The organism is Mesorhizobium sp. M1328, from assembly GCF_040318075.1.
GTDB lineage: Bacteria > Pseudomonadota > Alphaproteobacteria > Rhizobiales > Rhizobiaceae > Mesorhizobium.
The window spans coordinates 1-57,671 of sequence record NZ_JAMYLO010000023.1; the positions used below are offsets into that span (position 1 = coordinate 1).

The window sequence follows — 57,671 nt, forward strand, 5'->3', positions numbered from 1 at the left end:
CGACCTACCAGTCGATTGCTGGCCGAACGATCATGAGCCAGAAAATCCCGAGTACCGCAGCGAAGGCGGGGAAGCCGAAGGCGAACCACAGCCAGAAGAGCCGGTGATAGCGCGGCAGCAACGGCGCGCCTGCAGCGGCGGCTTGAGATGCCAGCTTGCGCTTCTTATGGCACCGCTGGCGACCAGCCCTTTCCCTGTGAAGAATGGCCACATCCCGATTGTCCTGACCTAAAAGCTCCTCTTCACGAAGGAACCAAGCCATCGTGGGTGGCCGCAAAACGTGAGCGTGGCCGAGGGCTTGCTCACCGCCAGCGGAAGAACAATTCCTTCCGCCCGTTCAGGTAAGTAGCGCCGCGGGAGCATCAAGCACTGCAGCGGAAGGGTGCCTCGTTTGGAGGACTATATGGGAAACTTTTATCTGCTGCGACAGGAATTTTTCTTTTCGTAGGTATTGGAACTGCCGCCGCCCAGGAGTCATCATTCAGCCTGAGCAAGACACGGTGATCCGGGAGTATGTAAAGAAGAAGCCGATAACATCCCTGAGCCTTCCCGGTGTTGAGTTCAACTTGGCACCGCTCTGCCAGACACAGTCGAGATTTACGAATTGCCGGACGTTCAGTACCGCTATGTAGTCGTCGATGGACGAACCGTCCCGGTTGATCCAAGGACCCGCAGGATTGTTAAGGTCTACGATTGATCTTTTTCTATCGAAGCCCGCCGTGCCGAAAGGTGCGGCGGTCTGGCGTGGGTCCGGGATCGACGCGGTCGTAAACAGAATGAGAACGTGGGATCGGGGTTTCATGCATTCCGACAACGAATTTCCGGCATGCCAGCAGCGATGAGGTCGACAGCTTCGTTATTCTGACGCCATCCAGCGCGCGCTCCGACGCGGCCTTGCGAAGTCGAGGCCGTCCTGAAGGGGTGTTTCCCCCGCTGAGTTCCAGCCGATCCCGGCAACTGCCGGTGATCACCGCCTCTGGCACGAAGTACAGCGGAACCAGGTAACTAAGTAACCTGCACGAGGTTGGTTCCGGCCACGGAACTTTGCTCCTCATATCGAGTTGGCGTTTCTCAACTGGTGCATAGCGATGCCGGCGAAGTCCGCCCTGCGGTCCAGATGGCGAGAGCGGTATGAGCTCACACCACGTCTCTAACAACCGCGTCTAATTTCGTGAGGGCTACGCTCGGAGGCCTTTGCGTAAAAAGTCCCTGTTCGATTGCGGCCGCCTTGAAGGCATCGATCGCAGCTTGTTGGTTGCAATGACCGGCCAAGCATTCCTTGATCATTCGGACGGCTTCGAGCCGCCGCGGCTTGGCCGCGTATGGCCATGGTTGTTCAAGAGCTTTCGCAGCATCGGATATTGATGCAACCACCATCGGCTTGCAATTCAGGTAAATTGTAATCGGAATGAACGCCGGCATTTTCTCCCTCGCCAGGATTGAACGCGGCTAAACGCGAAGAGAGGGCGGAGGTTGCATGAACGCGCATCTTCGCGATTTTAATCCCCGCTACACGATGCAATTGAGACTGAACAGGCTCTTCTCGGGGCAATCCTAAACTCAAATAACGCCCGTTGGCGGGTCGCCGGAATTCTGAGGCGAACAACTTCGCCGACAAGCTCCACGGGGCGGTTTGCGAACCATGGGCACGATGATCGCCGTGGGCAGGCCGGTAACTCCGAATCACGACTGCCGGGCTGTCCGAGGCTGGATCGCGAGGGCACAGCCGAACGCCGTTGAAGGAACGCGGAGCAGGCCATTTGGTTACAAATGTGGAGCTGCCAATTCGCCGGACAGTTCAGCTATTGAGACAATGCTTTGATGACCTGCCGAGGGGAAGCCATCTTCAGCGCGGAATGGGGATGAAGACCGACAGAATAGGGTCGACGGGCTGGCGGAGTAAGCGTCCGCGGCAGAAGCAGGATGGAGTAAGCGGGCGTTTCCCTCACTTGGGCTGGTCCAACGTGACCGGCCTTCAAAGACGGCGGCAGGTGCTGTAGCGAGTTCTTCAATCAGCTCCAATATCCGCCAACAAGACTGCTGCGTAGCCAGTGTTCGTCCATCACCATTTGCCGAACTTCCGCAGCCCGGGACCAGAGCGGATTTGCACCGTTGCGGTCGATTCGCCGGTGCTCGCCAAGCCTCGACAATTGTTCTATGCTCTCTTTGGCACGGCATGGTCGTGATTGCGACACGGAAGGCTGTTGTCCTGTGGGGGGTTCCATGTTCGGAGACTGGTGGAAAACGGGCTCGAGAAGTTGCTTCGCCCTAAACACCCTTGGCTTAATCGTCGCGCTATCGGTGCTGTTGTTACCTGGGCTGGAAAGCGCCAAAGCACAGACGAACTGGACACTCGACCCGACCGCCTCCGTGCTCACCTACCAGTCGGTCAAGAAGAACACGATCGTCGAAACCAACAAAATCAGGAACATAGCCGGCACTCTTTCTTCGACGGGTGAGGCCAAGATCACCTTTGACCTCAACTCCGTCGACACGGGTGTCGACCTTCGCAATGTCCGCATGCGGTTCCTTTTCTTTGAGACATTCAAGTATCCGTCCGCCGAACTGACCGCAAAAGTGGACCCTGCCGCATTTGCCGACCTGGCGACCAAGCGAAGGGTGAAGGCAGTGCTGCCATTCCGCCTCAACCTGCACGGGGTCGACAAGGATCTCGAGGCCAATGTCGTCGTGACCATGATCAGCGACAGCATGGTCTCCGTCGCTTCGGAGACGCCTGTTGCCGTGCATGTCGAGGACTTCGGACTGCTGCCGAATGTCGACAAACTGCAGCAGGCCGCCAATGTGACCAACATTGTTCCGACCGCCTCGGTATCGTTCGATTTCGTGTTCAACGCCGGCGGCAGCAAGCCCGCGGCCGTGCAGACAGTCGCGGCAAGTACTGCCGAGGTCGGACCCGTCGCCACTGATGCCGCGAAAGCGAACTTCAGCGACGAGGAGTGCCTCAACCGGTTCGCGGTGCTCTCCCGCACCGGGGCCATCTACTTTCGGTCGGCGAGCGCGCGGCTCGACAACCAAAGCCGTCCGCTGCTGGCGGAGGTGGTTGGCGTGGTCGGCAAGTGCCCCGGCCTGAAGGTAGAGGTTTCCGGCCATACCGATTCCGATGGTTCGCCTGCCGCCAACAAGCTGCTGTCGGAGCGCAGGGCCGAGGCCGTTGCCGATGCCATCGTTGCCGCGGGTATTGCACGAACGCAGATCACGGCGACCGGGTATGGCGAGGAGCGGCCTGTTGCGGCTAACGATACGCCGAAGAACAAGGCGCTCAACCGGCGGATCGAGTTTTCCGCCACCAAGCTCGTCAACTGAGGAAGGACCTCTTGTTCAGGCGGTGGGGCTTCGATCTGATTGCCTGTTTTGGCAGTGCCCTGCGCGCGATCGGGCTGGTGACACTCTCGCTGCTATTGACATTGACGGCGGCCAATGCGGAACGCCGTGTTGCTCTGGTCCTTGGCAACTCCCAGTACCAGCATGCGCCGGCGCTGACCAACCCGGTCCGCGACGCGCAGGCTGTTGCCGACCGCCTCGAGAAGTTGGACTTTGAAGTCGTCTCTGGTTTTGATCTGACCAAATTACAGACTCAGACGACGATTGCGCAGTTCGCAAAGCAGGTGCGCGGCGCCGACATTGCCCTTTTCTTTTACGCCGGCCACGGTTTGCAGGTTTCAGGCAGCAACTACCTGCTTCCGGTCGATGCCGCATTGGAAGACGAGACCTCGCTTGATTTCGAGGCGGTGCCTGTCGAGTTCGTTTTGCGGCAAATGTCGCGCGAGACCAGCATAAGACTGATTTTCCTCGATGCCTGTCGCGACAATCCCCTGGCCGAAATGCTGGCAAAGACCGCCGGCGTCAAGGGAGCGAGAAGTGGGCTTGCCGAAATCCCGATCGAGAATGGCGGCGCGGGTACGCTGGTCGCCTTTTCCACCAGTCCCAATCAGGTCGCCTATGACGGATCGAGCGAACATTCGCCGTTCACGTCCGCGTTGCTTGCCCATATTGGGGCTTCGAACGTCTCCATCACCGATGCGATGAACATGGTCACCGCCGATGTCTTCAAAGCAACCGCCGGCAAGCAGCGCCCGTGGATCAATGTCTCGCTGACCACCGAGGTCGTTTTGCACAGGGTCGATCTCAACGCGCCGCTGATTGTCGGCGAAGCGACGGCTCCGCAACAAGCCGAAGACGGCTCGGATGGGCGGAACGCCACCGCAAATTCGTCAGGCGACGATGAGGCACAACTTGCGCTAAATGTCCTGCGGCAGAAAATCCCGAAACTGGCTTCGGACGATCCGATCTTTTTCGACCGACCGGTCGATTTTGGAGATCCAAAGATCGACGGCAAGAGTATCGCCGAGCTGATCACGGGCAAGCCGCTCTTCACTCCCGTGGAAGGGCTCGACAAAGCGGTATGGCAGGGCAAGCACTGCAATGGCTGCCATGAGTGGGATAAGGTTCGGCTGTGCGAACAGGCGAAGAATTTCGCCGCCAACGATATCTCCGTGCTGCGCCTGCAACACCCGCTTGGGACGCGCTTCAAGGTGGCGCTGGCCAAGTGGGCGCAAGGCGGCTGCAAGTAAGATCTGGACCTTCGGTTCGAAAATTCTTGGTCAGGCGCTAATCCCCGTCTAGACACTCGTCGACTGCGGAAATCAGGAAATGGCCCGATCGAAAGCCACGGATGACGCTCCACAACAGCGTGTCGGCGCGCACCATCATGATCGAGATGAACAACATTCCTTTCCGCACGAAGTCTTCTAAGGAGGCTTGTATGTGGCGGATGTTGAACGGCGCGCTACGCTCGACGGTCTGCAACCGAAAGTGCCTGCGCCATACCCGCTCGCGGAACTGGAACGGTCTAATCGTGTCGCCATTGTTGGCCCGCCGAGGGCTGGTGCTCGAGCTATGCGCGGGAGAGCTACCGGCGGTGGTTCGAAGCTGAGGAGCCTGCGGGGCAGCGGCGGGGTTGCAAATCGACGGATCGGCTTGAGGTCACGAATGACCACCATCGCAATCTTAACGTAAACGCCCTTAACGATGCCGGTTACGGCGCCCCGCCGGCAAAAATTGCCATTCCGTTGTAAGACTTCCGAGCGAGCCAGATGAGAATAGCGGCGAACCCACAGGCTCCGCCAACGCAACGTACCCCGACAACGCGCGTTCTAGTGAATGGGAGGGCGCCATGGCCGATCTGACGGGGGTCGCCTGATGACAAATCGGAGCAACAGGGAATGGCAAAGTTTAAAGAAGCCCTTGAGCGCGGGAAGGAAGCTCGCCGTCAGCAGGAGGAGCCCGTCGGCGACGTGGAGGTGGGAAAACGAGATGCCCCCATGGCGGACTTCAGCGAGCAAGCAAAGGCTTGGCTAAACGACGTCGTGATTGCATCGCTGGAGGCGGCCAAGGCTGACGTGGCAGGCGAGGTGGCTGTCGACATAGACACCGCGCCACGCCGGCAGGTCAAAGCTTTAACCCCGTCGATTCGTTTCCAGATCTACAGGAAGCGAGAATTGGAGAAGGCGCCTAGAAGAACCTTTACGGGCAACGTTAAGGTGAGCGGGGCGGTGTCCGTATCTTCGCCGGGGATGGTGACCAAAGATGTGGGAAACATAGGGGATAGGTCCGACCTACGGGTCCGCACCTTAATAGCCGAACTGATCGAGGACGCCGCCAAGGGTACATAGCAAGGCTGTGCCCACAGGCGTAATGTGGAGGGGTACAAGCTGGTCACCGCGCGAGCCAGTTATCCGATCACCCTCTCAGAAAATTTCTGCCAGACATTTCCGACCTCCCATTCCACACGAGATCGTTTGTTGATCTCTCCTAAGTTCCCGGCAAGATGACCCTAGGGCACCGAGGGGTCGGCTATCATGGATACTGCGCCGGGAGGCATTACGCCTGAAGCTATTGCCGCAGCCGTTAAGACCGCGTCGGACGGCAACGTGGTGTCCCTTAGAACGGGCGTAGCGGCCCTCCGGGCCTTGTGCCCACATGCAGACGAGACGGACCTCGAACTGTGTGAAATTCTGATCGATCTGGCGCGACACATGATGGAAGGGCCGTCCTGCTCGACGCCAAAGAATAGCTAAGGAACAAATCGGATCACCGGGAGGTTCGGACCTATTCGCATGTAGGGCCGGCCATGGTTGAGTTCGACGAAAAGAAACAGAAGGTTATCGCCGACCTCATACGACGGTGGATAACGTCAGAAGCCATCCGCGACTACCTTCGCAAGGCGCTAAATCTTCCGGTAGAACAGGGGCTTCCGGATGAGCACAAGTCTTTGCTTGATGAAATTGATCGAGCCGACAAAGAGTGACCGCATGAAGGGTTTCCTCCGGTCCTCGTCAGGGCGGAAGTAACCGGTCTAACGTACCACGTCTGCAACGCACAGGCAGCAGCAACAACTCATGAAGTGGGCGTGGGCCGTCAGTGGGACCTCGTGGTGCGCTTTTGCGTCATTCATGGCTGATGCCAAGAAGGAGGAGGCTCTGCACTCATTCGATCAGGACAGAGGCTGACGTGACCAACTCCGCTCAGAATTTCTACCAAGAATTGTTTCGCTGCGTTGGAACGCTTTGGGAATGAGCGAGTTTCGCCTCGATATGTGTACTTTCGCACAAAGCGTGGGTCTAGCTGATGCCGCCACCACGAAGAGCTCGGACAGCCTTCCGACGATTGATCAGTTCAGAAGGCAATCGTCAGGTGTTGCGCAAGCGGCTAGGGTTGGAAGTCGATCAAGAAATGCCGGAGCACTTTGCCGCGTTGCTAGCCGCGCTTGACCAGCGGGAGCAGGAACTGGCTGACGAGCCTTCGGTACGCTTTCGTACATCGAATTGATTTCAAATGTGCCCGTCATGGCAACGCTGCCCAGACAACACCAAGATCGCGGCGAGTAGGGGCAGCAGCATTGCTAGACCTCATCTTCCAGGGCTGAGACTGCTCGCCCGCACAATCCACCCGACGCCCGCCCTCTAGACCGAGGAAAGCACCGAGACGAAGAGCGGATGACAATCTGATGAACCGTCATCTCTGAGCTCCACCCTCGGCCCTGTGCAGTTCCAGCCAATCCGCCTCCTTTGGACACTCGCGCCAAACAGTTGTTCCCTCTCGCCGTCAGCCCTGACAGGGAACATGCGAGACTAGTATGCGTCCGCTGATTGCCGCAGCGCCTCGATCTCGGCCATCTGTAGGCCCATTTCGACAAAGGCAGATAGAACGGCAAAACGGTCTGCGAGTGCAACACGCGCCAGCCCTGCCAGAACTCCGGCATTGACGGCATGGGCGGCAGGAAACGGCTGTAAGGCCGGTGGCACTGCTGTGCGGCCGACGAATCCACCAGTACCCAGGCCATTGTCACGCCATCCGGCAGCCAAGGCTATCCAGGCGCCCGGGGTTGTCGGCGGCAATGCCGCTGCCTGGCCCAGTGCGGCGCGATGGTGGGCGCTGCCCGGTTCGCTGACCCAGTTGCTAACGAGTGCGAGCAATTCTTGATCGGCTTCATCGAGCAGCTCGCTCAAATGCCCCAGACATTCATGAGCCCACCAGACCGCAGCCCGATCCGGCAGCAGGTAGGCACAAAAGGTGATTGCCTCTTCGGGAACGCGCCCGGCGAGGAGATCGCGGCAAAACTCGATCGAACGCTGTTCGGTTGGAAGGGTTCGCATGTCCCGGGCAGCGGTGGGACAAGCCATGAAAAGATCCCGTGCCGTTTTGAATCGGAGCCCGTTGGCCATGACGCCACGCTTTCATCGAGAGCCTATCGGCACTCAAGCCTGCAGCGCGGCGCGGGTCAAGTCTCAACTCGCGGCGGGGTGATGACCGGCGACACAGCCGCGGCTCGGTATTTCCCGCAGACAATTGCTTCGGAATTTGGTATGTTCACGGTTGGTAATATCGGATGCTCAACAGGAGTAACCGCTATGCGGTGGGCCAGTTCACCCTTGGTGTTGGCGGTCGTGGTTTTCTCGACCCATGTTTGCGCCGACCCCGTCCAGAAATCAGAAGACATCGTCAAGTTTTTTGCCGGCGCAGCCGATCTTGGCAAGTCGCGTGGAATTTGTGTCGGCACCGAGGAGCAGTGCAAGAGCAAGACCAAGGCGAAAGACGGACCCGCCGACAAATCCAGTCTCGACATGCTGATCAATTTCGGGCTCGATTCGGCCGAACTCGACGCAACCGCGCGCGCCGAGCTCGCGGAGTTTGCCAAGGCCCTGAAAGACAACCGGCTGAGCACTTTCCACTTCGTCGTCGAGGGCTACACCGACGCTTCCGGTCCGGCAAACTACAATGAGCGGCTCTCACAGCGACGGGCGCAATCTGTGACGTCCTTCCTGACATCAAGCGGCATTGAGGCTGCCCGCATCAACCCGATCGGCCTGGGCGAAGCGCATCCGCGCAGCCCCAACCCGTACGATGCTGTCAATCGCCGGGTGGAAATGCGCATAAAGACCGAGTAGCGAGAAGCTGGCGCATGCCGCCAGAAACTGTGCGGCAGTTTCGAGCCGCAACTGCTTTGCCGCGGGCAGGGCAGTCGTTTGAATGCCTGCTGTCAGTCCTTCAGCACGCCGCCCACCAGCACACCGGCGCCGAAAAGCACCGCCTCGGTTGGGAAATCGCCGACCCGGGGAACCAATCGGTCTGCGTCTCCGAATCGGCTGCGACTTGCCCGCGCCATGCCCTGGCTCAAAGCGCATTCTGAACGGAGCTCAGCATCGCCGTGATCACCTGTTTATACTTTGCGAACTCGGGAGATGTCTGCCGGACCTCAGTGGTGGTCGTCGTCTGCTGGCTCGCCGCGGTCGTGGCTGGGCTGAGCTTTCGACCCATCTTCCTTTCGGCCCAGTCCACGACATAGCTGGCGGTCTTGCCGGTGAGAAAGGGATTGGCCTGAATGACGGGTGACCCGAGCACGGCGCTCAGTTGCGCCGAACCCGACGCCGACAGCACCTGATGCGCCCCCTCCATGCCGAGGAAATGGCACAGATAGAGCCGGCCGGCTGTGATCTGGTGGCCGCGCGCCCGAAGATAGGCTTCGCCCTCTCGCGCCAGATTGCGAACCATCTCGCGCGAGATCGTGGCATCGTAACGCAGGGCAAGCAGGTCGGCGGTCGAGAGTGTGCGTGCAAGTTCGGGGCGGTATGTATTCATCATCCGGATCCAAGTCTTGGTGATGAACTGGCCGGCCCCGGTCGCTGAAGAATTTGGGTTCTTGGCACGGGCACTGCCGCCACTTTCGACATGGACGATCCGGTCGGTGAGCGTTTCCACGGCGGAAAAATCCGAAGCGACCGCGGTAACCGTACCCAGCGGGTCGATCGCCGCGCCATTCTGGTAGAGTTCGAAATGCAGGTGCGGTCCGGTCGACAGTCCGGTGGTGCCGATATAGCCGATGATGTCGCCTGCCTTCACCTTGGTGCCGACGCCACCCACGATTGCGAATTTCTGCATATGCGCATAGCGCGTCTCGCGCCCGCTTCCGTGCGAAATCTTGACCAGATTGCCATAGCCGCCCCCATCGCCCTGGAAGCTGATTTCGCCATCGAAGGCGGCTGCGATCGGCGTGCCGACCGGCGCCGCCCAGTCGACGCCCTTGTGGATGCGAACGGTGCCCAGAATTGGGTGCTTGCGGGGCCCGAAGGTCGAGGTCAAGACCCCGTTGACCGGTGTGACCATGCCGTTGGTGACCGTCAGCGAGCGGACCTGATCGTCGCCTGTCACACATGCAAACTGGCCATCGCCCTGCTGGAAGACGAAACAGTCGAGACTTTTTGTCGTGCCCTGAACGCCAACATACAGCACCCGCCCGGCGCCTTCGTCCTTGCCGCGCGGCGTCTGCGAATAGATCAGCACAAGACGCTGGTCCTCGCTTGCGAAGGCGTCCAGATCCTGACCTCTCGACAGATACATGATGGCTTCGCCGATCACGCCGGTCGGAACGCTGTTGCGTGCCGCTGTCGAGTAGATCGCGTCGAGCAGACGATACTGCCTTTTGTGGCCGCCTTCCGCCGGCGCGCCCGAGTAGTTGAACAGATCTTCGCGTACCCAAGGGTCGACCCCCGATACGAACACGCCGGCGGCGTTACGCGTCAGCGTACCGACAAAGACGTTCTTGGCGTAGATCGACACCTGCATGAGGGACATCGTTGTCGTCTCGCGGTTCGGCCGGTATCCACGCATGGCCACGACATAGCCCGGCTCCAGGCCGTTCCGGCCGAAGAGCGCCTTCAGCGCCACGCCCGCCTGCTTGGCGTCGTCGGCCGAGAAATGTGCATCGAGCGCAACGCTATCCAAACTGCGATCGTTGAGGATCTTCACGAACGTGTCTTCCGTCGCCTCGAACCGCTGATATTCGTTCGTGACAGTCGCGACGCTGGTGTTGTTTTCGATCTGGGTCTTCTGGAACGCGGGAAGAGCTGCATCGCCTGCATCGATTGTTTCAGCCCAGCCGGCCTCGGGGTCATCGGCCTCGGCCTGTTGATCGGCAGCAGGCGGGGGTTCGTCCGCGGCAGGAGATGGCTGAAGATTATTCTGCAGATCGCTGGGGGCTGCGGGGGCGGTCTTTCGTTGCGCCTGGAAGAATGCAAAATCCTCCTGCGTCGACGGTATGGTCGTCATGAATTTCTCGCTGGCGCTAAGCATAACGTCGGACAAAATCTCGATCTGTGGCGAAACCCCGGCCTGGTCGAGTTCGGCCGGACGCGGAACAACGCGGCCTTTCGTTGCGGCGCCGGAATCGGGTGCGAGCGTGATCCACATCGGGTCCCCCGCCAGGCCGATAATGGCAGGCACATAGACAGAGGCATCGGCCGGCACATCGTCGGCTCCTTCGACCGCATGCAGCTCCTCGTCTTCGTCGCCAAACGACCAATAGTCCGCGGTGAGGTAGAAGCCGGCGGCAATCGAACACAGGAAAACCGTGGCGAGGCCGGCAAGAAGTCTGCGCCAAAACCTGCCCCGGCGAAGGGCAGCGCGTGCTTGCTTCTTCTCCTTGAAGCTGGTGTCGATAGCGTGCGTCACGGACTGCTTCCGGTCAGGAAAAACGTCCAACGCACCTGTTCAAGCGTATCGACTTCAACAAATCGCGCGGCAATATGGCCGCGCTGCCAGCATTCGTCGATGCCGCGTATCGAGAAACGTCGCCGCTCAATGCACATTTCGGTCGATCCGGTCAGGATCGCGTGGCCGAAAACGTCAGTGGCGTAGAGGTAGATGTAGCGGTTCGTCAGTTCCTCGCGGATGACGTTCACGCACTGATTTGCGCCGATGGTCCACCAGCCATCGGTCTGGTCGGCATTGTCGACCTCCTGGCCGACGGCGAGGTTGACGACGTCGAGCGTCTGATTGCAGACCGTGAATTCGGCGCGCGCTTCGTTGCATGAGAGCACGGCCAGCAACGCGGCGGCCGAAACGACGGCAAGCCTCATGCGGCCCCTCGAGGCAAGCAAGGTTCGAAGCCGACCACGCTGCTTTAAGGGCAGGTCGGAAGACGAGCGGGGCAAACGCGAGCTACGGAGTTCCATCGGACGCCCATGCTATCCGCCGAGCCGGAAATACTTGGCGCTGGCCGAGAACTTGGATCCGTTGGCCTCGATTTCCTCGACAATTTTGGGCAACAGCTGCGAGGCCGGCATTGGTGTGGAGAACGCAGCCGCCTGGATATCCTGGGGGCCGGTGATCACCATGATGATCTGCGGCACGGCCTTGCCTGCAGCCCTGTCGGCGGCGCCGAGACCGATCGGAATGCTGAAGGTGGCCTTGTCCGATTGAACGACCATGCGGTCATCGAGGTTGAACATCATGCCTTTGTGGTCGATCAGCAGCACGCTGGAAATGAGCCCGCCACGCGTCACCAGCGTACCGCTGATCGGCGTACCATTTGGCACCGATGTTCGATCGAGAACAAGCTGCGGCTTTTCGCCAGCAGTCTGCCCCAGAAAGCGCAGGAAATTGGTGACTTCGCACTGGCTCGGCTCAATGAGGCGCACGTTAATGTCCGGCTCAACGTGGAACTTTGCCTGGAAATCAGCCAGCATCTGCTCGAATGGCTGGACCGCGGTTCCAAATCCTTCGATGGCAGCGGTCTTATCGGTTATCGACGTCACGGCGGCGTAGAAACAGTCGCCACCGCTGAAGTCGCGAACCCACGAGACACGCTGCGCTATGTCGTCGATCACCGGGGCAACTTCCGGCTTGGGCACGTTCAGGGCGACCGTGGCCTGCTCTGGTTGACTGGCCGGGGGCAGGTCGGCCTGCCGCCCTGCTGCGCTCGTCTCATCCGCCTGGCGTGCAGCCGCCTCGGGAATGGGCGCTGCTGGTATCGCCTTCCCCGGTCGGCTTGCCTGGTGTTTGGGCGGCGGCAGGTCGGCCTGCTGCTCCTTTGCCCTCGTCGCATCCGACTGGCCTGCAGCCGGTTCGGGAGCTGGCGCGGCCGGTTTCGCCTCCGCCTGCTGGCTTGCCTGCTGTGCAGGCTTTTGGCCCGCCGCGGTGTCTGGTTGGGCTACGGGCGGCGGCGCAGCCTTTTCGACCGGCGGGAGGGCTGGAGCAAGCTTGGCAGGCGGCGAGGGCGTATCGGGCTGAATTGACGGCGTTTCGTTTTCCGCGGGCGGTTGCGCCCCACTTGCCGACGGCTGCGTTTCCTGCATTTGCGGGAGCATCTTAGGCGACGCTGCCGGCGGCGGCGTTCGAGCCGCGGCGGCGTCCGCCTGATTTTCAGCTGGCGCTAATGTGGCCTCCGTTTGGGGCTTTGGGGCTGGAACTTCCTGTGGCGGCTCAGGGGAGTCCGCAACATTGTCCGTCGCCAGCGGCTTTGACGCCTCTGCCTCAGGAATTGATGCTTCGGGGACAGGCATTGTTGCTTGTGGTGTAGGTTGTGGTGGCTCTGGCGCGGAAAGCGAGGTCTTGCCGGCGCTCGGCGGTGGGGGCGTTGTAAAGCCGCTGAAATAGAGGCCGGCAGCTGAGGCGAGAGCCAATGTCGCGAAGGCAGAGATTGCGATGGCTCGGCCCTTTGTGGATTTTCCGGGAACAGCGCCCACGACCGCACGTGGCGGCGCGGCGACCGGTGAGGCCCGCGGTTCGGACAGCAGCGCTGGCCGGACATGCGGGACAAAGCGCTGCCCGCCCGAGCCCGCCAAAGGCGCGTCATGGCCCAAGACATTGGATGGCGGGGACGAGGCCTTCGGATCGGGCGCAAGGGTTTGCCCCGCCCGTGGCAAACCCGGCCTGTCGCGGTTTGGGATGAACGTCGGCGGCGTTGTCCCTTCGTCCTCGTCACGCGTCATCCTGGCGATTTCCGCCATGCTCGCCGGGCGGTCTCGCGGATCCGGCTGCAGCATGGCTTCAACAATGTCACGAAAATCGTCGTCGATGTCGGACAGGTCGGGCACGGTCCGGCGCTTTTCGATGATCTCGAATTGGGACCCGCTCATGTCGATCGGCTCGCCGCGCAGGGCGGCAACCAGCACCAGCCCCAGGCTGTAGATGTCGGACTGCTCGCTGACATCGCCGCTGTATAGCCCCAGCTGTTCGGGGGAAACGTAGTTGTACTTTCCCGCGAATTTTCCGCCGATCAGGGTCTCACCGCCGACGGTCGCTGATCGCGCGATACCGAAATCGATGATCTTGGCGCGGTCAACCCGCCCGCCCGGCAAGATGATGTTGTCAGGAGAGAGGTCGCGGTGAATTGCTCCCGCCTGATGCACGGCGCTCAGACCCGACGTGAGGCGATGGCAGAGCTTGCGCACCTCCTCAGTCGGCATTGGGCCACGTCGCATAATGTCGTATAGCGACTCGCCGTCGACGAATTCCATCGCAAGATAGGGACGACCGATCCCTGGATCGATCGTGAAGACGTGATATCTCACGACCGCATCATGCGAGAGGTGATTGAGGATCGACGCTTCCTTGCGGAACAAGGACAAGATCGTCGGGTCGCGGGCAAATTCGGGCAGGACGATCTTGATCGCGACATGGTCGCCAGTCTGGATGTTGTGGCCGCGGTAGACCTCACCCATGCCGCCGAATGCGATCCTCTCGTCAAGTTCGTAGATGCCGCTGAGCTGCGTGCCGACGGCTGTGTTGGCCAGCTGCGGCGATATTCGCGTCTTGTCGTCGGCGCTCATCAGCCTCAACCCTCCGCTCTGGACAGATCAGGGTAGGGGGGGTGCCCATTGCTTCTGCTTGCGAATTTTACCAATACAATCGTGACATTGTCTGTCCCGCCTCGCTCCAGCACCGTTTTCAGCAGAGCCTCACAGGCCGCCTGAGGTGTTGCAGTCACGACCGCGGCGCCGATTTCGGCATCGGTCAAATGCGCAGTCAGCCCATCGGTGCACAACACAAAGATGTCTCCCGGCATGATTTCCCCTTGCTGGAAATCGATGACGATTTCGTCGCTGACGCCTACCGCATGCGTGATGACATTGCGGCGCGGCCAGGTGAGCGCCTCGGCTGCGCTGATCATACCGCGGTCGAGAAGTTCCTGAACTTCGGTGTGGTCCTTCGATATCTGCGAGATCGAGGCGTTGCGGATCAGATAAACCCGGCTGTCGCCCGCCCACAGGCAGGCAAATCGCCCATCCATCGCCAACAGGGCGGCAACGGTGGAGCCGATGGTTATGCCGCGGGATTCGGAGATCTTGCGGATCTCGGCGTTGGCGCGGCTCAGCCTGTCCTCGAAGCGCGCACGAAGATCCGGGGCGGAACTGGCAATGCCGATCGTGGCCAGATGATCGACAATGCTGGCTGAAGCGACCTCTCCGGCTTCATGCCCACCCATTCCGTCGGCCACCACCCACAGGCCAGTCCGTGGCTCGACCAGATAGTTGTCTTCATTGTGCTCACGGACACAGCCATTGTGGCTCACGCCGAAGCTTTCAAAGGAAAGGGCGACATCGCTCAACTTGCCACCAAGCGCTTCTCGAAGCGTCCTCTGCAGCGCACTCTCAGGCGCTCGCTAGCGCCACTTTGCCATATGCTGCAATATTAAAGTACCGAAATTTAGCTTTGAGCGCGTGACGCTTTTCGGAAGAGGCTTGATGGCGAGGGCTATTGACGACGCCGGGCGGAACGTGGCTGTCATCATTGAACCCAATAGCGGATTGTAGTCTTTGCAGCAGGCACTGGCGGATTACGACCACGACGACTGATTGTGCGGGAGGCGGTTATTGGGATCGTAGGTAGCGAGCGTCGCCGGCGGCGTGATACTGGCGCCTTGCTTATATTCCTCGAGCGCTGTCTGGGGTGCTCGCGACAGATACAGCGCTTCGACCCCCGGCCGATTGAAGCGGCCACCGTCGGAAGCTGCGCCCGCACCGCTGGTCGGGAGGAAGGCCCATTTGGGTGTTAGATAGCGATGAAAGATTTCGTCGGGACCGACGCGAGAGATTTTCACCCGCGCGCGCCATTCTCAAGATCGCGAACAAACGCGAGAACCGCCTCGACTTGGCCGTTGGCGACAAGTTCGGCCGCCGTGCGATGCCCATAGTCGGCGATCGGCTCGTTGCGATACCAATAAATGGCCCTGTCAACTTCGCCGGTGAGTTCCGTCGCCGCCGAGATCACCTTCACCATTTCGCGCATCCTGCCCTGCAGGCGCTCGGAGGAAGGGTTGCGCAACGTATTTCGATGGACGCCTGTTAGCTGCGCCAGATTGGCAATCTTCACACCAAGGGCCTTCGACAGGCGTTGGGGCGAGATATAGGGGGTCCGAGGCTCCTGAAGGCTGTCAACGAAGCCCGAGACCATTGCGTTGTATGCATGCTGAACCGGCGGCATGGGAAACCTCAAAAATTCATTAGTGCCCAATATATGCACATAATAATGCATATCCAGCGCACGGGCAAATGCGCTTTATCCCAGAGTTCACTCTGATGCGACTTCACCGATGGAAGGACAATCCGTGATCGCAGCAACTTTTGGCGCCCTAGTTACACCAGGTGAGGCTCAAATCATCTCAAAACGCCTTCGGACAGCTGAATGCAGAAAGTGCGGGAAGGAAGAACGGGCTGGGTCCGGAACCGGTCTGGATCGTATAGCTGACGTCGCGTCCGCCGATTACGAAGCGCGCCTCAACAGAGCCGTCTTTGCTGGTGATCGTCGCCTTGTCCAGCAACCGCTTCAGCGACCACGGCCCGTCGAAGCTGATAACGGATTCGCGGCCCGGCATTTCCGGTATCAGTCTCAGACTGGCGGACGCCGAGGCCGCGCCGCTCGGCCAGGACACCGTGCTTGGCGTGTTACCCGCCTGGTTGCTCTGGACGATCTGGCCATCGACGTCGAGCACCGCAGCATCTGCATCGCCATTCAGCGAGAACGGGGTAAAGGTCAGGTTGACCGAGGGCATTGATCCGCCCGAGGGGAAAAAGGCGTTGCGGATTTCCGCAGCCACCTGAAAGTTTTTCAGCGTCGACTTCGACAGGTCGCGCCCAAAGCGCGCATCCTGTTTCCAGCTCCAGTCCTGGCCGCTCATGTCGATCAAGGAAGCAAGGTTCTGTGCGAAGAACCGATCCATCAGGCCGCCCGGAGAGAACAACTTGGCGAAGTCCGCCATCGCAATATCCTGGGTACCATCGCCGGCGAAGGGGTAGCGGCCGTTGACCGCCTCCTCGCAGGGCTGCGTGACGGCCTGTTCGAGCATCTCGTTCAAATTCGTCAACGAAATTTCAGCCGCGTTGCCCTCAAATTCGTCTGCAGTTGCGTTGACCATTCTGCCGAGTTGCTTGGGCAGACGCGAGGCATTGGCGCGAAGGGTGGCTATCTGCAGCTGCAGGTTGGCGTTTACACGTTCCGTCTGCGAAGGGACCTCGGTTGCCAGTTGCAGGCTCTGGTGGATATCGCGAAAATTCTGGGTCAGCGCATCGATCGGTCGGTGTCCAAAAGGACCGCTTACCAGAGCCTGGAAGGACCTGAACTGCGCTTCGATGTTTGCCCCGGGGCTCTGGCTTTGAAATTTCGCGGACCCGGTACCGGCACGGCTTTGCGATTTTGCGGAGCTAACTTGAATGCCGATGCGAGCCAGGCCCTTGGCCATATCTGCGGCGTCCTGGGACTGGCGCATGACGGTGCCGGCTTGCATCCCAGTGCCCGACTCTTCGCCAGAGACAGAGTCGCGCGCCAGGGCTGTTTCCTCGGCAATCGCGGTAAAAAGCTGTTCGATCGGCGAGCTTGGTGAGGCAACGGCGGAAAGCGCGACATAGTGCGGCTTGTCGTTCAGCATGGCCTTGAATTTCAAACCATTGAGAACGCTGTTCCATGCGGCTGCGAACTCCTTGCCGTAGCGGTCGAGAAGTTCGGGGCCGAGTTTGAGCAACTCCTGATCGATGCCGCCTTGCTCGCCGCCACCTCCCAGAACCCACTGGTCGTCGTCGAGTGTCTGCGCAATGCGCGAAAGCTGTCCGAGATAAAAGTTGTTGAATCCGGCATGGGTGTAGAGACCGGGAACACGGAGCTTCGACAAATCGCCGCCATCGACGCGCTCGAACACAAGTTGCGCTTCCGGCCCGCCTTTTTGCGAAACAGAAAAATCGTCCAGCGCAGCCGCGTACACCGCCGACTTGATCGATGCGGACGCACGATCGGCAAGGCTCATGCGCCCGAGCGAACGCTGGGCGGCTTCCACAAGCGGCTGGTTGAGTTCGAAAACCGGATCATAGGCATCGTCCAACGCAAGCATGGCGCGTAAGTGCTTTTCGAGCTGCGCGCGTCCTTCGCGGTTGCTCTCGCCCGGATACCGGTTCTGTTCCCAATCCTGCTTCATCCAGGAGATGATCAATGGGTCATCGACCTTGGGTGCCTTACCACCGAGCATCAGATAGATCTTGAGCGGTTCGTAAAGCGCGGCGGGATCAGCCATCGTCGCCTGGACTGTCCGCTCAGCCTGAATAAGCAGACGCGACCGCAACATTCGTTCCAGTGCTTGCCGGTAGGCCGTTGTCGATGCCGAAAGAAGCCTTTCCCGCTGGCTAAGGCCGACCGTTTCCGCGATCGGTGTCGGTAAGTCACTGGTTTCGAAACCGGCCGGCATGTTGCGCAATTGGTCGAGCGGCCCGATGACGTTTTCAAGGTCGACATCGGTGACCGTCGTGCTTTTGAGCAGGGCGTCCGCTGTCCCGCGATATTGGCCCATCGCCTGCGTCGTGGAGGCGATCAGCGAGCGGTTGGCCATGAAGCTCATCCCGAGCGTGCCAAGGACTATGGCTGTGGTCAACGCTATGATGCCAAAGCCGCCATATCTGAGGGCCGCTGCCCGCCTCTCGGTCGCTCGGTCATAGGAAACCCATCCGGATTCAGCGAAAATGACATCAGTCAGGAGGTCGTGCAAAAAGAAGCTCTTGCCGGTCCCGGACAGATGGGGGCGGGAATTGTTGCCGAAACTGCGGCCGATTGCGCCCAACACCTGATCGATCGGCGTTCCCTCTTGGGTCCCCGACGAGAAGTAGAACCCACGCAGGCTGACATTCACCTGGCTGCGGACCGGATCGAACAGGCTGGCCACGAAACCGGCAATTCGGCCCTTGAGCGCGAAAAACTGGGCCGGAAAGCCAAAGATCGATATGCGCGAGACCGGATCAGGCTCTTCCTGCAGGCGGTCAGCCATCTCGTCCGCCAATCGGTTCGCCAGTGCATCGAATTCGGCCGGAGCCTCACCGGCCATGTTCTTGTTGCGGTCCGTGGTCTGGAATGTCGCGCCCCAGACCTTGCGCCTGCGCGGCTCCTCGAAACTGCCGAAATACTCCATGAAGCCGGAAACAAGATCGGCCTTGGTGAAAAGCAGGTACACCGGAAACTGGATTTTCAGCGTCTCGCGGATCTCCCTCAGGCGACTGCGTATTTCAACGACATGGGCGTCGAGCTGCTGGTCATCGAGGCTGATGAGATCGGCAAGGCTGATGGCCAGGATGACCCCGTTGATCGGCTGTCTGATACGGTATTTCTTGAGTAATGATAAAAACGCAAGCCAGCTCTTGCTGTCGCTTCCAGCATTGGAATCCTGCGTGGTGTAACGTCCTGCCGTGTCGATCAGCACAGCCCCTTCAGTGAACCACCAGTCGCAAGAGCGGGTACCGCCAACACCGGCCACCGGCTGGGCGTCTCCTGAACCGGCAAGCGGAAAATTCAGACCCGAATTGACCAGTGCCGTCGTCTTGCCGGCGCCGGGCGGGCCAATGACGATGTACCAGGGAATGTCGTAAAGGAAATTGCGCTTGCCGCTCGACCGCTTGAGTGCTGCGATGGCCTCACTCATGCGCGCCTCGAGCACCGGTGAATCGTCATTGCCCCCGTCGTTGCGGGCAATGACGATCTCGAGCGCTTTTTGCGCCTTTCTCACCTGCCAGACGCGCACTGCGTAAACGAGGGCCGCGGTCGCCACGATCGTGCCGATGATTGTCGCGCGCAACCAGACAGATCCCAGCGGCCGGATATCGGCGAAGCGGATCAATGGTCCAGCAAACCAGATCGCCACCGCGAAACCGGCCAACGCGGCCGTGCTGAATATCCGCGGCAGCCAACGCATCATGGGCGTTTCCGACCGGCGGTGTTCACAGCGTTTCCTCCTTGGGGATCATCACGTCGACACGGCGGTTCTTGGCGCGGCCCTCGGACGTCGCATTGTCGGCAATTGGCTCATCTTCGCCCTTGCCGTCGGCGGTTACTCGCGAGGGATCGCCAAGTTTCGCGGCGATCATTGTTTCAACAGCCTTCGCGCGGGCGACCGAAAGGTCAAAGTTGGATTTGAACGTGCTTGATTTCCGTGGCTTCACATTGTCCGTGTGGCCAACGATCCGGATTGCCCCTGGCTCGTGCTCAAGGGCTGCGGCAATCTGTGCGGCCAGTGGCAGAAACTCGGGCTTCACTTCGGTCTTGCCAGGCTGAAACAACAAGAGATTGCTGATCTCCACAACGATGAAGTCGCCCTTCGTGCCGACGGTGAGCCCGCCGCGCTCGACTTGCGTGGCCAGTGCCGAGCGGATGCGGTCGATCTGCTCGGTTGCAGCAGGCGAGGCGACTGTCACCGGTTTGGAAAGTGGGGGTACCACTCTGGCGCGCTCGATCGTCACAGGCGTCGAGGGATTGAGCGCCAGCAATTGTCTGGCTGCAGCATCGCCTTCATCGGTCATGAACGCCCGCAACGTGAAGAACGCGGCCGTCAGCAGGGCTGAGGCCGCCGCAGCAACACCCCAGAGCGGCAGGCGGGTTGAAGACGGCATCATCGTCGCGGCTATGCCTTGCCAGCGGGGGGAGATATCCTCTCCGGCGCGGGCCCTGAAATAGCGAAGCGTCTCGTAGACGTCGCGCCGCACACGTTCGAGACTGGTATCGTCGCGCGCCAGCCCCCGATACTGGCCCTCAAATCCCAGGGACAGGCACACATGCATCAGCTCGACCAGGTCTAAGTGTGGCTCCGGATTGGCCAGCACCTTGTTCAGTGCTTCGTAGAAACCGGCGCCAGTGGCTTCGACGTGAAAGAACCGCGACAGCATACTGTGCTGTGCCCAGGTGTCCTTGCCGGCCCAGGGCAGGTTGCCCACAAGATCGTCGGCGGTTTCGCAAAGGGCAAACTTCGCGATCCGCGCATCCTCTTCGGGAACGCCTGACTTCTCCAGCGTCCAGTCGAACCTCTCGATCGCATCGGCGATATGTTCGGCCAATGGCGCCGCCTGTCTTTCGACCGGTACGAGCCTGAGATGCCCGAACAGGACGAGCAACGGTGCTGACGCAGCGAGGATCGGATTTGCCGTCGAATATTTTACCGTGTCTGCGGCGCCGAGCAGCACCTCCTGCTGAATGGTCGGCCTTGACCCGGCTGCCTCGGCTCCGGCCGCTGTACCGGACGATGCTCCCTGATAAAGAATGGTTCCGGATGTCCAGTCCGGCGGCATATGCCGACCTATGTCAGGATCGAAAACTGTCGATTCCTTGACATCCGAGGGCCCGACGGTCTTCGCGATCAGTTCGTTTGCGGCTGGTTTCGCATTCTGCCCGCGCCGTGGGCGGATGACGGTCTTGCCGACCGGGCCGAATGGATCATCCTTCGAGCTCATCGCCGATATGCCGCTGCCATGCAGTGTCCGCGCTCGCGTGCGAGAGGCGCCAGATCTTTCCTGGCCGGATAGGGCAGGCAATGGTCCTTCCGGCAAGGCGGTCCGGAGCTACAAGAAACTATGGCGCCGCAATTTGACATCTGCCGCAGACCCCCAGGTCAATCAGGCTTACCCGCTTGGCGAACTGTCGTATGTGATCGTAATCGCAGATGTTGTCGATTGGAACATGATGCGGTGCGCCGACGCGTTTTTCTTCGTCGGCTACAGCGCCGCAGTTTGTTTGTCCCGTCTATTTTTGCTTGTCAGCTTTGGAATACGCGTCGCTGAAATAGGCCAAGAATATATCCAGCATGCCGTTTTCGTGTGCTTCCTCCATGCTCCGCCACGTCCCGACAAACGCGTCCCATGCTTGGGCCTTCTTCGAGGTAAACGACGTCGGCGGAAGCTTTTTGCCGATTGCTTCCGGCGACAGGTCGTCAAGCAGGCGAGAGAGCGCAGCTTGCATGGCGGCATAGGTGGCAAATTCGTGCGCCTTGAGATCGCGGAATGCGTCTTCGACGCTGTGCCTGGCATCGAGATAGCCGGCCCTGCGCCGCGCGAACATTATTTCGAGTATGTCGTCGGTGCCCGGGACAAATTTGAGGGGATTGTTTTCAGCGGAGCTTATCATCGTTCGGTGTGGGCTCTTGGCCAATGTCTTTGCAGCCGCACGTGCCTTCAGCAGCATGGCCAGTTGCTCGACCACCGTGCGAAGCACTGCGCCGATTTCGGCAGCGACTTCATGCGGATCACGCAATTGAAACAATTCCGGCGAAATGCCTGCGGCGATTGCAATTTCCCGCAGCACCTCGTCTGTCGTCGAAGGGACGGCCGCAGGCAGAGACGATGTCGATGGCGGTGCTTGCCCGGGCCATCGCTCTGCCGAACTGAAGAGAGGCTCGCTTCCGGAATCAAGCAACCGATCGGCCGCGACCGGCATGCGTCGTTGCGTCGAACCTCGGTCGGCCTCCGGATGACTTGGCGTTGCGTGCTCGTCGTCAATCGATACAAAGATGACGTAGCGGCCGACCAGGAGCCTGTCGCCGTGGTCTAGCCGGCGCGGACCGGTGATGCGTTGGCTCGATCCATTGATGAAGGTGCCATTGCGCGAAATGTCGTGCAGCCAAAACGCGCCTGCCTCGTATCGGATCTGGCAATGCCGGCCGGAGATGAACTTGTCAGGGTCGGGCAAGATCCAGTCGCAATGTTCGCGCCCGATTTTGAAGCTGCGATTACGCGATCTGTAGCCGGGCGACACGCCAGCGGGCAGGGCATCGACATTGCTGATCTGCAGACTGATTAACATGCGAAATCGCCTGTGTGATCGCTGGCGGCCTTGCCGACACGATACTCCATGTTTTTAGCGTGGCTAATCCAAAATTCGCATCACAGTGGGCCACCTATTCATGGTCCGCTTTGGCCTGCACAACAAACATGTGGTACGCTTGAAATGGACTGGCAACCATCAGGGTTTGATGCGATTTCGAGTTCCTGACTAGGATCTTCAAATCCACCGGGCTGGCCGCCAGGCCGAGGAGGGGCACGACCGATGCCAAGTGAACAACGTGCCACGGTGGTGCAAACGCCAGTTGGCGCTGAGCTGTTGACCTTTACACATCTCGTCGGGCGGGATGAGATCAGTCGTTGTCTGGCCTATACGGTCGGGTTCGTAAGCCCCAGCCCCGATATCGATCCGCTGAAGATGCTGGGTGGCCCCGTCTCCGTCGAAGGTGAAGCCGACCCCCAGCGCTGGTTCAGCGGCATCGTGTCGGACTTTCGCCTCACCCGGATCGAGGACCGGCTGGCCTATTACGAAGCAGTCGTCCGGCCATGGCTCTGGTTTCTCGGCAATACGACCGACTGCCGCATTTTCCAGAACATGAGCGTCATCGAAATCGTCGAACAGGTTTTCTCGAAATACAGCACGGCAAAATTCGAGAAACGCCTGCAAGGGTCCTATCCGCCGCGCGAATATTGCGTGCAATATGACGAGACGGATCTCGATTTCGTGCAGCGGCTGCTCGAGCACGAGGGCATCTTGTATTTCTTCGAGCATGGCGAGGGCAAGCACACGCTTGTGCTTGCTGATGCGATGAGCAAGCTGAAGCCGGCGCCGGGCTATGAAAAAGTACCTTACCACTTTGAGGGGCAGGGCTCCCGGCGCGATGTCGAATATATCACGGAATGGATTCCGGGCAGTTCGGTGCGGCCGGGCGCCTATGTGCATACCGATTATGATTTCAAGAAGCCGGGCGCCGACCTGATGGCCAAATCCGCCCAGCCGTTCAATCATAAGCTGGCCGCGGGCGAGAATTACCGTCAGCCCGGCGCCCATCTCGAAGTCGGTCGCGGCGATAGCCTGGCGGCGATCCGGCGCGAGGAGATCCAGGCGGTGCACCAGCGCATCGCAGCGGTCGGAACCGTGCGGGGCCTGTATTCAGGATGCACGTTCAAGCTGGATGGCTTTCCGCGCGAGGACCAGAACCAGGAGTATCTGGTGGTCAGCGCCGAATACAGGCTATTCGACCCTGGCTACAGGGCCCATGCGGATGTCGACAGCGAGAACTTCAAGGTGATCCTTGGTGTGGCACCTACGGCTTTGCCCTATCGTCCGCCGCGGGTCACGACACGGCCGATCATGCGCGGGCCGCAGACGGCGACCGTGGTCGGACCTTCCGGCGAGGAAATATTCACCGACAAATATGCACGGGTGAAGGTCCAGTTTCATTGGGACCGGCTGGGCAAGAAGGACCAGAACAGTTCCTGCTTCGTGCGCGTTTCGCAGACCTGGGCCGGCAGCGGCTGGGGTTTTATCCAGATACCGCGCATCGGGCAGGAGGTAATCGTCGACTTCATCGAAGGAGATCCCGACCTTCCGATCATTACCGGCAGGGTCTACAACGCCGCGCAGATGCCGCCCTACGGACTGCCCGGCAACGCCACGCAATCCGGCTGGAAATCCCACTCATCGAAAGGTGGCGGTGGCTACAACGAGCTGATGTTCGAGGACAAGGCCGGCTCCGAGCTGGTCAATTTCCAGGCGCAGAAGGATCACCACCTCCTGATCAAGCACGACCGCAACAAGCTGGTGCAGCACGATCAGTCGGACCGCATCGATCACGACGCCAAGCACTCTGTCGGTCACAACCTTGACGAGGACGTGGGCAACAACAAGACCGTCAAGATCGGTGTCGACCAGACAACGAATATCGGTTCGAACGACACGGAGACGGTGGGGAAGAACCGTTCGCTCACGGTAGGCATCGACGAGACGATCAATATTGGCTCAAACTCCACCGAAACGATCGGCGCCAATCACACCCAGACAGTCGGGCTGGTCCAGACGATCACCGTCGGCGCGGCGCGTGTCGACAGCGTCGGCGCCGCGGAGCAACGCAGCGTCGGCGGCCTTCAGTCGAACGATATAGGCGCAACCAGATCGGTTAGCGTGGGCGTAAGCCAAAGTCACAAAGTCGGCACGAGCGATAGTTGGGACATTGGCGCTGACCAGAACGTCAAGATCGGAGGCGGACAAAACGCCAAGATTGCCAAAGATCAGAAAGCAGAGATTGGCGCTACGCGCTCGGTCAAGATCGGCAATGATGATGGCACCGAGATAGGCGGCAACAGGGCACTCAAAATTGCAAAGAACAGCTCTGTTGAAGTGGGTGAGGGCGGTGCCATCAACGTCGGGAAGAAGCTCATCATCGAGGCGGGTGATTCCATCATGATTAAGAGCGGATCGGCATCCATCGAGCTGAAGAAGGACGGTACAATATCAATCACCGGCAAGGACATCTTCGTGAAGGGGTCAGGGAAGATCAATGTGAAAGCATCAAGCGACATCATCATGAAGGGTTCTGAGATCAAACAGAATTGAGGCACGTCGAAATGGCCAAGACAAAGAACCGAATTGAAGGCGTGGTAATCGGTGTGTTCCTCGGGTTCGATGGAGGCGACCCGTTGGTCGTCTTTGCCGGAAACACTCGGGAGACAGCCATTCCCGCCAGAAGTCTGACTGAGTTAAGCTCGGACATGATCGGCACGGACGTGGCGCTTCTCTTTCAGGACGGCGATCCCGGCAGGCCCTTGATTGTGGGCCGCATCGTTGAACCGGCCCGCAAGGCACCTCCGCAGGTCGTCAAGGATGGCGAGACGATCAGGATCGTTGGCGAGGAACGCATCGAATTGCGCTGCGGCAAGGCGACAATCATTATGGAAAAGGATGGCCGGATAACGATCCGAGGTACCTATGTGACAAGCCATGCACGCGTTTCCAACCGAATCCGCGGTGGATCGGTGAACTTGAACTGATGGCCGCGCCGCCTCTTCCAGATATCGTGCGGCAGCACGCTGAGATGGCCGCGTTTCTGTGGACGGTTTACGATCATCACCTACTCAACCCGGACGACAACCCCGACATGGACGATGAGCGTCTGGCTCGGGTGGTTGCGCAACTGGAGGCCCATCTCGACGGGTTGCGCGTGGCCGGCGATGTAGGCCGCGATATCGCACAAAGACTTTACGATGAATTTCCCGAGGAAGGTGAACTGTTCGTTCTGCGCATGTTGTCAGTGCCAAATGCGCCGCGCATCTCAGAGCTGGATGCCGTCAAGGTCAGGAAGTACATCGCAGCAAATTTGCCGTCGGCATAGCACAAAGTGCCTGCTTCACTCGCTCAATTCGGCGGCTTGGCGACCTTGTCGAACTCGGGGAAACCCGCCAAAAGCATTGACTCGTCTACTGATCCGTCCAGCTTCCATGACTGTTTCGTTTGGCTGAAGGTGCGGATGTTGTCAACTTGCTCTGACCGAAGCCCCTTCATCTCAGCCGCTCCAATGGTTTTGCGTATCTCGCGCCACCACTCGCGAACCAGCACATCCCTGTGTCCGGAACTGACGAACACGGATGGGTCGGAGTGCCCTTCCTCCAGAAAATATTTCCAAAGCACCTGATCGAAATTGCTCTTGCGAGCAGCGTTCTCCAGCCAAACACTACGCGAGCGCATGCACCGGACTGAGAACTGAATGCTCGGCTGGAGTACATGTGTCGCGTACGACAGGGAGAGTTGCTCCATGAAATCCTCGTCGACGTGCTTGGCTCTGTCGCGTTTGCCTCGGGCGAAACGGGTAAATGTCTCGACCCAGATTTGCATAGCCCGGACAGCATTTTCGTTCTGCATGAAAGGGGTCAGACAATATGCCCAATCATACACGCGATCGACATCTTCCCCCGTCGTTTCAAGTTCGCTCAGCATCACGCGGAAGACAGCGACGGCTTCCGAGGCAGGATTTTCCGGCGGAATCGATGTTCGGAGCCTAGCATACTTGGCCGTGGCGACATGGAGTGTTTCAAGGGAGTTGATTGGCCGCCGAATGACGTCGTCGAATTCATAGACGCGATCGGAAGCGATCCAGACCCACTGGCGGGAGAAATTCAGCAGATCGGCCTCAAGATAGTTTCTCATTTGGCTCAATCCATACCGAAGTTTATGATTTCGGTAATCTGATTAAGTGTGCGGTCGGCACGCGCATCGGCCAGATCTCCGCCGTTGCAGAGTGCGTGATCGCTCCCTAGGTGCGTGATCTGATCAGGCATGTAGCGCGGATCGCGCTCCGCGATACCGTTGATGGCTTGCTTCATATTGGGGTCGCGATCCCTCTCTTTGTTCGATTCGGCGAAATCTATGTCATCCAAGTCGCATGCAGCCATAAAGAGGTCGATTGCATCCCGCACGGCAACAAAATCTCTTTCGAGTTCGCCACGATGGTTGTCCCAACCTGCCGTGCCGGGCCCATTTTCGCCGCATCTTTGCTCGGCGATGCGAAATAGATAGCCATGTTGACCGCCACGCTTTTTCGGGCCCTTCTTTTTGCTCGATGTCGGATTCTCGGCGCGCTTGTCACGCGTCAGGAGAAGCTCGATCTGATTGGCTAACTCCTCACAGTTGACGTCATCGCCGCCACCGCCGCCACCTCCGACAAGCGCGCCGTTGCCGTCATTCGGCTGAGGCGAAGCATGATTGACGGTTGCCCGATCAGTGTTGCGCGGCACCGGCTCACCTTGTGCCTTGACGTTGCTCGACCAGGCGGCGGCATAGGCCTTACCCGTATTCGTCGAAGTGATGATCCCCTTCTTGGCCGCGCACCCTGCTTCGGTTCCAGTGGTCGTCGTGTAGTAGGAAATGTTTTTCTGAGCTACAGTCTTGCCCCCGATCTTCACCGTGCTTGTGCCATTGTCGGTGTCGGAATCCATCCCAAAGGTTGGGTATGGAATCGGCGTCCCAGGCGGCGTCGCGGGGTTTTCGGGTGGGGTGAAACAAGTATCTGGAAACGCGGCAATAATCTTGTTGCCTTGCGCCTTGGCGGAGACCTCCAATCCGTTGGCGTAAACGGTGCCCATCACCTGGTCCTCGCCGCGAAGATTGCGGCTCCGCACACACCGCTGTCAGAGGAGGACTCGATCAGCACCGGGTTGCCGGCAGCGTAGCCCTTGCGGGCGGCCGTCCAAGCCATGCCGACCATGAGCGGCACAGCCGCAGCACCGACATTGCCGAGGCACTCGTTGGGGGACCAAATATCTTGAAAGCCGTGATCACCACGAAGAAGACGGACAGACGCCAGAGTTGACTGCGAGAACCAGTATTGCTCGCCAATCAGATCCGCGATCCGATATCCAATTTGATTCATCCCGATGCCTGCTTGGGCCAAGGCCGTGCTGTAAGCCTGGGTCATCCCGTCGCCGCGCAGTGGTATATCCCGCGAGTTCAGGATCGAACCTTCTTCACGCGCCAATCCGACACCGCGCAAATGAAAGCTGCCGCCTCCCGCGCCGCACAGGAATGCGGCGGCTGCCTCGCCCGGGATAAAGCCGTTAGAGTTGCCTGAAATGAGCAGGCGCTTCTGTTTCAGGTAGTGTGCGACGCCGCGGCTGCTCAGAAAGCTATCGACCCCAACGATCATTACGTAGCGGGCGCTTTGCGATTCGATCAGTTTGCGGGCGTGGTCGAGTGCTACATGTCCGGAGGGTCTGCCGTGCGCGACAATGCGGCTGCTCGCGACCAGTTCAAGTTCCGCAATCCTGGCAATCTGCTTCAACAAATCCGCATCGTTCACAAGAGGGCGGGCCGGACGGTCTTCCTCTGCAGTACACAAAAGCAGCGCGGTTTGACCTCGAGCCTGGGGTACGGCGTCCAAGGCCTCGCAAATCGCCGCGGCGGCGAGATGGGCCAGACGCTTCTCACCATGCCATTTCCGCGGCAGCGGCACCGGTGCTCCAACCAACCATTCCCCGCCCGGGACTATAAAATCTGTCTCTTGAAATCCGTCGATTTTGCCACGCATGGCTGCGCAGGCTGCGGCCGTATTCAAGCCAACCGCGGTCACCATACCGGTGGACAGGATATCAACGCCGGCAGTCACCTTGTCACCGCGTCGCGGCTGGAGGGGAAACGGTCTGCGCGAACGTAGCGCTTGCCCATATCCCATGCCAGAAGCATCCCGCTTGTCGGCGGACCCACCCAGCATTGGCTGAAATCCAGCAGACTGGTTTGGATACGCTGTGCCAAGCGCCAGACCACGGAGAAATAACGGCGTTCCAAGTCGAACAGCAGTGTGTCGGGGAGGACATCCCCCTCAAAGACCCTTTTTCGCCCTTTGAACAGCGTCATCGGCAGTGTAGTCCGCGGCAGGGCAAAGCTCACCCGACCTTCAGGGGTCAAGTTGACCAGCTGAACGTCCTCGCCACCTGCAGGCGCGTTGATCTGCTGGTCTGGTGGTGCCATCTGGAAGTAACGCTCGTCGAAGTCGGGCGGCAGGAAGGGAAAGATGTTCTTCACCCAGTTGTCGTCGAAGGTGCCGCCATATTCGATGCGGCCGGGCCAGCCGCGGCCTATCGGGCCAAAACTCATCGGCTTGTAGTCGCCGAACGGCGAGCGGATTTCTTCGTCGATAGCTTGCGTATTCGGTAGCCGCAGGCCTGGAATAAGGCGTTGGTTCTTGGTCCGCGACCAGCCGGTTCCGACCGGATTGTACTTGTAACTGGCGGGGAGCTTGTCGTCCGGGTCCAGTCTGTCGACACCACCCCAGGCGACATCATAGGAAATCGGCAAGCGCAGGAAGGGCTGCGGGGCGGTGGAGCTGAACACCGGCCCGATGGCGCGCCACTCGCGGTGGCCGACGACTTCGAACAATTTCGACCAATTGCCCACCTTGATACCGACCGGTACACGCTGGGCGGGGCGTCCTCCTGGCGCGTAGGCAAAGCCATTGGCGATCACGTCACAACGCGGCTTGCGAAAAGCGAAGTCGGTCTCCCAGAGCGTGGCCGAGTAACCGGACTCGCCGGTATGGATGTCGGCAAAGACGAGCGGCACCTGCTCGGCCGATTTTTGCACCGGTCCGCCGGGTATCGTGGGAAAATCGAACGTGCCCTTTATCACTATGACGATCCACTCATGGCCGGCCTTGTCCAAGGCCACGGTGAATTGGTGCGGATAGCCCATCTGGTTCCAGATCTGCATCAGCTGGTCTCCCAGCTTGCCGCAAAGATTTGTTCCAGCGCCGTTTGAGGCGATAGCGGGTCGATGTCGAAAATGTCCGAACGCGCTGTCCACATCGCCATATCGCTGATGAGCTCTTCGCCCGGCTCAACCTGCGGCACTGGTAGCGCAGCCAGCGCGCCATCCAATTCATCCGGCGTCAGCTCGCCGTCTTGGGCGGCGATGGCCACCTTTTCGATCTCGGCAAACCATGCATCGGCATACGCTAGCTCGACGGGAGCCTCGGAAAGCTGCACGACGACGCTCAACGGGAACTGCCTGCCAACTCTGTCGGCGCTCTGCACGATGACGCCTGCCGATGCGCCGAGAAAATCCGGACCGGTCAGGAACCGCAGCGGTGTGCCGCGCGCCCAGGATTCCGAGCCAATGAGCGGGACGACATGCTGCGCCAGCCAGCGGTCCCAGGCGCGAACAAAATCTCCCGGCAGCCGCCGGGTGACAAAATCGCCGGTCGCGGGCATTTTGCCGTAAAAGCCAGGCAGGATCATATCTGTGGCGGACATGAAAATTTCTTGAACATCTGCAGGTTGTAAGGGTTTTCGACGCTGGCAGCCTTGAGTTGGAAGTCGGCATACATCCCTTTGGTGCCCAGGCGCAGGCTGTAGACGTCCGACAGCGAGGTGCCGGTGAAGCGACCGCTGCGCAACATTCTCAGCCACGCCCAGCTGCCGGTCTCGTTGAGCAAGATTTCGGGCGAGCCATCGATCGGCTGGAAGGCAAGCGAGATGACCCCTGTGCCGTCCTTGCCGGGCCACGTCATCGGCTGCGGCCTCGTTGCATTGTTATAGTAGACGAGATTCTGCCCATCGAGGTTGAGCGTCACGCGCGCGACATTGGGCGACAGGTCCTTCGGTTCGAGCGTGAAGCTCATCAGCGGGCCTGAACCGCCGGGAAAGAGATCATCGCGGATCCGCCTTGCCTGTTCGAACGCGGCCAGTGCCGACGGGTCGAGGCCGAAATCGGCGCGCCATTTCCATGGCTGCGCTGACGTGTCGACATAGCTGATCAGGTGGTCGTTAATGAAGGTGTCGATCAGGCCTGCCGGTCCGAACAGGCGGGCGAAGTCGCGGACATTGACGTCGACGGCGCTGTCAGGGCTGAAGGGATAGCGGTTGTTGAGTGCTGCCTGGCAGAACGGCAGGATGTCGGCGCGCCAGATGGCGTTGAGCTCCGAGGTGACCGCCTTCTGCGTCAGCCCGCTCGTATCGCCGGCAATACCGCCCAACCAATCATCGATCGGGTCGGGCAGGATCTGCGCCTGCCTGGCAACCGCTCCAGTCAGTTCGGCAAGGCCGCCCTGTTTCTTGATGGCGTCCTGAGGATCGGGATTGGCCGTCACGGTCTGCAGCACATTGGACAGTGCGGTCAGCGCGACAATGGCGGCGTCGAGCGCCGGCGGCTGACCGTCGACCTCGGCGATGGCGCCCCTGAGCGGCTTGAAATGCTCGGCCACCAGACTGCCGGTAAGATCCACTTCGTCGGCGGAGCCGGCACGCGGCAAAAGCTTTGCTCCGGTTTTTACGATCTTGCCAAGCTTGCCCAGCTTGCCAAGCAGTTTCGAGCCACCTGCCGCCGCTGCCTTGTCGTTTGCCGGCGCGTCATCGGACCGCGTAAGCTCGGTCTCCTGGACCACCGCGGTGACCAAGCGCTTCAGCGCGGAGTCGGCACTTGAAAGATCCTTGAGGTTCTCACTGGCGACGTTGAGGTCGGTCAATGGCGCCAGCCTCATGTCGCGCAGGAAGCTGTCCCATTGCGCGATATAGTCGTCGTAATAGAGCTTCAGAATATCCTCTGACAGCGCTGACACCGAGGTTTCGGAATTTTCCGAGCAACCGCCGGCGAACACCGCCCGGTCGAGTGCTGCCTGGGCGGCGACATCCTCAACCCGGTCGAGAATGGCGTCATGGAAGCCGGCATAGGTAAACGCTCCCGAAATGCCGACCCGAAGCGTCTTGTCGGAACGCCGCGCAAAGACCTTTGCGCCGTTGGGGCCGGCGAAGTTGGCAGGAATCCATTCCTTGAGCGCAGTCACCGCCGGGTCGGCCAGCAGTTGTTTATAGGCACGCGCCGGCAAGGAAATCGTACAGACGGTTTTCAGTGCCTCTGCAACCAACGCCTGGTCCGGGGCGATATAACTGGCGTCAACCGCCATGCGACGGATCGCGGCAAGCTGGTGCTCTTCGGCGTCAGCTGTCGGAAAGGGGGCAGCCGCGGCGAATTCAGGCAGCTTGTTCACCCACCAGTCCTGGGCGAAATCCGGATCCATCTGAGAAAGGCCGGTCATCATGCGATAGGTCTTCAGCGCGCCAAGCATGAAGTCCGGATCGCGGATCTGCCGCCACATCGTCGCCTCGAGCAGCGCCACCATGTGCGGCTCGAGAACGTTGCGCAAAGCATGGTCGTAAGTGTCGGTCTGTGCCCGCACCAGTTCCGCCGAGGCTGATGGCCCCAGCAAATCCTGTGCTGCGCCAGGCGGCGGGGTACGGGCATTTGCGACCTCATCCATCGCACTGAGGGCGCCATCGATCGCGGGCTGTTCTACGGATGCCGGGTTTGCCGCGGCCGAGGTCAGCGGCGTTTGCAGCGCCTCGAACTGGCTTGCCTGGGCCGTGATCGCGTTGCGGTTGTCGTAATAGGACCAGGTGAACAGCCCGCTGACCAGTAGGGCGGCTGCGGCACATGCGGCGGCCGCGCCACGCCAGATCCAGGCGCGGCGGCGTTGCGCCAGCGGATCGAAGGTGCCGAGGCCGGCTTCCTTGAAGATGACTTCTGTAAGCAGGTTCTTCAGGAAGAAGCTGCGTTTTTCGACACGCGGCGCGGCCAACGCCCGGCGCGGCGGAAGACCGAAGGAGGCAGACAGCGCCGCGGTCAGCCGGTCGATGGGCGCCCCTTCCTGGGTCGCCGATGTCAGATAAAGGCCACGCAGCCAGGCGGCCTCCTCATACCGGCTTTCGCCGAACATCGCCTCGATCAGTACCTGGATCGGCTCGGACAGGCTGGCGAGTTGGGCGGGAAACCTGAAGATTTCGGCGCGGGCAGCAAGCTTGTCTTCGTCCTCCAGCCGGGGCACCAGCCGCCGCTCGAGCTCGGTTGCTAACGTCGCGATTTCCCGCTCGATGGTCTTTGCATCGACATGCGCATCGAGTGCGAACGTCGTCCCCCAGACCTGCTCGCGCGCAGCCGTCGACAAACCGCCGAAGAAAGCCTCGAACCCCTTGATCAGGTCGGCTTTGGTCAGCATCAGATAGACGGGAAGGCGGATTTCGAGGCGATCGTTGAGTTCGGCCAGCCGACGGCGGATCTTGCGGCCATGCGCCTTGATGGCGTCGTCGCCCTCCGAAAGCACATCGATCGAAAGCGCGACGATCACACCATTGAGCGCGCGACGGCCCCGGTGCTTCTTCAAAAGGTCGAGAAAGCCCAGCCACTCCACCGCGTCGACGTCGGGTTGGCTCTCCTGTTGGACATAGCGGCCCGCAGTGTCGATCAGAACGGCGCTCTCCGAAAAGAACCAATCGCAATTGCGCGTGCCGCCGACCCCTTGCAGGTCGTCGGTCAGGTCGATCGGAAAGTTCAACCCCGACTGCCGCAAGGCTGTGGTCTTGCCGGTGGCCGGCGGCCCGACGATCACGTACCAGGGCATCTCGCGCAGGAACTTGCGACCGCCCAGTTTGCGGCGCTTCAACTCGGCCATGACCTCAGCGAACTTGGCTCCGACGGCAGCAACATTCTCTTCGCCGGGGCTGAGTGGCTTCTCTACCGCCGGCGCGGCGATTTCGGCGACGAACATCCGGTTGGCACGGATCGCCCGACGCTGGGCAACGATCAGCCAGATCAGCCAGAAGATGACCAGCAGCGCGATGATGACGATGCGCACATTGTCCGAGGCGAAAGGGTCGTAAGGTCCGACCCTGACGATCGGCCCGAATATCCAGATCACCAAGGAAAGCAGCGTGATGCCAATCAGTGTCCACAGCCAGCGCGATGTCAGGACCGCCCAGAGGAAGCGCAGGATGAACATCTCACAGCCTCTTTTCGACCAGCACCTCAACGCGCCGGTTCAGAGCCCGGCCCTCGCGCGTGCCGTCATCGGCCACTGGATCCGTGGCTGCCCGGCCCTCGGAATGGACGCGTTCCTGCGGCACTCCGTTTTGTACCAGCATGTCGGCAATGGTCTGGGCGCGAGCCTCTGACAGTCGCTGGTTGGTCGACAGCGGATTGGTTCTTTGCAGAGGAACGCTGTCCGTATGTCCGACCACAGTGATGTTGCCGATCAGGTCACGATTGGCGAGGATCACCTTGGCGATCGAGCCGATCAGCGGCTCGAATCCTTCCGTCAGTGTTGGCCGCGACGACTGGAATAGTTCGGGGTTGGAGGCCTGGATGACCAGCTTGGCCAGTGAAACGCTCTCCGTGCCGCTGAGAGCCGATCTCAGATTGCCCGGCGCCCCGGCCTCAAATTCGGGCAGCAGTGCAAAATCCACAGTCTCCGGCGGCGGGACATCGACCGTTGGCGACACGCGACTGATGTCGCCACGGGTCGGCGGCGGCAAGGCGCGGACCAGGGCCGAAAGCTCCACCGCCTGGCTGCTTAGTCCCATTGAGAGCCCGACATAGGTCGCGGTGGCGATGACCGCCGCGGCAAGGGCCATCACCCAGATCGGAACGATGAAGCGCTGCGGCTCGTCGGATGCGATTACGCCCTTCCAGTTCGGCGACAGCGGCGCATTCTCGGCGTCAGCATCGCGCAGGAAACGTGCCGCGGCAACCCGAACGGCATTGAGCGAGCGATCGCCCGAGCGGCCGGGCACGCGATACTTGCCGCGAAAACCCAGTGCCAGGCAGTCATACTGGAGTTCCAGCAATTCGCGATCTCGGTTCGGATGGCGTTCCAGTTCGTCGAGCCGTGTGAAGAACTGCGTGCCGGCGTCGACATCGCCGCGCAACATGACCACAAGCGGCTGACGCGGCCACGCGCTGGCCCCGCCCCAGGGCGTGTTCAGGGCCAGATCGTCGAGCAAGGCCGCCACCACCCAGGCTGCCTGATCGGCCCGTTCCATCGACGACCCCGCCGCCATTGCCGTGTCGCGTGCCCGAACCAGTTCTTCGAGCAGCCGAGTGCGTAACACTTCCGGATTCTCCGGTGGCAGCGCGCTTTCAAGCTCAGGCGCAAACTCGAGCAGGGGCGCGAAGGCGTTGACAAGGCCGTTCGGGTGGGTGCGCGAGCGTTTTACCGGCCCGCCCGGCAAGGATGCCGCCATCGGTCGCGGCATCGGCGTGCCGGTCAGCCTGATGCGAGTGCGTTCGCGATCCTCCGACAGCCCGAAAGGATCATCCCGGCTCATGGTTTCACCTGTTCACCGAATAGCAGTCCACCTGCGGTTCGCTCGGCAGTACACCCGAAACGCCAATGACGAAGCCTGGGGCACCGAGCAGCGATGCCCAGTGCTCGCTTTTCTGGTCGAGCTCAAGGCACAGCCGATCGCCGTCGTAAGGAATCTCGCGAGGTTGCGAATGAAGCGGTTTCAGCGGGATGCCGGGCAGGCGGGACTTCCACAGGCCTTCGAACTCATCAGCCGAGCCCACAGTCGCCTGGTTGACGAATATCTTGCGTAGCGCGTCCTCCGACAGTTCCGAACCGACCCGGATGACGATCCGGCTGGCCACCAGCAGCTTCGGATTGTCGATGCGGATTTTCCAAACATTGGTCGAATGGCGCATAACGGGCAGCGCGCGCGATTTCGGCTCGATGTAGCGCAGGCTCAGGATCAGTGAGCGCAATGCATCCGCCAGCGCCGAAAACGGTGGGCCGGGCGCCATGTGATTGTAAGCCGGCAGCTCGCCCAGTCGCCGCGCGCTCGAGCCGTAGGTCGCCATCGAACCGGCAAGCCCGGCCAGTTCCAGGTAAAGTTCGGCCGGATGGAAAACATCCTGCGCCAGCATATGGGCCAGTCGCGGACGCGCCGCGTTGGCGAGGTTGAGCATCAACAGGTCTTCGACGCTGCGCCCTGGCCCGCCCATGACCATCTTGCCATGCGCCTCGGCGATTTGGTCAAGGCCCGTGACGACTTCCAGAAGCAATTGCCGGTACCAGGCCACTGCACCAGTAACCAGGGCCGGTGGCAGGAACGTCTCGTCCAGCGAAACGCCGCCATCGGCACGAACCCCCTTGATGTCGGCTATAGGCAGGGCGGTATAGCCGCCGACCGATTTGCCGGGTGCAAGCAACAGCGATTGCGGCCGGGCGATTTCGATTTCTTCGGGGTCTGCACCGCCCTGGACGGCATCGCGCACCGAAACAATCCGTCCATGATAGCGCGCACCGCTGGGTGGCGCATGCGCGGGATCGAAGCCAACGCCGCCGGCCGGCTCGAGCGGCAAGGCGACCAGCACCGGGCCGGCGCCTGTATCCGAGGTGACCGGCAGCGGACGCGGCGCGTCCATCAGATCCGGAATGGAGAAGGGGGTTCCGTCCGGGAAAATGCCTCGTGCAGACAGGATCGAGATCTGGCCGGCATCGAGCAATGCCTTATCCAGGGTCAATTGCTGAAAGCCGAACGTATGCAGCTGGCCGGCCTGCAACGCGCCGCGCACAGTCGCCTCCAAGAAACGATCCTGCTGCTGGAAATGCTGGGTCCGCAGGAAAAGGCCCTCGGACCACAGCACCCTGTTTGCATCGCTCATCCGCCTACTCTCTGCATCGAGCTCCCCTTGCCTTGGCCGTCAGGCGGAAATGCCGCCGCTGCCGAGTGTGACATTGATCGTAAAGTTTGATCCGGGCGAAACCGATTTTGTCGTCCGCCAGTTTCGCCCTCCAGGCTCACGGATGAGTGCAACGAAGCCCAGGGCCGTCGCATCCGGTTCAACCGTAATGGTCTTGGTCGCGGTTTTTCCAGGCCCGACGGCAATCTGGTCGGATCCGATGAGATCGCCTGCCAGTGCCGAGCCGGCATCCCCCTGCAAGGCAAAGTAGTCGGCGGAATTGAACTTACCGGTGCTGCGCAGCCGCATGACCAGCACCGTCACTGGCCGATCGCCGCCGCCTGGTCCAGGGTTCATGCCGGCCGCCCCTGACAGCTTCACCGTGATGACCGACGGTTTTGGCGGCCCGGCGCTTTGACAGGCCGTAAGCAGCCCGGTCGCACCCAAGGCAACGATAAATTCGCGTCGATCGATCATGTCTTACTCCTCCTCATATGCATCACGAAAATCGGCGCCGATTTCGCCGAGAAAGCTCTTTTCCGCGCTCTCGGCGATTTCACGATGGCGTTTCTGGTAGAGCTCCCACAGCTTGGCGCCGCGCCCGCCTGACAACAGCGTGCCGATCGCGGAACTCGATTTCAGCTCTGCTTCGATGGCTGCCGGCTCAAAACGGTCGACCATCCGCCGCAAGGCGGCCTGCACGCCGCGCCAGGCGCGCACGTGATGTTGTGCCAGGTCGCGAACCGCATCCGCGATAGCCGCTTCGCCGGCGAGAAATCCGGGGCTGCGTTCGGCAATAAGCGTCACGATTGCGTCGTCGACCGTCGGAAGAAACTTGAGTGGATTGACTTCGGAGGCTCCGACCATTGTCTGGGCAACGCGGGCATTTCCCTTTTCTTCGGCACGCTTGCGCAGCAGCTGCATCAATCCTTCCATCATAAGCCGATATTCGCGACCGAACTTCTCCATCTCGGCGACGGCGTCGCGCCCGGGAAAATCGGCTTCCGCGATGCCCATGCCGCGCAGGAATGCGGTGCGAAGCGCCATGTCGGCGTGCTGCCTCGCGGGCGGCTGGCGGGCGGGGCTGGCGGCTGCGCCTGCCCGCATTGGGGGAGGGGCATCTGCCGCTCGCACGGGCAGGTCCCAGGGATTGGCCGCTTGCAGTGGTTGGGCGTCGCGCTCGCGCTGACCGGTCGAGCCCGCATCGCGTCCCGGGCTGGGCGCCGCGGCAGGCCCAAAACCGAAATCGTCATTGAATTCCGGCATCTTTGCCGTCGCGGGCTCCGTTGCGCCGTTCGGGGACGACATAGGATCGAGGCCGAATGGGTCCGCGCGGCTGGGTGTGCTGTCTGGTTCCAGGTAGGCGTCGGCGCTTTTTGACAGGGGCGTTGAAACCGGATCGAGGCTGAACGGGTCGTCGAAAGCAGGCGAGCTTCGCTGTCTGGAATTGGCGCGTTCGAACGCACCCGGGATCGGCTGCTCAAACGGGTTCGGCAGCTCGGCTGGACGTGGCCGCTGCGGCTCTTCTTCCACGGTGGCTGAAAAGAAATCGTCACGGCCGATGCTGACCGGCGCCCGAGACGCCGGCGGCAAGCGCTCCGGAACTGGCCCTGCGGCTGCTGCTGCTGTGGCTTGGGCGCTCGACGTCTGCAGATCGACATACACGATGTAATCGCCCAGTCTCAGCCGCATGCCATTGCGAAGACGCGCCGACTTGCCGGCGCCGAGCGGGCTGTCGGAGTCGTCTATGAACAATCCGCTGCTCGACGTATCAGTGACGAAATATCCATCGCGCCCACCAGTGATCCTGCAATGGGCGCGTGAAACGAACATGTCGGGATCGTCGATCTGCCAGCCGGCATCCGCGCTGCGGCCGATCACCAGTTCCCCCTCGTCAAGCCGGGTCTGCCGTACCGCCTGGGTGCGTGGCCCTTGCTCCAGCGTCAGCAGCAGACTCATGCCGCGACCTCCGCCCCTTCCTGCCGCCAGCCGACTAATGTCCGCAGCCGCATGTCGTCAGCATCGCCCCTTTCAGCGGGCCGCGCAAGCCACGCGGTCCGGGCGAGTTGCACGGTTCCAATACGCGGCGGCGGAACGGCATCGCGCGCCAGCACGATGCGCAGATCGACGTCGAGCGATTCGCCGACCATGTCGCTAACGGCCTGCTTGAACAATTTGAGGCGCTGACCACCCGGCAGGAACGCCTTGAAGTCTTCATAGCCCAGCGGGCCGACGCGGAGCTCGATCCTGCTTTGACGGTTGAAGACACGCGGACCGATCGTCGCTCCCCGACCGAGCCCTGCGTAGGCTTTGCCAAGGCGGGTCTGGAGCGCGGCTGGTATGGTCATCCAGGCAGCGATGAACTCCCTGATCTGGACCGGCACCTTGAACGCCTCAGCCAGGAACAGCGTCAGCCGCTCGGGGCCGTCGACCTGATTGGCAAGCGAAGCGGCCTGGCGCAGCTTAACGGCGTCCAGTTCCGGGTTGTGGGTGCCGGGAAGCCCTATTCCCGCCATGGCTTCAAGCATGGCGCGAACGCGCCCACCTACCGGGCGCTCGACCTGAACCGCCGGATGCGCATCCGCCCACGCCCTGTAATACAGCCCAATCATGCGGTTCTGAAGAATGTTGACGAAGTCCATGAAGGTCGTGTCGCTGGTCTGCTGCGCATCGGCGCCGGTGAACCAGCGTTGCGACAGGCGATCGAGCACCCAGCGCGTCAAATGCAGAGGCATCGGACCTTCAGGTCCCATCAGACCAATGTTTGCGACCGTAACCCGAGCGGGCGCTTTGTCAGTCGCTTCGCGGAATTCTGCCAAGTCCTTGGCGGAAAAGCTGAGACGAACATGCTGCCCGAGCCGCGAGGGTTCGCGCTCCGGCGGGCCTGAATAGCCGAACAACCCGCCTCTTCGTTCGAGTCGGCGCAACAGCTCGAAGAAGTCGAACGCATCCGACAGCTCTTCGGGCTGGTCCAGGCCAGGCTTGTCTAGATCAGGTAGCGATTGCCGGGCGTCATCGGCCATGGCACATCCTCCTGCTTCTGCAGCAGCCATGTGCGGGTTCGCACAAAGCCGTTTATTCCAGCGTGACGGGCAAACAGCCGTGCCAGCAGGGCCGAAAGCAGCAAGGTGCTCTGCCCCGCCAGGACAGACTGATCGACATGCAATGTCACCTCCGTGCCTCGTCCGAAGCACATCGGCCCATCGATCTGCAGTCGTTCGATGACGGACCGGGAGTCGATGCGCACGATCGAGTGCACATTGCGGGCGAGGTTCGGGTCACCCCTGTCGGCGTAGAGCTCAAGCAGCGCATGCAGCGGGTCGACGCCGCGCCCTTCCTTTGCAAGGCTTAGAAAGTTGAGCGCGAGCTGCGCTACAAGCCGCCAGGCGAGATTGTCGGCTCGCGATTCACCCGCCGCGCCCGCCGGCAGTGCTGCAGGGATGGCTGGGCGAGGCGGGCGCAATGCGCCGAGAAGCCGGATCATTTCGACCGGATCGCCGGCTTCCAGCGTCAAGGTAGGGTTGTCGTCAAGGATTGGCAGATCGCGGTTGGTGCAGAGCGCCACGATGTCGACGCGCTTCAGCGGCCGGTTAGGCGGATTTTCCGCTGGGCGTGAAATCGCCAGGAAAACGTCGTCGCCCGTGTATGAAGTGCGGGTGAGGCCGTCGCGCCGTTCCTCCTCCGTCGGGCGACGTGGGCGCCGTTCGGTGGAATAAACCCAACCGCTGCCGCGGTTCTGTCCCAGGCTGAAGAGCTCCGGGATTGCGGCGTCGCTCCCCTCGCTGTCGGCGTCCTCGACGCGGGTAACCCGATAGATTTCGAAGTCCCGCGCTCGCGTGCGGTCGGCATGCAGCACCTGCCGCGTCTTGCGCGGATCGAGCTCGACGACGTTGCACTCACGTTCGAACAGATTGATGATCGGCGTTGCGAAAAGTTCAAAATCGGCCGCCGCCAGATCGGCAAGTTCAGGCACCGGACGCCTGAAGATGAAGATGATCTCGAGCTCGGCTGTGCATCTGCGCACAATGGGCTGCAACCCCGAAATCCGAGCATAGTGAAAGCGCTCCGGCATCATGAAGTATTCGCGCAGAAGACGATATCCTTCGAAGGTCGGACGTGTACGAGGCATCAGAGCCTCGTCGTCGCTGATGCCGACCATTTCAGGTACCGGCAACGGCGATATTGGGTTGGCCTTGCCTTCCGGTCGTGCACCAACGGCTGAGCAGGCGCCGAAAATCGCATCGAAAAGCAGTGGTGCCTTGGTGCGCGCGGCAAAGTAAAGATCAAGCCGGTCGAGCGACAGTTCATCGAGCTTGCCTTTTCCAGTACGGGCCAGCGTGATGCGAAGCGCCGCCTCGCCATCCACACCGCCGAGCCGCGTGATGCCGGCTGCCGCCAAGGCGCTACGATCCTGAAAATAGCCGACCGAGGTAATGGCTATCGGCCACAGCGTGATGTCCTGGGCGGTGGTGAACGTGCAACGCGTCGAAAGGCCAGGCTGGAGGCTGGAAACCAGCCGCGTATTGCGCTTGACGACATGGCCCCCAATCATTGTCTGGACCTGCTGGCCGGGTTTGAGCACTACCATGGCCGTTGCCGGCGCCGGCGTGACAAGGTCAGGATAGAGAACATCAAGGACGGCGCGCGAGAAGCGCGAGCGTTCCGCATCGACCTTGAGCCGGGTCCGCGCGGCCAAGAAAGCAACGCCGTCAAGCAGCCGCTCGACATAGGGGTCCGGACAGGGGACCGTATCGAGTGAAAGGTTGCGCGCCACCGCCGGATGCATGTCGGCGAATTCTGCCGCGAGCGCACGGATATGGATCAGTTCCTCCTCGTAATATTCTACGAAGACCCGATCCATCTCAGGCTTCCCTAAATTCGGTCCGAGCCAAGCCGTTATCGAGATTGATCGTGGTGCGCAGGCGCATGCGTTCGGGCGTCGGCGTCATGATCAACACCGCATCTATCTCGATCTTCAGGCCCACGGTTTTGTCGCCAAGGGTTACCGTAACCTTTGTTGCACTGTCCTTGAGACGCGGCTCGAAGGTGGCAAGCACCGAGCGGATCTCGCGCGCCAGCGCCTCGCGATCGAAGTCGCGGGAGGAACGGCCCGAGAAGGAAGGCACTCCGTAATTAACGACGCTGCGACGCACCTCCGGAAAATCGGCGAGCGACGGCGGGTTGTCCGCGGCCTGTTCGCTTTCAAGGTCGGAAAGAAGCGGAACGGCCTCGAAGCGCTCGGTGTTGAACAAAGCCTCGACATCGCGCCGCACGGCTTCCTTGAGCACACGAGCCGACACCACCACGCCACGGCTTTCAATTTCAGCGCGGTGCTGGCTCTGAAAGGCCAGGCGATGGAGACGCCGCTTCTGGTCGGCCGTCAACTCCGCGTCGGCGTCGATGCGCCGCGCGCTGGCCGCAACAAGATTGTCCAGCCGCTCCGCGCCAAGCTCGTCCTGCAGTGCCTGGCGCAGCCCGTCTATCTCGGAGGTCATACCCGGCAGATCGTTTACGAGGCGGTCCCATAAAGAGGGCTGGACCGCTTCGCGCTTTGCTCGCGAGCTGCCGCTACCCAGCGACTTGTCCGCGCCGGGCCGCCGGGCCTCACTTGCCGACATAGACATCCATTTCGATTTCGTCGTTGTCGTCGTAGACGAACTTTATCTTTTTGTAGGCAAAGCTGACCTCTTCCTCGATCAGGTCCTCCTCATCCTCGGCCTGCGACATGTCGTATTCCATGATCGAGGCGTCGGTGAGTGTGACGACCAGGTAATCCTTGGTCTCGCCATCGATGGTCCGCCGTGCAGAAAACACGACTTCGTCCAGGGCCTTGTTTTCGAACAGCGCCTTTTTCAGGTAGGGCGAAGACTTGTCATAGTGCTTGGTGAACTTGATCATACCCAAGGACACACGACCGCGACGCGAGAGCGAATTTGGATCATAGGGCGCGATCATCTTGTAATCGACGCCATGGATTTCGATTTCGTCCTCATGGCCATCTCGAGTGCTTGGACCCTTGATATCCGGAACCTTTAGAAAGCCATCAATCTTCGTATTTGTGGGCATTGTCTTTCTCCACCGCTTTCAAAAACCAAGATGTTGTTGCTGCAAATCAAGTCTTTACGGACGGAAGTTCCGAAACCAGTCGGAGCGAGGCATTGATACCCTCCAGCTGATAATGCGGGCGCAGATAGAAGCGGGCATTGTAGTAGCCGGGGCGCCCTTCCACGCTATCCACCTGAACCTCGGCGGCGGCGAGCGGGCGCTTGGCGCGCGCCTTGTCGTCGGCAAAGGCCGGGTTGGCCAGCACATACCGGTTGATCCATTCGGTCAGCCAGATCTGCATGTCGGAGCGCTCCTTGAACGAACCGACCTTGTCGCGCGCGATCGCCTTGAGGTAGTGGGCAAAGCGCGAGACCGGGAAAAGGTAGGGCAGGTTGGCGCTCAGCCGCTCGTTGGCCTGCGCATCGGGGTCGACCAGCCGTCCCGCCCTTGTCTCGTCGTCCTGCAGCGAATGGGCGCCAATGAAGGCGGCGAGATCGGTGTTCTTTCGATGCAGGATGGGCATCAGGCCGAGCTTGGCCAGCTCCGCCTCGCGCCGGTCGTCGATGGCGACCTCCGTCGGACATTTCATCGCTATCGAGCCATCATCGGTCGGGAAGCTGTGCACTGGCAGGTTGAGGACCGTGCCGCCATTTTCGACGCCGCGGATCTGCGTGCCCCAGCCATAGAGCTTGTGGCTGCGGTTTATGTTCACGCCCATCGGGAATGCGGCGTTCATCCAGACGTATTTGTTATGATCGCCATGTACCTCCTCCTCGAAGGTGAAGCCCTTCACCGGAACGGTATCGGTGCCATACGGCAACCGTGCCAGAACGCGAGGCATGGTCAGGCCGATGTAGCGTGCATCCTCGCTCTCGCGCAGCGCCTGCCACGAGGCATAGGCGGGGTTGGAGACGATCTGCTGCAGGTCCTGCGGGTTCGGCAATTCCTGCCAGCTGTCCATGCGGAACAGGCGAGGCGACGCAGCTGCGATAAAGGGCGTGTGCGCTGAGGCGCAGATACCGGAGATGTTGCGCAGCAGACCGACGTCGCGCGGGTGGTTGGAAAATTCGTACGCACCAATCACACAGCCGATCGGCTCGCCGCCAAGCATTGAGTACTCGTCCGTGTAGACTTTCTTGAAGATCGGGCTCTGATCCCACATCTGGCCCTCATAATCCTCAAGCGTGTCGGCCAGCTGCTCCTTGGAGATGTTCATCACCCGGATCTTCAGCTTCTGATCCGTCTCGGTATTGTTGACGAGATACCACAGGCCACGCCATGTGCCCTCCATTTCGCGCACTTCCGGCGCGTGCAGGATCTCGTTGACTTGTTCGGAGAGCATCTTGTCGATGCCGGCGATCAGCGACTTGATCGACTTGATCGCATTCGACGAGATGGTCGTGGTATCGGAGCGCGTCTGCGCTGCAAGTGCGAGATTGCGCACCAATTGCTGGAGCTTTTCGCTGTCGTCCTTCTTGACCTTGAAATCCTTCTCGAGGAGCCCGCTGAATTCTCCAAGATCGATGGTTTCCGCCTCGGCGACGGCGGCGGTTTTTTGCTGTTCGGCCATGGTCATTCCCCTGCCTTGTCGTCCGCCAGTGCCTGGCTGGCGATCTTGCCAAGAAGCGGTTCATTGTTCAGCAGTTGCGCAATGCGCTTTTCGGCGTCGACGCGCCCGTCCATGAAGCCGAGAAGTTCCTCGAGTTGGCGGCGCATCTTGAGGATTTCGGCCAATTGTGGGACCTGCTCGGCAATCTTGTCGGGCGCGAAATCGCCCATCTTGGTGAAGGTAAGATCGAGCGCCAGTTCCTCGTCCCGCTCGGCGCCTTCAGCCTGGGGCAGCGTATTCTTCACACGGGCTTTGACGCGTGGTCCAAGTGCCTCCATGAAACGCGGAAACCGGTTCGCATCGGTCTCGACAAAGGAGCGGTCCAGCACCGACTTCGCCGCTTCCTTCGTCTGCGAAGCCCCCGAAAGGTCGGCCATGACGGCCATGACAAACGGCAGCTCGATGGTCGTTGGACTGCCATAGGTTTCCACGTCATAGGCGATCTGCACCCGCGGCGCGCGATTTCGTTCGATGACCTTGGCTTTGCTTTCGGCTGGCATTGCTTGCTACCTTTCATCCTTCTGAGCCGTCTTCTTGGCATCGGGAACGCCGGCAAGAAGCCGGAACTCCTTCAGTCCCGACGGGGCAAGATCTTCCATCAGTTCAACAAAATCCATATGCACCATCCGGCGAACACGGCGGGCGAGGTGGGGGATCGGGCTCGATGGTTCGGTGCGGTCATAAAAGGCGACGACGAGGTCCAGGCATTTCACCACGTCGTCGCGCGAAGAAATCCGGTCGGGGAGTCCGGTGCTCGAGTCCGCGTAGCTAGCCACACTTGCCATTGTATCGGCTCCATGACCGTTTCGGGCAGGCATTACCGGTTCTGCAGGCGAAGGGGACGGCTTTGCCGAGCCATTCGCCATCGCGCCGGCAGCCGAGTTGCGCTCGAGGGTTGTCAGCAAACGCTGCAGGAACCGTTTTAATTCCGGAATGGTGGTCCCGCCGCTGCCTTCAAGGCGAGCGTTGAGGGCTGTCTCGACCGCTTCCAGTGCCGCGACCGCCGCGCGCGCATCGGCGATGAGCGACTGCATTTCCTCATTGGCTTGATCCGCCTGTGCCGCGCACCCGGCACGAACCCGGTTCAACAGTTGTCCGTGCGCACTGACAAGCGCTGCCTTTTCGGCCGCATTCAATCCTGACGCTGCTTCTTGCAGCATGACGCGGTCGTCGAGCGCAGCGTGTTCCAGGTCGCGTCCGCTGATCGGCCCGATCGAGCGTGGCGCAAAGAAAGTCATTTGCCGCAGGTTGGCCAGCAGCCCGTCCTGACCATTTTGAAGATCGAGCAGCGCGTTGATGCGGCGCAAGGCGGCCTCGCGAGGCGACGTGTTGGGCCGCAGCGCCGGGTGCATGCTTTCCCAATGCTGGTCGAATGTCCGCCCAATAAGCGTCAGACCCTGCGCCAAGCCGGCCAGTCCCTGCTCGTTGGCCAGTGCGCGTGTGACAATTACAATCAGGCGCAGGTCGCGGCCACGCGCGCGCAATTCCTCGGCCTTGGTGAGCACTGCTGGCCAGTCGACGGGAATGGTGCTTTGCGAGACCGGCCTGTTGTTGCCGTCATGAACAACCTTGACCTGGGGCTCCGTCAGGCGCTCCAGTTCGTGAAACGCCGGATCGTTACGCAAATCCTCTCCCGACGGATTTTCACCGTCGAGCGGAGCAAGCCAGAGTGCGACGTCGATCACACCGATCCCCCAGTCACCGGCCCTGAGGCCGACCTGCCCCTACGTTATCACACGGTTGCGCTTTTCCACAATTCAGCGAGTGCGGAAAAAATTAACAAAAGCTAATGCAGCCTTGTCTTGATTGTGGAATCCGGGGGCGTGATTGGCGAGCCCTGGACCAGGAACGCGTCGTGCTGGGATGTCAGGACCCGCGTTGTTTGCGGCCGGCGATGCAGGATCTTCCACCAATGATGGGAGCCCGCATAATCGGGCATTGAAACCTTTGTTCATCCCGCACTTTGTCAAGCGGCTGCTTATGTGGCAGGTTACCCACTTGCAGAGTGCAGGAGCACGTTCGATGGAACAGCGCCGGTCATCGCAGAGTTTCAAGCGCAAGGAACTGGTCGGCAAGCTCAATCCTCTAGGGTTGCGCGCCTTCAAGGCAGCGGCCGACAGTGCCAAGCTGCGCGGCAATCCCTACGTCGAACTCGTCCACTTCATCGAGCAGCTGGTGCTCTCCGACCGCTCGGATGTGCAAATGATGATCGGCGATGCGGGACTGGATGCGAGCCGACTTACGGCCGATATGACGCGTGCGGTGGACAAGCTGCCTTATGGCGCAACCTCGATCGAAGAGTTTTCCGACCATATCTTCCACGCCATCCAGGAGGCCTGGAATCTGGCAACACTGGAATTCGGCGTGGAGGAGGTCCGCAGCGCACATGTTCTGCTTGCTTGCCTGAAGACACCGGTGCTGGAAGGCCTGCTGTCGAAGATCAGCGGCGAGTTCGACAAGATCGACGCCGACGCCGTCGTGGCGCGCTTCGCCGATGTCACGGAGGGCTCACTCGAAGCCGGCGCTGCGCCAACGGTCACCGCGACAGAGGCGCCGCGGCGGGCTCCGGGCGGGGATTCGGCACTGGCCAAATATGCCACCGACCTGACCCAGCGCGCCCGCGACGGAAAGATCGACCCGGTCGTCGGCCGCGATCCGGAGATCAGGCAGATTGTCGACATATTGATGCGACGGCGGCAGAACAATCCGATCCTGACCGGCGAGGCGGGCGTCGGCAAGACTGCAGTCGTGGAGGGTTTTGCTCTGCGCATCGCCAAAGGCGATGTGCCGCCTCCACTGCAGGGAGTGAGCGTGCGCATGCTCGACGTCGGATTGATGCAGGCAGGCGCAAGCGTAAAAGGTGAATTCGAAAAACGGCTGAAGGCCGTAATCGACGAAGTTCAATCCTCTGAAGCGCCGGTCATCCTCTTCATCGACGAAGCCCATACCCTGATAGGCGCCGGTGGTGCTGCCGGAACCGGCGACGCTGCCAATCTGCTCAAGCCGGCGCTGGCGCGCGGCGAACTTCGCACGATAGCGGCAACGACCTGGGCGGAATACAAGCAGCACATCGAGAAAGACCCGGCACTGACCCGCCGCTTCCAGGTGATAAAGATCGACGAGCCTTCGGAATCGGTTGCCATCCTCATGTTGCGCGGCGTGGCTGGCGTTCTCGAACAGCACCACAAGGTCCAGATATTGGATGAGGCGATCGACGCGGCGGTCGCCCTGTCGCATCGCTACATCCCGGCGCGGCAGCTGCCGGACAAGGCGGTCAGCCTTCTCGACACCGCCTGCGCGCGTGTCGCCGTATCGCAGCACGCCACGCCGGCCGAGGTCGAGGACATTATGCGCCGTCGCCAGGCGCTGGAGGTCGAGCGCGGCATTATCGGCCGCGAGGCTGCAATCGGCATCGAAGTGGCCGAGCGGCAGGCACGGGTCGAGGCCGGACTGGCCGAGACCGAACGCACGCTCGCAGCCGCGCAGCAGCGCTGGGAGCGCGAAAAGGCGCTGGTGGCCGAGATACTCGAACTGCGTGCCAGGCTGCGCGGTGACGGCGTGCCGCTCGATGCCGTGGAAGGGCAGGAGGCCGCCACTGAGACAGAGAGCGTCGAGGTGCCAGGGACCGAACAGTCCACTGCCGGGACGAAGGTTCCGGCGGCAGATGGTACTCCGCCTCCCGATCCGGCTGCCGATCTCGCTCGGCTGCGCGAACTGATGAGCGAACTGGCCGAGGCGCAAGGCGAAACACCGCTGATCCTGCCATCGGTCGATCGCAACGCCGTGGCGGCCGTGGTTCAGGACTGGACGGGCATCCCGACGGGGCGGATGCTGTCGAGTCAGACCGAGAAGGCGCTGCGGCTCGCGGCCACTCTGTCCGAGCGCGTTGTGGGACAGGATCACGCCATGGAGATGATCGCCAAGCGCGTGCAGACCAGCCGCGCCGGTCTCGGCGCTCCGGAAAAGCCGGTGGGTGTATTCCTGCTTTGCGGTCCCTCGGGCGTCGGCAAGACCGAAACCGCCTTGGCACTGGCCGAAACGCTCTACGGCGGAGAGCAGAACCTGATCTCGATCAACATGTCCGAATTCCAGGAGGCGCATACGGTCTCCACCTTGAAGGGCGCGCCGCCCGGATATGTCGGCTATGGCAAAGGTGGAATTCTCACCGAGGCGGTGCGACGCAAGCCCTATTCGGTGATCCTGCTCGACGAGGTCGAGAAGGCGCATCCGGACGTGCACGAAATCTTCTTCCAGGTCTTTGATAAAGGGATGATGGACGACAGTGAAGGCCGACGGATCGATTTCAAGAACACGCTGATCCTGCTCACGTCGAATGTCGGCTCCGAAGTCATCATGGACCGGACAAGGAACGGGGCGGAACGGGCAGGGCTCGACGAATTGGACACCGCGTTGCGCAGTCCGTTGCTGAAGGTCTTTCCTGCGGCCTTTCTCGGCCGGGTGGTGACCATCCCTTACTTCCCGCTTTCGGATTCGATGATTGAAGCGATCACTCGTCACCAGTTCGCCAAGATTGCTCGCCGGCTGCACGCAACCAACCATGCGGAATTGGTCATCGGCGATGGTGTCATGGATCTGGTCAAGGCCCGCTGCACGGAAATCGAATCGGGCGGCAGGATGATTGACGCAATTCTGACCAACACTCTTCTTCCGGAATTGAGCCGCGGCGTGCTGAACCGGTCGCTCGCTGGTGAAAAGATGACGAAGGTGACGGTTGGCGCCTCAGCCCAAGGGTTTACCTATTCCTTCGAATAAGTGCGCGAATATTACGGGCGTCTCCTTTCGTCAGCTGTAGCGTTAATCGCTCATGCGGCAGCAAGCCAACACCACCCATCTTTGCTAGTAAGCCAAGTGGGTCTAAATAATGCCGCGAAGGAATCCGATATGACCGATCCACAGCTCTCAGTCCGTAGCGGCAAGGCGCGTGATCTTGCGCGCCGCCTGGCTCGCCGTCAAAATCGCACCATTGTGGACGTGGTCGAGCGCGCGCTCGAGTACTACGAGCTCCGAGAGGCCGGTCGTGAGCCTGCTTCGATCTTCTATCGGCGTCTTTCAGCGCAATCCGGTACAGACATCGATCTTGACGCAGTGATTCATGAAACCGGATCAGCCGGCTGAACGGCTGGAGCAAGGTTGCCCGACTGGCGCAGGCGTTTCGCAAACCGCATCTCTGACTGAAGAAGCTGCTCTGGCTTGCCGATTGATTATGGGTGCTGCTGTTCGCAAGAGGTGCAGCATAGCGGCATCCGCTGGTACAAAGGAAGATGCGCCGGCGCCGGTCAAGCACGGGGAAAGGGAGCGCCTACGGCAATATTTCCGTTCTCGCCGTAACTGCTGGCAGCTGATCTGATCCGTTCAGAGCCGGCCGCTGTCCAGCCCCGACGGTAGGCACGGCCTTTACGGGCTGCGGTCATCTTGCTGGCTCAGGTCGCGATGAACACGATGAACAATGACATCAGCTGCTTCGTTGGGGATTGCAGGCAGTGTGCTAAGCGCAGCCGGCACAGAAAGCGGGAAAAAGTGGATAAGTTGTGCTCGCTGATATGAGTTAAGGCCATGAACAGAGTGGACGCCATCAACAGGTTGCAGCGGACAGCTGATGCCGTGAGACGCATGGGCGCGACCGCGCTTTACCTGTTTGGGTCAACGGTTCGAGATGAAGCCGGACAAGGAAGCGATCTTGACCTTTTCATCGATTATGATCCCAAGAGCCGTTTCAATGCCTTCGATCTTGTGGGCATTAAGCTCCTTCTGGAGGATGAACTGCACGTCCCGGTCGACGTAACCACGCGGGATGGCCTGCATCCCCGGTTGCGGCCGCAAATCGAACAATCGGCCGTGCGCATCTTCTGAATGGCACGTGAATTCCGCCATGCCTTGGACGATACCCCTCGAGGCCATCAACGGGATTCAGGCCGCTGTCGCAGGCAAAACCGTGGCCGACTATCAAGGCGACTGGGTTCTCAAGCACGCTGTGCAGCGCGGCACCGAAATTATTTCCGAGGCCAGCCGGGGCTTGCCAGATGAAGTCAAAGCCCTCCAGCCGGACATCCCAGGGCGTCAGGTGCGCACGATCGGAAATGTACTGCGGCATGAATACCACGGCCTGGCAGACAATATCATCTGGGTGTGGGTGTTGACGAAGCCGCGTTGAAAACCGCCATTGAAGCCCTGAGAGAGCGGTTTGCTGATGAATAGGCGGCAAATCCCTGAATTGCCCTAAGCACCCTACGCTTGCGATTTCGCCATCCTGCCTGCACCGTAACCGGCAGCCGACGCTGCCCTTTTTTCAAGAAACCAATTAGGCTCGCTGGGCTTGCGAGACAGCGAAAGGTGCCTGATCTGAAACAGATGCCGGACGTGAAACAATTGAGATTGCTCGGCGTCCTCACAGCGGCGGCAATCGGTCTATATGTCTGCTATCTGCTGGCGTGGCCTTTTTTGCCGGCATTGACCTGGGCGCTGGTCCTGGCAATCATCCTGTCTCCGGCTCATCGATGGGTTGAGAGACGGGTCGGAAATCGAAACCTGGCCGCATTGATATCTGTAAGCGTTGCTGCGATTGCCGTCGGCCTGCCGCTGGTACTCGTCGCACAGCAGCTCGTTCGCGAGGCGGTAAACGGAGCCAATTATCTGCAGGAGGTCGTCCGTGGTTGGGACGCAGACGGCTTCATGTCTGACTATCCCACGCTTTCGACCGTTGCCCAATGGATTGAGAATCAATTCGATCCGGCCGGTTCGGTCGCGGCATTCGTACAATGGCTGACGGGACAAAGCACATCGCTGTTGCGTGGCTCCATCTATCAGGTCGCGATGTTCGGCCTGACATTTTATCTTCTGTTCTATTTTCTGCGGGATCGCCAACAGGGCCTGCAAGCCGTTGCGGGCCTTTCGCCCCTGCGCGCTCCCGAGACGGCACACGTCTTGTCCCGCTTTGCGGAGACGGTTCATGCAACACTGCTCGGCACCGTGTTCGTCGCCGCCGTCCAGGGAACACTAGGTGGTCTGATGTTCTGGTGGCTCGGTCTGCCCACGCCGGTCTTTTGGGGCCTTGTCATGGGACTTCTTGCCATCGTGCCTGTGCTCGGGGCATTCGTGATCTGGGTGCCCGCGGCGGTCTATCTCGCTCTGGAGGGGGCTTGGGCCAGCGCGGCGATATTGACCGTCTGGGGCGGCGTCATTGTCGGTGGCATCGACAATCTGCTCTATCCGATGCTTGTCGGGAACAGGTTGCGCCTCCACACGGTGGTGGCCTTTATCGGCTCGATCGGTGGCATCGTCCTGTTCGGAGCATCCGGCCTTGTCCTCGGCCCCGCGGTGATCGCCATCACCGTCAGCCTCATTGATGTGCTGAAGAATCGATTGACTGACCAGCTCGAGACGGCGCCGACGCGCCCTACCGAGTTACCGCACCAGTCCGCAACGGATTGAACAACGACAACCGTGGGGTGCTCGCCGTCACCTTACCCAAGCACATCGGAGGCTTGTTGGCTCGCGGCCCACTCTCCAAGCGCCTCTCACCTGTTCGACCGCGGTGCGCCCACAGTGCGGCGGTGGCATCCGCGGCGCCACGCAATGCCCTTATTCCACGTGACGGGCGTTTTTCTGTGGCTATCCAGCATGATCTTAGCAAACTTTAATGCAAATCTTGGAGGGGCGGTTCTATCGTTCGGCTGAGAACATCCGAGACGGAGAATTGGCCATGCCGATCCATCGAAAAGCCCAGACTGCTGGTATTTTTAATCCATCCGAGCTGGCGCTTCTGGGCCGGGTATTCGACGGGCTCAAGGGTGACTGTCAATCCGAGCATGAGCATGAAGCGCTCGCGTCGCGCATCATTGCAAATTACATGGCCGGAGTGATGGACGAGGCCGAACTGATTATGACTTCGAAGCTGCCACTGGGCCGATAGGGCGGCGCTGCTTCACCTCGGCTGACTGGGCTTCAAGCGCGCAGCCGGCAAAACTGAACAAGCCTCCTGGAGACATTCAATTCAGGCAAGCACATCAGCCAGGCTGCTGGATCGCGGCGAGCTTCCAGTCCGCGCCGTTCTGGCGCATGAAGGTCCACAGTTCGGTTGTCTCCGTCGGCTGATCGGGCTGGCCCTGGGCGATCTTGCCGCTTACGCGATCGCGGGTCACGTCACGAGATTCATAGCGCAAAGCAGCGGTCGCGTAGTCGCGATCACCCTCCCGCCAACTTTCCGCAATATCGGCCTCCAACAGGCTCACATCCGATACGTCGTTCCTGACGCCCTTTTTGGCGTTATCGGCAAGTTCCTCGGACAGATAGGAGACCATTTCCGGCGTCGCCAGCCGGCGCAAGGCAGCATGGTCCTCGCGCCCGAATGCTTCCTGAACTTCCGTCAGCCGCCGTTGGAACGTGTCGAGATCGGTTTGGGTGAGTGTGATCTCATCGGAAGCATTGTCTTGGCTCGTTCCGCCATATCCTGACCCAATACCTGGAGTGGGGAACGCTGTGGCGTTGCTCGGCTCAGGCCGGGCTGCTGCGCTTCGCCCAAACGTCCCCGTACCCCGCGAGGCACCGGCCATAGCGGGCGCCGGGCTTTGCGCCCCCTGCGAGCGGAAAAAGCGGATCGCCAGCATGATCGCGCCGCCGATCAGCAGTACTTGGAGCAAAAGACCCAACATGCCGGCCAAGCCGCCGAACCCATGGCCCAGTAGAACGCCGATCAAACCGCCAAGAAGCAGCCCCCGCATCATCGACCCGCCGAGGCCGTTGAAGAAGCCTGGACGCTGGAATGCCTGCGGCTGACGGGCCGCATTGTTCGTTGTCGCATTGGGTGTCATCGAGCGCTCGACCGGTGCGGCCGGTTGCGGCGCAACTCTGGTCGGCGGCGCCGGCTGGAACGTGCGCATGCCGCGACTGCCGAAGCTGCCGCCACGACGCGCATCGGCGTGATCCACAGCGACCATGGAAAATGCCAGGAACAACCCTGCAAACAAAACTGCAAACCGTCCTGAACGCGAAATCAGCATAGGCAAGTCCTCAAGTGACACTCTGTCCACCCATATGGGGTGGGTCGATCGAAATATCAGTGAATCATCCGCCGAGATATTTTCGGACGGCACGGTCGGCCGCCCGCCGGTGTCTTCCTACTCAAGCGAGATGATCGCCTGTCCGATCACGCAGGCGCCCCGCACCCGGCCGACCGGCATCGGTCGCGTCAAGAGCATCGGTCATGCAAGCCTCTGGTCATCGGTCTTTCCGGCGATGAGGCCGACCAGAGCTTGACATACAGCTTTCCTAGGTACTATCAACACATCTGGCAAACCTGCCATACAGGTTTGCCAGATCCTGAACTGGAGATTGCGTGAGCACGGCGGTATCCGCAAAACATTCCGACGCTGCGAGCCTGGTCAGCAATACGATCGGCGAGATCACGCGCCATATTCGCGCGCATGAACTCGGGCCGGGCGACCGGCTGCCCAGCGAGGCCGCGCTTTCGAGACAATTGAGTGTCTCGCGTACCGTGGTTCGCGAGGCCTTCAGCTCGCTCGCCGCCATGCGGCTTATCGACCTGAGGGCAGGCAGACGGGCTACCGTCGCCGAGCTGGATTATGGCGCCATGTCGCTGGTGATCGAGCATGGCGTCCACACCGAGCAGATCACGGTGCAGCAAATCTACGACGTGCGCCGCACGATTGAGACCCGCACCGCCATGCTGGCGGCCTTGCGCAGAACAGCCGACGAAGTGGAAAGGATCAGGACCCACGCGCTCGCCATGCGCGAGAATTTCCAGCGGCCGGAAGAGGTCATGGAGCACGATCTCGCCTTCCATCTCGAAATCGCCAAGGCTGCAAAGAATCCGGTTTTCAGCCTCATCGTCGGCGCGTTCGAGCGCGTATCGCGCCAGACCTGGCCGATCGGCTGGCGCAGCCGCCCTTCGGATGCCGAGCAGTTGGAGATGATCCAGATCCATATCGAACTCGCCGAAGCAATCGAGACCGGTGATCCCCAGTCGGCTCGTGACCTGATGGCGAGGCATTTTGACGAGAGCGTCAAGGCCCTGCTGGCGGCCGGCATCGCCTGAGGAGCGGGCGCGCAATGAAGATCACGAAACTGGAAACGCTGCGGCTCAAGGAGCGGCCCAACCTTCTCTGGGTTCTGGTTCACACGGACGAGAGCCTCGTCGGACTGGGCGAGACCTTCTTCATGGCTGAGACCGTCGAGACCTATCTGCACGAATACGTCGCGCCGTGCGTGATCGGGCGCGACCCCTTGCAGATCGATCTGCTTGCCGCCGACCTCGTCGGCTATCTCGGTTTCCGATCGACGGGCGCGGAAGTCAGGGGCAACTCCGCTTTCGATATCGCGCTTTGGGATCTGTTCGGAAAGGCGACGGGTCAGCCGATCGCACAGCTCCTCGGCGGTTTCACCCGGCACGAGATCAGGACCTACAACACGTGTGCCGGAACCGAATACATCAAGAAGGCCACCGGGCAGAAAACGGCCAACTACGGGCTCGATAAGGCCGGCGACGCCTATGATGATCTGAACGGCTTCCTTCACCGCGCCGACGAACTGGCGCATTCGTTGTTGGAGGAAGGCATCACGGCCATGAAGATCTGGCCCTTCGACATGGCCGCCGAGAAAACGCGCGGCCTTTACATATCGCAGCCCGACTTGAATTCCGCGCTGGCACCATTCGAGAAAATCCGCAATGCGGTCGGCGACAAGATGGACATCATGGTTGAATTCCATTCAATGTGGCAGCTGCTGCCGGCCATGCAAATCGCTCGCGAGCTTGCGCCCTACAAGACCTTCTGGCACGAAGATCCGATCAGGATGGACAGCCTGTCCAGCCTGAAACGCTATGCCGAGGCGTCGCGGGCACCGATATCGGCTTCGGAGACGCTCGGTTCCCGGTGGGCCTTCCGCGACCTTCTCGAAACCGGAGCGGCCGGTGTCATTATGCTCGATATCAGTTGGTGCGGCGGGCTCTCGGAAGCGCGCAAGATCGCTGCCATGGCTGAAGCATGGCACCTGCCGGTCGCGCCACATGACTGCACCGGTCCAGTTGTGCTCGGCGCATCGACCCACCTGTCACTGAATGCGCCGAACGCGCTTGTCCAGGAGAGCGTCAGGGCCTTTTACAAGACCTGGTACCGCGACCTTGTGACCGCTTTGCCGGAGGTGAAGAACGGCATGATCACCGTGCCTCCCGGACCGGGCCTCGGCATGGAACTGAACCCGGAAATCGATCGCGCCTTCACAGCGCTTCGACGGGTGACCGACGTATCGACTCTCTGAAAATGAACCTAAAGCAGCTTTCTACGGAGGAGGAGAACCATGAAGAAGCTACTTATCTCGGCAGCCTTGGGAGCAGTACTGGCTGGAGGCTCGGCAATCGGCTCACACGCGCAGGAGCCGATGAGCATCGTCTTCACGCATCATTCGTCGGCGTCGAACCCGTTCTGGCAGGCGGTGAAGAAGGGGTTTGACGACGCCTGCGCCAAGATCCAGGCCAATTGCCAGATGGTCTTCACGCAGACCGAAGGCTCGATCGAGCAACAATCGGCCAACATGCAGGCGGCTCTCGCGGCAAAACCGGACGCGCTGATCACCTCGATCGTCGACAACAATGCCTTCGACCAGATCATCGCCGACGCCCGCGCTGCCGGCGTCACGGTCATCGCGTCCAACGTCGACGACACCGAGGGTGCAGCCGGCAATGCCCGCCAGGCTTTCATCGGTCAGGGCTTCATTCCCGCCGGCTACGAACTCGGCAAGAAGATGTCCGAGTTCTTCCCCAAGCAAGGCAAGATCAGGGCGCTCGTCGGCGTCTCCGCGCCTGGTCAGAACTGGTCGGAACAGCGCGCTGCCGGCGTCATGAAGTTCCTTGAGGAATACAAGGCCGCGAATGCCGGACGCGAAGTGGTCATTGAACGGCTCGACACCGGCACAGATGGCGCTGTCGTCGCCGATCGTGTTGGCGCCTATCTGTCTGCCCACCCGGACACCACGGTGTATTTCGACACCGGCCTTTGGCATGCCTACGTGGCCCAGGTCCTGATCGATCGCGGCATCGAGCCGGGCAAGGTGCTGATGGGCGGCTTCGACATCGTCTCGGAGGTCCTGCAACAGATGGAAGCGGGTTACATCGAGGTCCAGGTCGACCAGCAGCCCTATATGCAGGGCTTCATGCCGGTGATGGAAGCCTATCTCGCCAAGAACGTCGGTCTGCTGCCGGCAGACATCGACACCGGCAAGGGCATCATCGTCAAGGAAGACGTGCCGAAGCTCAAGGAACTGGCCGCAAAAGGCGTGCGGTAGGCGCGAACCGGCGTCCTCTCCCCGTTGTTTACGCGGAGAGGGCAAGGGGAGGGCCAGGCAGCACGGCCTTGGGCCCATCCTCCAACGGCATCTCCCCGTCAAGGGTGGTAGAAGACAGACTGCCGCCATCCCCTTGCCGATGCGACAAGCCAGCGCAAACAATCCCAAGCCGGAGCGAATGATGAAGCGCTTGATGAAGATTTATCTGGAGAAGCCGGAGCTTGCGGCGGTCGTGTTCCTGCTCCTCCTCCTGCTCGTGTTTCAGATCCGCTCGAACGGCGTATTTCTGAACACACAGAACGTGCGCGGAATGCTTGGGCTGCTGCCCGAAATGGGGCTGGTCGCGATCGGCGTGACCCTGTTGATGATATGCGGCGAGTTTGATCTTTCCGTGGGCTCGGTCTTTGCGCTGACCCCGATGACCATGGCGGTGATGCTGGCGGCGGGCGTGCCGTTCGCGCCGGCCTTTGCCGCCGGCCTCGCGATCGCCGCCCTGATTGGCTTCTTCAACGGGTTCATAACGATTCGTTTCGCGATACCAAGCTTCATCACCACGCTTGGCATGCTGTTCATCGCGCGTTCGCTGACGGTGGTAATCTCCGGTGGCTTCCCTCCTGTCATCCCAGCTAACGCTCTGCCCAAATGGCTGTTTACGATCTACGTCGGGCCGGGCGACCTCTTTCGCATGTCGTTCTTCTGGTTTCTCGCCGTGGCAATCCTGGTGACGGTGCTTCTGTCGCGCACGAATTTCGGCAACTGGGTGCGCGCCACCGGCGGCTTTCTGCCCGCCGCGCAGTCGATGGGCATCCCGACGGCCCGGGTGAAGGTCGCCTGCTTCATGATCTGTTCGGTGCTCGCCGGTTTTGCCGGCACCATTCAGGTGATGCGGCTCGGCGCGCCGCTGCCCTCGATCGGCGAGGGGCTGGAGTTGCAAGCCGTATCGGCTGCCGTCATCGGTGGTGCCTCGCTGGCTGGTGGCATCGGCACCATCTTCGGCGGCATCATCGGGGCTGCCCTTATCCGCGTCATCGACAACGGACTGGTGCTGAGTCAGGTTGACGCCAACTGGTTCAAGATGGCAATCGGCTTTCTGACTATCTTCGCGGTCGTCATGAATGCCTGGCTTCGAAAGCGGGGCAGGGCAATGAAGGTGGAGACCTGATCATGGCGGCACCCATCATCGCGATCAAGGGACTCCAGAAATGGTATTCCGGCGTCCACGCCTTGAAGAACGTCACGCTGGACATCTACCCAGATGAGGCACTGGGCCTCGTCGGCGACAATGGCGCCGGCAAATCGACGCTGATCAACATCCTGTCAGGCACCCAAAAGCCCGATGGCGGCGAGATCA

General features: G+C 60.8%; 50 protein-coding genes and 2 pseudogenes (1 of these 52 running past the window's edge). 21 read left to right on the forward strand and 31 right to left on the reverse strand.

Annotated elements, in window-relative coordinates; genetic code table 11:
- Positions 1–4: 4 nt before the first annotated feature.
- A pseudogene (locus NKH23_RS28675) lies at positions 5–160 on the reverse strand (DUF2269 family protein); the annotation flags it as partial.
- Between the two features lie 272 nt (positions 161–432).
- Between NKH23_RS28675 and NKH23_RS28680 the strand changes: the two are divergent.
- Positions 433–697: pseudogene (locus NKH23_RS28680) on the forward strand (DUF1236 domain-containing protein).
- A gap of 440 nt (positions 698–1,137) precedes the next feature.
- Here NKH23_RS28680 and NKH23_RS28685 read toward each other — a convergent pair.
- On the reverse strand, positions 1,138–1,422 hold the full coding sequence (locus NKH23_RS28685; protein ID WP_352722191.1) for a DUF982 domain-containing protein: 285 nt from the start codon (positions 1,420–1,422) through the stop codon (positions 1,138–1,140).
- 735 nt (positions 1,423–2,157) lie between these two features.
- Between NKH23_RS28685 and NKH23_RS28690 the strand changes: the two genes are divergently transcribed.
- The gene (locus NKH23_RS28690; protein ID WP_353035958.1) at positions 2,158–3,324 is read left to right on the forward strand and encodes an OmpA family protein; all 1,167 of its coding nucleotides are present in this window, start codon (positions 2,158–2,160) and stop codon (positions 3,322–3,324) included.
- Between the two features lie 11 nt (positions 3,325–3,335).
- The gene (locus tag NKH23_RS28695) at positions 3,336–4,592 is read left to right on the forward strand and encodes a caspase family protein (protein WP_352722194.1); all 1,257 of its coding nucleotides are present in this window, start codon (positions 3,336–3,338) and stop codon (positions 4,590–4,592) included.
- 37 nt (positions 4,593–4,629) lie between these two features.
- On the opposite strand, the gene NKH23_RS28700 is transcribed toward NKH23_RS28695, so the two are convergent.
- On the reverse strand, positions 4,630–4,827 hold the full coding sequence (locus tag NKH23_RS28700; RefSeq protein ID WP_353035961.1) for a hypothetical protein: 198 nt from the start codon (positions 4,825–4,827) through the stop codon (positions 4,630–4,632).
- 416 nt (positions 4,828–5,243) lie between these two features.
- On the opposite strand from NKH23_RS28700, the gene NKH23_RS28705 reads away from it, so the two are divergent.
- Together NKH23_RS28705 and NKH23_RS28710 are read left to right on the forward strand one after the other, a co-directional pair.
- Positions 5,244–5,693: a hypothetical protein gene (locus NKH23_RS28705; RefSeq protein ID WP_353035963.1), complete on the forward strand. Its 450-nt coding sequence runs from the start codon at positions 5,244–5,246 to the stop codon at positions 5,691–5,693.
- A gap of 458 nt (positions 5,694–6,151) precedes the next feature.
- Positions 6,152–6,328: a hypothetical protein gene (locus tag NKH23_RS28710; RefSeq protein WP_352719935.1), complete on the forward strand. Its 177-nt coding sequence runs from the start codon at positions 6,152–6,154 to the stop codon at positions 6,326–6,328.
- Between the two features lie 823 nt (positions 6,329–7,151).
- Here NKH23_RS28710 and NKH23_RS28715 read toward each other — a convergent pair.
- The gene (locus NKH23_RS28715) at positions 7,152–7,598 is read right to left on the reverse strand and encodes a DUF6931 family protein (RefSeq protein WP_502912388.1); all 447 of its coding nucleotides are present in this window, start codon (positions 7,596–7,598) and stop codon (positions 7,152–7,154) included.
- On the opposite strand from NKH23_RS28715, the gene NKH23_RS28720 reads away from it, so the two are divergent.
- A complete protein-coding gene (locus tag NKH23_RS28720; RefSeq protein ID WP_352719929.1) occupies positions 7,500–8,468 on the forward strand; it encodes an OmpA family protein in 969 nt (322 codons plus the stop codon). The genes NKH23_RS28715 and NKH23_RS28720 overlap by 99 nt on opposite strands.
- 226 nt (positions 8,469–8,694) lie before the next feature.
- Here NKH23_RS28720 and NKH23_RS28725 read toward each other — a convergent pair whose 3' ends face one another.
- From NKH23_RS28725 to tagH (NKH23_RS28765), 9 genes are all read right to left on the reverse strand, one after another.
- Entirely contained in the window at positions 8,695–11,028 is a 2,334-nt protein-coding gene (locus NKH23_RS28725; protein ID WP_353035966.1) for a M23 family metallopeptidase, read from the reverse strand.
- Complete coding sequence (locus NKH23_RS28730) at positions 11,025–11,435, reverse strand: DUF1036 domain-containing protein (protein WP_292653962.1); 411 nt, start codon at positions 11,433–11,435, stop codon at positions 11,025–11,027. The genes NKH23_RS28725 and NKH23_RS28730 overlap by 4 nt, the downstream gene beginning before the upstream one ends.
- A gap of 108 nt (positions 11,436–11,543) precedes the next feature.
- Positions 11,544–14,129 carry a serine/threonine-protein kinase gene (locus NKH23_RS28735; protein ID WP_353035968.1) on the reverse strand — a complete coding sequence of 862 codons (2,586 nt, stop codon included), beginning with the start codon at positions 14,127–14,129 and terminating at the stop codon, positions 11,544–11,546.
- Positions 14,130–14,134: 5 nt separating this feature from the next.
- On the reverse strand, positions 14,135–14,908 hold the full coding sequence (locus NKH23_RS28740; RefSeq protein ID WP_292655729.1) for a PP2C family protein-serine/threonine phosphatase: 774 nt from the start codon (positions 14,906–14,908) through the stop codon (positions 14,135–14,137).
- Positions 14,909–15,136: 228 nt separating this feature from the next.
- Positions 15,137–15,400, reverse strand: a complete 264-nt coding sequence (locus NKH23_RS28745) for an RES family NAD+ phosphorylase (RefSeq protein ID WP_352719920.1) — start codon at positions 15,398–15,400, stop codon at positions 15,137–15,139.
- Entirely contained in the window at positions 15,397–15,783 is a 387-nt protein-coding gene (locus NKH23_RS28750; RefSeq protein WP_292655734.1) for a hypothetical protein, read from the reverse strand. The genes NKH23_RS28745 and NKH23_RS28750 overlap by 4 nt, the downstream gene beginning before the upstream one ends.
- 178 nt (positions 15,784–15,961) lie before the next feature.
- Positions 15,962–19,525: a type VI secretion system membrane subunit TssM gene (gene tssM / locus NKH23_RS28755; RefSeq protein WP_353035971.1), complete on the reverse strand. Its 3,564-nt coding sequence runs from the start codon at positions 19,523–19,525 to the stop codon at positions 15,962–15,964.
- 22 nt (positions 19,526–19,547) lie between these two features.
- Positions 19,548–21,050 carry a type VI secretion system protein TssL, long form gene (tssL, locus tag NKH23_RS28760; RefSeq protein WP_353035973.1) on the reverse strand — a complete coding sequence of 501 codons (1,503 nt, stop codon included), beginning with the start codon at positions 21,048–21,050 and terminating at the stop codon, positions 19,548–19,550.
- A gap of 289 nt (positions 21,051–21,339) precedes the next feature.
- Positions 21,340–22,395 carry a type VI secretion system-associated FHA domain protein TagH gene (tagH, locus tag NKH23_RS28765; RefSeq protein WP_502912386.1) on the reverse strand — a complete coding sequence of 352 codons (1,056 nt, stop codon included), beginning with the start codon at positions 22,393–22,395 and terminating at the stop codon, positions 21,340–21,342.
- A 243-nt stretch (positions 22,396–22,638) separates the two neighbouring features.
- On the opposite strand from tagH (NKH23_RS28765), the gene NKH23_RS28770 reads away from it, so the two are divergent.
- The 3 genes from NKH23_RS28770 to NKH23_RS28780 are packed head-to-tail and all read left to right on the forward strand — an operon-like array spanning position 22,639 to position 25,744.
- Positions 22,639–24,969, forward strand: a complete 2,331-nt coding sequence (locus tag NKH23_RS28770; RefSeq protein ID WP_353035978.1) for a type VI secretion system Vgr family protein — start codon at positions 22,639–22,641, stop codon at positions 24,967–24,969.
- 11 nt (positions 24,970–24,980) lie between these two features.
- Positions 24,981–25,403: a DUF6484 domain-containing protein gene (locus NKH23_RS28775; RefSeq protein ID WP_352719910.1), complete on the forward strand. Its 423-nt coding sequence runs from the start codon at positions 24,981–24,983 to the stop codon at positions 25,401–25,403.
- A complete protein-coding gene (locus tag NKH23_RS28780; protein ID WP_352719947.1) occupies positions 25,400–25,744 on the forward strand; it encodes a hypothetical protein in 345 nt (114 codons plus the stop codon). The genes NKH23_RS28775 and NKH23_RS28780 overlap by 4 nt, the downstream gene beginning before the upstream one ends.
- 23 nt (positions 25,745–25,767) lie before the next feature.
- Here the strand turns inward: NKH23_RS28780 and NKH23_RS28785 are convergent, their stop codons facing one another.
- From NKH23_RS28785 to tssA, 17 genes are read right to left on the reverse strand one after another with little or no spacing between them, the layout of a single operon-like run.
- Entirely contained in the window at positions 25,768–26,556 is a 789-nt protein-coding gene (locus NKH23_RS28785; RefSeq protein WP_352719908.1) for a hypothetical protein, read from the reverse strand.
- A gap of 5 nt (positions 26,557–26,561) precedes the next feature.
- Complete coding sequence (locus NKH23_RS28790) at positions 26,562–27,491, reverse strand: DUF4150 domain-containing protein (protein ID WP_352719906.1); 930 nt, start codon at positions 27,489–27,491, stop codon at positions 26,562–26,564.
- Positions 27,491–28,510, reverse strand: coding sequence for a 3-oxoacyl-ACP synthase (locus NKH23_RS28795; RefSeq protein WP_352719904.1), 1,020 nt, complete (start codon positions 28,508–28,510; stop codon positions 27,491–27,493). The genes NKH23_RS28790 and NKH23_RS28795 overlap by 1 nt, the downstream gene beginning before the upstream one ends.
- Complete coding sequence (locus NKH23_RS28800) at positions 28,507–29,610, reverse strand: DUF2169 family type VI secretion system accessory protein (protein WP_352719902.1); 1,104 nt, start codon at positions 29,608–29,610, stop codon at positions 28,507–28,509. The genes NKH23_RS28795 and NKH23_RS28800 overlap by 4 nt, the downstream gene beginning before the upstream one ends.
- Positions 29,610–30,152, reverse strand: a complete 543-nt coding sequence (gene tagF, locus NKH23_RS28805; RefSeq protein WP_352719900.1) for a type VI secretion system-associated protein TagF — start codon at positions 30,150–30,152, stop codon at positions 29,610–29,612. Before tagF ends, NKH23_RS28800 begins: the two co-directional genes overlap by 1 nt.
- Positions 30,134–33,670: a type VI secretion system membrane subunit TssM gene (gene tssM, locus NKH23_RS28810; RefSeq protein ID WP_352719898.1), complete on the reverse strand. Its 3,537-nt coding sequence runs from the start codon at positions 33,668–33,670 to the stop codon at positions 30,134–30,136. The genes tagF and tssM (NKH23_RS28810) overlap by 19 nt, the downstream gene beginning before the upstream one ends.
- Position 33,671: 1 nt before the next feature.
- On the reverse strand, positions 33,672–34,994 hold the full coding sequence (gene icmH, locus NKH23_RS28815; RefSeq protein WP_352719896.1) for a type IVB secretion system protein IcmH/DotU: 1,323 nt from the start codon (positions 34,992–34,994) through the stop codon (positions 33,672–33,674).
- Positions 34,995–34,998: 4 nt separating this feature from the next.
- A complete protein-coding gene (gene tssK, locus NKH23_RS28820; protein ID WP_352719894.1) occupies positions 34,999–36,333 on the reverse strand; it encodes a type VI secretion system baseplate subunit TssK in 1,335 nt (444 codons plus the stop codon).
- Between the two features lie 39 nt (positions 36,334–36,372).
- The gene (gene tssJ, locus NKH23_RS28825; protein ID WP_352719892.1) at positions 36,373–36,828 is read right to left on the reverse strand and encodes a type VI secretion system lipoprotein TssJ; all 456 of its coding nucleotides are present in this window, start codon (positions 36,826–36,828) and stop codon (positions 36,373–36,375) included.
- 3 nt (positions 36,829–36,831) lie between these two features.
- On the reverse strand, positions 36,832–38,310 hold the full coding sequence (gene tagH / locus NKH23_RS28830) for a type VI secretion system-associated FHA domain protein TagH (RefSeq protein WP_352719890.1): 1,479 nt from the start codon (positions 38,308–38,310) through the stop codon (positions 36,832–36,834).
- Entirely contained in the window at positions 38,307–39,374 is a 1,068-nt protein-coding gene (gene tssG / locus NKH23_RS28835; RefSeq protein ID WP_352977996.1) for a type VI secretion system baseplate subunit TssG, read from the reverse strand. Before tssG ends, tagH (NKH23_RS28830) begins: the two co-directional genes overlap by 4 nt.
- A complete protein-coding gene (gene tssF, locus NKH23_RS28840; protein WP_352719886.1) occupies positions 39,338–41,212 on the reverse strand; it encodes a type VI secretion system baseplate subunit TssF in 1,875 nt (624 codons plus the stop codon). The genes tssG and tssF overlap by 37 nt, the downstream gene beginning before the upstream one ends.
- 1 nt (position 41,213) lies before the next feature.
- Complete coding sequence (gene tssE, locus NKH23_RS28845) at positions 41,214–41,969, reverse strand: type VI secretion system baseplate subunit TssE (RefSeq protein WP_352719884.1); 756 nt, start codon at positions 41,967–41,969, stop codon at positions 41,214–41,216.
- Complete coding sequence (locus tag NKH23_RS28850) at positions 41,956–42,417, reverse strand: Hcp family type VI secretion system effector (protein ID WP_023678576.1); 462 nt, start codon at positions 42,415–42,417, stop codon at positions 41,956–41,958. Before NKH23_RS28850 ends, tssE begins: the two co-directional genes overlap by 14 nt.
- A 46-nt stretch (positions 42,418–42,463) precedes the next feature.
- Positions 42,464–43,966, reverse strand: a complete 1,503-nt coding sequence (gene tssC, locus NKH23_RS28855) for a type VI secretion system contractile sheath large subunit (protein WP_352719882.1) — start codon at positions 43,964–43,966, stop codon at positions 42,464–42,466.
- A 2-nt stretch (positions 43,967–43,968) separates the two neighbouring features.
- Positions 43,969–44,505 (reverse strand): type VI secretion system contractile sheath small subunit, encoded by a 537-nt coding sequence (gene tssB, locus NKH23_RS28860; protein ID WP_352665767.1) that lies wholly within the window; start codon positions 44,503–44,505, stop codon positions 43,969–43,971.
- 6 nt (positions 44,506–44,511) lie between these two features.
- Positions 44,512–45,690: a type VI secretion system protein TssA gene (gene tssA, locus NKH23_RS28865; protein ID WP_352719879.1), complete on the reverse strand. Its 1,179-nt coding sequence runs from the start codon at positions 45,688–45,690 to the stop codon at positions 44,512–44,514.
- A 337-nt stretch (positions 45,691–46,027) separates the two neighbouring features.
- On the opposite strand from tssA, the gene tssH reads away from it, so the two are divergent.
- The 6 genes from tssH to NKH23_RS28895 all read left to right on the forward strand — a co-directional run bounded on the left by tssH (position 46,028) and on the right by NKH23_RS28895 (position 51,935).
- Positions 46,028–48,778 (forward strand): type VI secretion system ATPase TssH, encoded by a 2,751-nt coding sequence (tssH, locus tag NKH23_RS28870; RefSeq protein WP_352719876.1) that lies wholly within the window; start codon positions 46,028–46,030, stop codon positions 48,776–48,778.
- A gap of 129 nt (positions 48,779–48,907) precedes the next feature.
- Positions 48,908–49,141: a plasmid stabilization protein gene (locus NKH23_RS28875; RefSeq protein WP_352719874.1), complete on the forward strand. Its 234-nt coding sequence runs from the start codon at positions 48,908–48,910 to the stop codon at positions 49,139–49,141.
- Positions 49,142–49,579: 438 nt separating this feature from the next.
- Complete coding sequence (locus tag NKH23_RS28880) at positions 49,580–49,876, forward strand: nucleotidyltransferase family protein (RefSeq protein WP_292655791.1); 297 nt, start codon at positions 49,580–49,582, stop codon at positions 49,874–49,876.
- Positions 49,877–49,883: 7 nt separating this feature from the next.
- The gene (locus NKH23_RS28885; protein WP_352719871.1) at positions 49,884–50,177 is read left to right on the forward strand and encodes a HepT-like ribonuclease domain-containing protein; all 294 of its coding nucleotides are present in this window, start codon (positions 49,884–49,886) and stop codon (positions 50,175–50,177) included.
- 179 nt (positions 50,178–50,356) lie between these two features.
- Positions 50,357–51,454, forward strand: coding sequence for an AI-2E family transporter (locus NKH23_RS28890; RefSeq protein ID WP_352719869.1), 1,098 nt, complete (start codon positions 50,357–50,359; stop codon positions 51,452–51,454).
- A gap of 271 nt (positions 51,455–51,725) precedes the next feature.
- A complete protein-coding gene (locus tag NKH23_RS28895; RefSeq protein ID WP_352719867.1) occupies positions 51,726–51,935 on the forward strand; it encodes a hypothetical protein in 210 nt (69 codons plus the stop codon).
- A 94-nt stretch (positions 51,936–52,029) separates the two neighbouring features.
- On the opposite strand, the gene NKH23_RS28900 is transcribed toward NKH23_RS28895, so the two are convergent.
- Positions 52,030–53,019, reverse strand: a complete 990-nt coding sequence (locus NKH23_RS28900; RefSeq protein WP_353035993.1) for a Tim44 domain-containing protein — start codon at positions 53,017–53,019, stop codon at positions 52,030–52,032.
- On the opposite strand from NKH23_RS28900, the gene NKH23_RS28905 reads away from it, so the two are divergent.
- The 6 genes from NKH23_RS28905 to NKH23_RS28930 all read left to right on the forward strand — a co-directional run.
- Positions 52,958–53,278 (forward strand): hypothetical protein, encoded by a 321-nt coding sequence (locus NKH23_RS28905; protein WP_352719949.1) that lies wholly within the window; start codon positions 52,958–52,960, stop codon positions 53,276–53,278. The two genes, NKH23_RS28900 and NKH23_RS28905, sit on opposite strands and share 62 nt — an antisense overlap.
- Before the next feature lie 79 nt (positions 53,279–53,357).
- Positions 53,358–54,077, forward strand: a complete 720-nt coding sequence (locus NKH23_RS28910) for a FadR/GntR family transcriptional regulator (protein WP_352719865.1) — start codon at positions 53,358–53,360, stop codon at positions 54,075–54,077.
- 14 nt (positions 54,078–54,091) lie between these two features.
- Positions 54,092–55,297 carry a mandelate racemase/muconate lactonizing enzyme family protein gene (locus NKH23_RS28915; RefSeq protein WP_353035983.1) on the forward strand — a complete coding sequence of 402 codons (1,206 nt, stop codon included), beginning with the start codon at positions 54,092–54,094 and terminating at the stop codon, positions 55,295–55,297.
- A gap of 39 nt (positions 55,298–55,336) precedes the next feature.
- Complete coding sequence (locus tag NKH23_RS28920; RefSeq protein ID WP_502912387.1) at positions 55,337–56,320, forward strand: sugar ABC transporter substrate-binding protein; 984 nt, start codon at positions 55,337–55,339, stop codon at positions 56,318–56,320.
- A gap of 181 nt (positions 56,321–56,501) precedes the next feature.
- Complete coding sequence (locus NKH23_RS28925; protein WP_352978149.1) at positions 56,502–57,482, forward strand: ABC transporter permease; 981 nt, start codon at positions 56,502–56,504, stop codon at positions 57,480–57,482.
- A 2-nt stretch (positions 57,483–57,484) separates the two neighbouring features.
- Positions 57,485–57,671: the 5' portion of an ATP-binding cassette domain-containing protein gene (locus NKH23_RS28930; RefSeq protein WP_254819755.1), read on the forward strand. The gene runs 545 nt beyond the window's last position; the window shows 187 of its 732 coding nt (coding positions 1–187); the start codon lies at positions 57,485–57,487; the stop codon falls past the right edge of the window.

Excerpts from the sequence above, each read along its gene's own strand:
- NKH23_RS28685 (WP_352722191.1), bottom strand. The coding sequence starts at position 1,422 with ATGCCGGCGTTCATTCCGATTACAATTTACCTGAATTGCAAGCCGATG.
- NKH23_RS28690 (WP_353035958.1), top strand. The coding sequence starts at position 2,158 with ATGCTCTCTTTGGCACGGCATGGTCGTGATTGCGACACGGAAGGCTGT.
- NKH23_RS28705 (WP_353035963.1), top strand. The coding sequence starts at position 5,244 with ATGGCAAAGTTTAAAGAAGCCCTTGAGCGCGGGAAGGAAGCTCGCCGT.
- NKH23_RS28710 (WP_352719935.1), top strand. The coding sequence starts at position 6,152 with ATGGTTGAGTTCGACGAAAAGAAACAGAAGGTTATCGCCGACCTCATA.
- NKH23_RS28730 (WP_292653962.1), bottom strand. The coding sequence starts at position 11,435 with ATGAGGCTTGCCGTCGTTTCGGCCGCCGCGTTGCTGGCCGTGCTCTCA.
- NKH23_RS28735 (WP_353035968.1), bottom strand. The coding sequence starts at position 14,129 with ATGAGCGCCGACGACAAGACGCGAATATCGCCGCAGCTGGCCAACACA.
- NKH23_RS28750 (WP_292655734.1), bottom strand. The coding sequence starts at position 15,783 with ATGCCGCCGGTTCAGCATGCATACAACGCAATGGTCTCGGGCTTCGTT.
- tssM (WP_353035971.1), bottom strand. The coding sequence starts at position 19,525 with ATGATGCGTTGGCTGCCGCGGATATTCAGCACGGCCGCGTTGGCCGGT.
- tssL (WP_353035973.1), bottom strand. The coding sequence starts at position 21,050 with ATGAGCTCGAAGGATGATCCATTCGGCCCGGTCGGCAAGACCGTCATC.
- tagH (WP_502912386.1), bottom strand. The coding sequence starts at position 22,395 with ATGTTAATCAGTCTGCAGATCAGCAATGTCGATGCCCTGCCCGCTGGC.
- NKH23_RS28770 (WP_353035978.1), top strand. The coding sequence starts at position 22,639 with ATGCCAAGTGAACAACGTGCCACGGTGGTGCAAACGCCAGTTGGCGCT.
- NKH23_RS28775 (WP_352719910.1), top strand. The coding sequence starts at position 24,981 with ATGGCCAAGACAAAGAACCGAATTGAAGGCGTGGTAATCGGTGTGTTC.
- NKH23_RS28785 (WP_352719908.1), bottom strand. The coding sequence starts at position 26,556 with ATGAGAAACTATCTTGAGGCCGATCTGCTGAATTTCTCCCGCCAGTGG.
- NKH23_RS28790 (WP_352719906.1), bottom strand. The coding sequence starts at position 27,491 with ATGGGCACCGTTTACGCCAACGGATTGGAGGTCTCCGCCAAGGCGCAA.
- NKH23_RS28800 (WP_352719902.1), bottom strand. The coding sequence starts at position 29,610 with ATGCAGATCTGGAACCAGATGGGCTATCCGCACCAATTCACCGTGGCC.
- tagF (WP_352719900.1), bottom strand. The coding sequence starts at position 30,152 with ATGTCCGCCACAGATATGATCCTGCCTGGCTTTTACGGCAAAATGCCC.
- tssM (WP_352719898.1), bottom strand. The coding sequence starts at position 33,670 with ATGTTCATCCTGCGCTTCCTCTGGGCGGTCCTGACATCGCGCTGGCTG.
- icmH (WP_352719896.1), bottom strand. The coding sequence starts at position 34,994 with ATGAGCCGGGATGATCCTTTCGGGCTGTCGGAGGATCGCGAACGCACT.
- tssK (WP_352719894.1), bottom strand. The coding sequence starts at position 36,333 with ATGAGCGATGCAAACAGGGTGCTGTGGTCCGAGGGCCTTTTCCTGCGG.
- tssJ (WP_352719892.1), bottom strand. The coding sequence starts at position 36,828 with ATGATCGATCGACGCGAATTTATCGTTGCCTTGGGTGCGACCGGGCTG.
- tagH (WP_352719890.1), bottom strand. The coding sequence starts at position 38,310 with ATGAGTCTGCTGCTGACGCTGGAGCAAGGGCCACGCACCCAGGCGGTA.
- tssG (WP_352977996.1), bottom strand. The coding sequence starts at position 39,374 with ATGGCCGATGACGCCCGGCAATCGCTACCTGATCTAGACAAGCCTGGC.
- tssF (WP_352719886.1), bottom strand. The coding sequence starts at position 41,212 with ATGGATCGGGTCTTCGTAGAATATTACGAGGAGGAACTGATCCATATC.
- tssE (WP_352719884.1), bottom strand. The coding sequence starts at position 41,969 with ATGTCGGCAAGTGAGGCCCGGCGGCCCGGCGCGGACAAGTCGCTGGGT.
- NKH23_RS28850 (WP_023678576.1), bottom strand. The coding sequence starts at position 42,417 with ATGCCCACAAATACGAAGATTGATGGCTTTCTAAAGGTTCCGGATATC.
- tssC (WP_352719882.1), bottom strand. The coding sequence starts at position 43,966 with ATGGCCGAACAGCAAAAAACCGCCGCCGTCGCCGAGGCGGAAACCATC.
- tssB (WP_352665767.1), bottom strand. The coding sequence starts at position 44,505 with ATGCCAGCCGAAAGCAAAGCCAAGGTCATCGAACGAAATCGCGCGCCG.
- tssH (WP_352719876.1), top strand. The coding sequence starts at position 46,028 with ATGGAACAGCGCCGGTCATCGCAGAGTTTCAAGCGCAAGGAACTGGTC.
- NKH23_RS28875 (WP_352719874.1), top strand. The coding sequence starts at position 48,908 with ATGACCGATCCACAGCTCTCAGTCCGTAGCGGCAAGGCGCGTGATCTT.
- NKH23_RS28880 (WP_292655791.1), top strand. The coding sequence starts at position 49,580 with ATGAACAGAGTGGACGCCATCAACAGGTTGCAGCGGACAGCTGATGCC.
- NKH23_RS28895 (WP_352719867.1), top strand. The coding sequence starts at position 51,726 with ATGCCGATCCATCGAAAAGCCCAGACTGCTGGTATTTTTAATCCATCC.
- NKH23_RS28905 (WP_352719949.1), top strand. The coding sequence starts at position 52,958 with ATGGAAAATGCCAGGAACAACCCTGCAAACAAAACTGCAAACCGTCCT.
- NKH23_RS28915 (WP_353035983.1), top strand. The coding sequence starts at position 54,092 with ATGAAGATCACGAAACTGGAAACGCTGCGGCTCAAGGAGCGGCCCAAC.
- NKH23_RS28920 (WP_502912387.1), top strand. The coding sequence starts at position 55,337 with ATGAAGAAGCTACTTATCTCGGCAGCCTTGGGAGCAGTACTGGCTGGA.
- NKH23_RS28925 (WP_352978149.1), top strand. The coding sequence starts at position 56,502 with ATGAAGCGCTTGATGAAGATTTATCTGGAGAAGCCGGAGCTTGCGGCG.